This window comes from Paenibacillus sp. MB22_1, assembly GCF_047200555.1.
In the GTDB taxonomy this organism is placed as follows: Bacteria; Bacillota; Bacilli; order Paenibacillales; family Paenibacillaceae; genus Fontibacillus; species Fontibacillus phoenicis.
This window is the reverse complement of record NZ_JBLADV010000002.1, coordinates 1,942,857-2,000,527: the sequence shown is the minus strand read 5'-3', so window position 1 is coordinate 2,000,527 and position 57,671 is coordinate 1,942,857. Positions and strand designations below refer to the sequence as shown.

General features: G+C 54.7%; 46 protein-coding genes, 1 tRNA gene, 1 pseudogene and 2 riboswitches (2 of these 50 cut by a window edge). Of the genes and pseudogenes, 15 read left to right on the top strand and 33 right to left on the bottom strand.

Going from position 1 to position 57,671, the window contains the following annotated elements:
• From ACL02P_RS20985 to ACL02P_RS20920, 14 genes are all read right to left on the bottom strand, one after another.
• A protein-coding gene (locus ACL02P_RS20985; protein ID WP_260071545.1) for an ABC transporter permease crosses the window boundary here: on the bottom strand, positions 1 to 404 show its start. Its footprint begins 880 nt before the window's first position; the window shows 404 of its 1,284 coding nt (coding positions 1-404); its start codon is at positions 402 to 404; its stop codon lies off the left edge, out of view.
• On the bottom strand, positions 397 to 1,302 hold the full coding sequence (locus ACL02P_RS20980; RefSeq protein WP_009224066.1) for an ABC transporter ATP-binding protein: 906 nt from the start codon (positions 1,300 to 1,302) through the stop codon (positions 397 to 399). The genes ACL02P_RS20985 and ACL02P_RS20980 overlap by 8 nt, the downstream gene beginning before the upstream one ends.
• A gap of 39 nt (positions 1,303 to 1,341) precedes the next feature.
• Positions 1,342 to 2,274, bottom strand: coding sequence for an ABC transporter ATP-binding protein (locus tag ACL02P_RS20975; protein WP_260071546.1), 933 nt, complete (start codon positions 2,272 to 2,274; stop codon positions 1,342 to 1,344).
• Entirely contained in the window at positions 2,274 to 2,687 is a 414-nt protein-coding gene (locus tag ACL02P_RS20970) for a GntR family transcriptional regulator (RefSeq protein WP_009224064.1), read from the bottom strand. Before ACL02P_RS20970 ends, ACL02P_RS20975 begins: the two co-directional genes overlap by 1 nt.
• Positions 2,688 to 2,732: 45 nt before the next feature.
• Positions 2,733 to 3,455 (bottom strand): hypothetical protein, encoded by a 723-nt coding sequence (locus tag ACL02P_RS20965; protein WP_260071547.1) that lies wholly within the window; start codon positions 3,453 to 3,455, stop codon positions 2,733 to 2,735.
• A 451-nt stretch (positions 3,456 to 3,906) separates the two neighbouring features.
• Positions 3,907 to 4,371, bottom strand: a complete 465-nt coding sequence (locus tag ACL02P_RS20960; protein ID WP_260071548.1) for a DUF420 domain-containing protein — start codon at positions 4,369 to 4,371, stop codon at positions 3,907 to 3,909.
• Between the two features lie 74 nt (positions 4,372 to 4,445).
• The gene (gene ctaG, locus ACL02P_RS20955; RefSeq protein WP_009224061.1) at positions 4,446 to 5,393 is read right to left on the bottom strand and encodes a cytochrome c oxidase assembly factor CtaG; all 948 of its coding nucleotides are present in this window, start codon (positions 5,391 to 5,393) and stop codon (positions 4,446 to 4,448) included.
• Between the two features lie 185 nt (positions 5,394 to 5,578).
• A complete protein-coding gene (locus ACL02P_RS20950) occupies positions 5,579 to 5,899 on the bottom strand; it encodes a cytochrome C oxidase subunit IV family protein (protein WP_009224060.1) in 321 nt (106 codons plus the stop codon).
• A 3-nt stretch (positions 5,900 to 5,902) separates the two neighbouring features.
• Positions 5,903 to 6,529 (bottom strand): cytochrome (ubi)quinol oxidase subunit III, encoded by a 627-nt coding sequence (locus tag ACL02P_RS20945; RefSeq protein ID WP_009224059.1) that lies wholly within the window; start codon positions 6,527 to 6,529, stop codon positions 5,903 to 5,905.
• Positions 6,526 to 8,376, bottom strand: a complete 1,851-nt coding sequence (gene ctaD, locus ACL02P_RS20940; protein ID WP_050769715.1) for a cytochrome c oxidase subunit I — start codon at positions 8,374 to 8,376, stop codon at positions 6,526 to 6,528. The genes ACL02P_RS20945 and ctaD overlap by 4 nt, the downstream gene beginning before the upstream one ends.
• A 98-nt stretch (positions 8,377 to 8,474) precedes the next feature.
• On the bottom strand, positions 8,475 to 9,533 hold the full coding sequence (gene coxB, locus ACL02P_RS20935) for a cytochrome c oxidase subunit II (protein ID WP_009224057.1): 1,059 nt from the start codon (positions 9,531 to 9,533) through the stop codon (positions 8,475 to 8,477).
• 634 nt (positions 9,534 to 10,167) lie between these two features.
• Positions 10,168 to 11,460: a group II intron reverse transcriptase/maturase gene (ltrA, locus tag ACL02P_RS20930; protein ID WP_009226730.1), complete on the bottom strand. Its 1,293-nt coding sequence runs from the start codon at positions 11,458 to 11,460 to the stop codon at positions 10,168 to 10,170.
• Positions 11,461 to 12,028: 568 nt separating this feature from the next.
• The gene (map, locus tag ACL02P_RS20925; protein ID WP_009224056.1) at positions 12,029 to 12,784 is read right to left on the bottom strand and encodes a type I methionyl aminopeptidase; all 756 of its coding nucleotides are present in this window, start codon (positions 12,782 to 12,784) and stop codon (positions 12,029 to 12,031) included.
• Positions 12,785 to 12,923: 139 nt separating this feature from the next.
• Complete coding sequence (locus ACL02P_RS20920) at positions 12,924 to 13,112, bottom strand: hypothetical protein (RefSeq protein WP_009224055.1); 189 nt, start codon at positions 13,110 to 13,112, stop codon at positions 12,924 to 12,926.
• Positions 13,113 to 13,384: 272 nt separating this feature from the next.
• On the opposite strand from ACL02P_RS20920, the gene ACL02P_RS20915 reads away from it, so the two are divergent.
• Together ACL02P_RS20915 and ACL02P_RS20910 are read left to right on the top strand one after the other, a co-directional pair.
• Positions 13,385 to 14,551: an MGDG synthase family glycosyltransferase gene (locus ACL02P_RS20915; RefSeq protein WP_412838019.1), complete on the top strand. Its 1,167-nt coding sequence runs from the start codon at positions 13,385 to 13,387 to the stop codon at positions 14,549 to 14,551.
• A 59-nt stretch (positions 14,552 to 14,610) separates the two neighbouring features.
• Positions 14,611 to 14,949, top strand: a complete 339-nt coding sequence (locus ACL02P_RS20910; protein ID WP_009224053.1) for a DUF4870 domain-containing protein — start codon at positions 14,611 to 14,613, stop codon at positions 14,947 to 14,949.
• 25 nt (positions 14,950 to 14,974) lie between these two features.
• On the opposite strand, the gene ACL02P_RS20905 is transcribed toward ACL02P_RS20910, so the two are convergent.
• From ACL02P_RS20905 to ACL02P_RS20880, 6 genes are all read right to left on the bottom strand, one after another.
• The gene (locus tag ACL02P_RS20905; RefSeq protein WP_009224052.1) at positions 14,975 to 16,342 is read right to left on the bottom strand and encodes a nucleobase:cation symporter-2 family protein; all 1,368 of its coding nucleotides are present in this window, start codon (positions 16,340 to 16,342) and stop codon (positions 14,975 to 14,977) included.
• 34 nt (positions 16,343 to 16,376) lie between these two features.
• The gene (locus tag ACL02P_RS20900) at positions 16,377 to 16,967 is read right to left on the bottom strand and encodes a xanthine phosphoribosyltransferase (RefSeq protein ID WP_009224051.1); all 591 of its coding nucleotides are present in this window, start codon (positions 16,965 to 16,967) and stop codon (positions 16,377 to 16,379) included.
• 169 nt (positions 16,968 to 17,136) lie between these two features.
• Positions 17,137 to 17,236: riboswitch (purine riboswitch) on the bottom strand.
• Between the two features lie 122 nt (positions 17,237 to 17,358).
• Entirely contained in the window at positions 17,359 to 17,664 is a 306-nt protein-coding gene (locus tag ACL02P_RS20895) for a hypothetical protein (protein WP_036644472.1), read from the bottom strand.
• A gap of 263 nt (positions 17,665 to 17,927) precedes the next feature.
• The gene (locus tag ACL02P_RS20890) at positions 17,928 to 18,731 is read right to left on the bottom strand and encodes a zinc ribbon domain-containing protein (protein ID WP_009224049.1); all 804 of its coding nucleotides are present in this window, start codon (positions 18,729 to 18,731) and stop codon (positions 17,928 to 17,930) included.
• A gap of 126 nt (positions 18,732 to 18,857) precedes the next feature.
• Positions 18,858 to 19,901 carry a hypothetical protein gene (locus ACL02P_RS20885; RefSeq protein ID WP_412838018.1) on the bottom strand — a complete coding sequence of 348 codons (1,044 nt, stop codon included), beginning with the start codon at positions 19,899 to 19,901 and terminating at the stop codon, positions 18,858 to 18,860.
• Positions 19,902 to 19,963: 62 nt separating this feature from the next.
• Positions 19,964 to 23,125 (bottom strand): DEAD/DEAH box helicase, encoded by a 3,162-nt coding sequence (locus tag ACL02P_RS20880; protein WP_412838017.1) that lies wholly within the window; start codon positions 23,123 to 23,125, stop codon positions 19,964 to 19,966.
• Positions 23,126 to 23,308: 183 nt separating this feature from the next.
• Here ACL02P_RS20880 and ACL02P_RS20875 point away from each other — a divergent pair, with 183 nt between their 5' ends.
• The gene (locus ACL02P_RS20875) at positions 23,309 to 24,088 is read left to right on the top strand and encodes a hypothetical protein (protein WP_412838016.1); all 780 of its coding nucleotides are present in this window, start codon (positions 23,309 to 23,311) and stop codon (positions 24,086 to 24,088) included.
• Positions 24,089 to 24,356: 268 nt separating this feature from the next.
• Here ACL02P_RS20875 and ACL02P_RS20870 read toward each other — a convergent pair whose 3' ends face one another.
• From ACL02P_RS20870 to ACL02P_RS20860, 3 genes are read right to left on the bottom strand one after another with little or no spacing between them, the layout of a single operon-like run.
• Complete coding sequence (locus ACL02P_RS20870; RefSeq protein ID WP_028538088.1) at positions 24,357 to 24,740, bottom strand: RidA family protein; 384 nt, start codon at positions 24,738 to 24,740, stop codon at positions 24,357 to 24,359.
• Between the two features lie 40 nt (positions 24,741 to 24,780).
• Positions 24,781 to 26,220: an ATP-binding protein gene (locus ACL02P_RS20865; protein ID WP_412838015.1), complete on the bottom strand. Its 1,440-nt coding sequence runs from the start codon at positions 26,218 to 26,220 to the stop codon at positions 24,781 to 24,783.
• A gap of 39 nt (positions 26,221 to 26,259) precedes the next feature.
• Positions 26,260 to 27,765, bottom strand: coding sequence for an HD-GYP domain-containing protein (locus ACL02P_RS20860; RefSeq protein WP_412838014.1), 1,506 nt, complete (start codon positions 27,763 to 27,765; stop codon positions 26,260 to 26,262).
• Between the two features lie 443 nt (positions 27,766 to 28,208).
• On the opposite strand from ACL02P_RS20860, the gene ACL02P_RS20855 reads away from it, so the two are divergent.
• From ACL02P_RS20855 to ACL02P_RS20840, 4 genes are all read left to right on the top strand, one after another.
• Complete coding sequence (locus ACL02P_RS20855; RefSeq protein ID WP_009224043.1) at positions 28,209 to 29,117, top strand: FMN-binding protein; 909 nt, start codon at positions 28,209 to 28,211, stop codon at positions 29,115 to 29,117.
• A gap of 41 nt (positions 29,118 to 29,158) precedes the next feature.
• Positions 29,159 to 31,036, top strand: coding sequence for an NAD(P)/FAD-dependent oxidoreductase (locus ACL02P_RS20850; RefSeq protein ID WP_412838013.1), 1,878 nt, complete (start codon positions 29,159 to 29,161; stop codon positions 31,034 to 31,036).
• Positions 31,037 to 31,269: 233 nt separating this feature from the next.
• Positions 31,270 to 31,722, top strand: coding sequence for a hypothetical protein (locus ACL02P_RS20845; RefSeq protein WP_009224041.1), 453 nt, complete (start codon positions 31,270 to 31,272; stop codon positions 31,720 to 31,722).
• Between the two features lie 97 nt (positions 31,723 to 31,819).
• Positions 31,820 to 32,800 carry a polyprenyl synthetase family protein gene (locus ACL02P_RS20840; RefSeq protein WP_260071725.1) on the top strand — a complete coding sequence of 327 codons (981 nt, stop codon included), beginning with the start codon at positions 31,820 to 31,822 and terminating at the stop codon, positions 32,798 to 32,800.
• 461 nt (positions 32,801 to 33,261) lie between these two features.
• Here the strand turns inward: ACL02P_RS20840 and ACL02P_RS20835 are convergent, their stop codons facing one another.
• The 4 genes from ACL02P_RS20835 to ACL02P_RS20820 form a co-directional block, all read right to left on the bottom strand.
• Positions 33,262 to 34,134: a UbiA-like polyprenyltransferase gene (locus ACL02P_RS20835; protein WP_009224038.1), complete on the bottom strand. Its 873-nt coding sequence runs from the start codon at positions 34,132 to 34,134 to the stop codon at positions 33,262 to 33,264.
• Positions 34,135 to 34,508: 374 nt separating this feature from the next.
• Positions 34,509 to 35,792: an aspartate aminotransferase family protein gene (locus ACL02P_RS20830; RefSeq protein WP_323078937.1), complete on the bottom strand. Its 1,284-nt coding sequence runs from the start codon at positions 35,790 to 35,792 to the stop codon at positions 34,509 to 34,511.
• A gap of 49 nt (positions 35,793 to 35,841) precedes the next feature.
• Entirely contained in the window at positions 35,842 to 37,929 is a 2,088-nt protein-coding gene (locus ACL02P_RS20825) for a peptidase U32 family protein (RefSeq protein ID WP_412838012.1), read from the bottom strand.
• 101 nt (positions 37,930 to 38,030) lie between these two features.
• Positions 38,031 to 38,831: an energy-coupling factor transporter transmembrane component T family protein gene (locus ACL02P_RS20820; protein ID WP_412838011.1), complete on the bottom strand. Its 801-nt coding sequence runs from the start codon at positions 38,829 to 38,831 to the stop codon at positions 38,031 to 38,033.
• A gap of 426 nt (positions 38,832 to 39,257) precedes the next feature.
• On the opposite strand from ACL02P_RS20820, the pseudogene ACL02P_RS20815 reads away from it, so the two are divergent.
• Together ACL02P_RS20815 and ACL02P_RS20810 are read left to right on the top strand one after the other, a co-directional pair.
• Positions 39,258 to 39,500: pseudogene (locus tag ACL02P_RS20815) on the top strand (spore germination protein); the annotation flags it as partial.
• A 9-nt stretch (positions 39,501 to 39,509) separates the two neighbouring features.
• Entirely contained in the window at positions 39,510 to 39,800 is a 291-nt protein-coding gene (locus ACL02P_RS20810) for a hypothetical protein (protein ID WP_232282236.1), read from the top strand.
• Between the two features lie 171 nt (positions 39,801 to 39,971).
• Here the strand turns inward: ACL02P_RS20810 and ACL02P_RS20805 are convergent, their stop codons facing one another.
• Positions 39,972 to 40,391 carry a hypothetical protein gene (locus tag ACL02P_RS20805; protein WP_009224029.1) on the bottom strand — a complete coding sequence of 140 codons (420 nt, stop codon included), beginning with the start codon at positions 40,389 to 40,391 and terminating at the stop codon, positions 39,972 to 39,974.
• Between the two features lie 157 nt (positions 40,392 to 40,548).
• Here ACL02P_RS20805 and ACL02P_RS20800 point away from each other — a divergent pair, with 157 nt between their 5' ends.
• Positions 40,549 to 41,151, top strand: coding sequence for a cupin domain-containing protein (locus ACL02P_RS20800; RefSeq protein WP_412838010.1), 603 nt, complete (start codon positions 40,549 to 40,551; stop codon positions 41,149 to 41,151).
• A gap of 202 nt (positions 41,152 to 41,353) precedes the next feature.
• Here the strand turns inward: ACL02P_RS20800 and ACL02P_RS20795 are convergent.
• Both ACL02P_RS20795 and ACL02P_RS20790 read right to left on the bottom strand, forming a co-directional pair.
• Positions 41,354 to 41,426: transfer RNA gene (locus tag ACL02P_RS20795), tRNA-Thr, on the bottom strand.
• A 71-nt stretch (positions 41,427 to 41,497) separates the two neighbouring features.
• Complete coding sequence (locus ACL02P_RS20790; protein ID WP_009224027.1) at positions 41,498 to 41,797, bottom strand: MTH1187 family thiamine-binding protein; 300 nt, start codon at positions 41,795 to 41,797, stop codon at positions 41,498 to 41,500.
• Between the two features lie 323 nt (positions 41,798 to 42,120).
• Positions 42,121 to 42,375: riboswitch (cobalamin riboswitch) on the top strand.
• Positions 42,376 to 42,603: 228 nt separating this feature from the next.
• Between ACL02P_RS20790 and ACL02P_RS20785 the strand changes: the two genes are divergently transcribed.
• The 5 genes from ACL02P_RS20785 (at position 42,604) to ACL02P_RS20765 (ending at position 51,405) form a co-directional block, all read left to right on the top strand.
• Positions 42,604 to 44,520: an anaerobic ribonucleoside triphosphate reductase gene (locus ACL02P_RS20785; RefSeq protein ID WP_407673988.1), complete on the top strand. Its 1,917-nt coding sequence runs from the start codon at positions 42,604 to 42,606 to the stop codon at positions 44,518 to 44,520.
• Positions 44,517 to 45,035 (top strand): anaerobic ribonucleoside-triphosphate reductase activating protein, encoded by a 519-nt coding sequence (nrdG, locus tag ACL02P_RS20780; RefSeq protein WP_127576075.1) that lies wholly within the window; start codon positions 44,517 to 44,519, stop codon positions 45,033 to 45,035. Before ACL02P_RS20785 ends, nrdG begins: the two co-directional genes overlap by 4 nt.
• Before the next feature lie 148 nt (positions 45,036 to 45,183).
• Entirely contained in the window at positions 45,184 to 47,517 is a 2,334-nt protein-coding gene (locus ACL02P_RS20775; protein WP_009224024.1) for a ribonucleoside-diphosphate reductase subunit alpha, read from the top strand.
• Positions 47,518 to 48,191: 674 nt separating this feature from the next.
• On the top strand, positions 48,192 to 49,223 hold the full coding sequence (locus ACL02P_RS20770; protein WP_009224023.1) for a ribonucleotide-diphosphate reductase subunit beta: 1,032 nt from the start codon (positions 48,192 to 48,194) through the stop codon (positions 49,221 to 49,223).
• Positions 49,224 to 49,395: 172 nt separating this feature from the next.
• Positions 49,396 to 51,405: a Na+/H+ antiporter gene (locus ACL02P_RS20765; RefSeq protein WP_260071362.1), complete on the top strand. Its 2,010-nt coding sequence runs from the start codon at positions 49,396 to 49,398 to the stop codon at positions 51,403 to 51,405.
• Positions 51,406 to 51,581: 176 nt separating this feature from the next.
• On the opposite strand, the gene ACL02P_RS20760 is transcribed toward ACL02P_RS20765, so the two are convergent.
• The 3 genes in view from ACL02P_RS20760 to ACL02P_RS20750 are tightly spaced (at most 57 nt apart) and all read right to left on the bottom strand, a layout consistent with a single transcriptional unit that may run on beyond the window.
• On the bottom strand, positions 51,582 to 54,239 hold the full coding sequence (locus ACL02P_RS20760; RefSeq protein ID WP_412838009.1) for a beta-mannosidase: 2,658 nt from the start codon (positions 54,237 to 54,239) through the stop codon (positions 51,582 to 51,584).
• A 57-nt stretch (positions 54,240 to 54,296) separates the two neighbouring features.
• Positions 54,297 to 55,880, bottom strand: a complete 1,584-nt coding sequence (locus ACL02P_RS20755; protein ID WP_412838008.1) for a helix-turn-helix domain-containing protein — start codon at positions 55,878 to 55,880, stop codon at positions 54,297 to 54,299.
• A protein-coding gene (locus ACL02P_RS20750; protein WP_009224019.1) for a sensor histidine kinase crosses the window boundary here: on the bottom strand, positions 55,877 to 57,671 show its 3' portion. It continues 152 nt past the right edge of the window; the window shows 1,795 of its 1,947 coding nt (coding positions 153-1,947); the start codon falls outside the window, past its right edge — the gene reads right to left on this strand; it ends in the stop codon at positions 55,877 to 55,879. Before ACL02P_RS20750 ends, ACL02P_RS20755 begins: the two co-directional genes overlap by 4 nt.

The window sequence follows — 57,671 nt, the reverse complement described above, 5'->3', positions numbered from 1 at the left end:
TTTTGCAGTCCCATTCCCAAGCTGTCTTTTTTCGAGGTATAGGTCACCGCTGGGAAGACCCCGCCATCTCCTTCGGCAAATTGCAAATAACCATCAATTTCCCCGGCTTCAATCGCCGCTAGCAGTTTCGCGTTGTCCGCTTGTTCATAAGGAACCAGCGTGTAACCTGCCGCCGGCTGCTTCTCCGTGTAGGCTTCAAGTGACTTCGCCAGCTCCGGCTGCCCTTCGTACACAATGCCGATCTTCGTCGGTTGATCCTCCCCGCCGGTAAATTTATCGATAAAATAAGGCACATGCAGCCCGATCGTCACCAGCAGCGCCAACACGAGCGTCGTAATGATAAATGATTTCGTTCGAACTTTATTCATGAACGTAAAGCCAACGACCGTCCCCATTTTATTCATTGGATTCACCTACCTCTTTAATGAAGATCTGATTCAGCGTAGGCTCCTTAATCTCGAAATGCTCCACTTCGCTGACTTCCATCGCTCTACGCAAAATCTCTTGCGCCGCCGATACCTGCGAGATCCGCACCAGATAGCCGCGTTCTTTCCGCTCAACCTTCTCCACGCCCGCGATCCGCTCGAGTCCCGTTACTTCTCCCGCTGTATGCAAGAGCACTTCTTCGCGTGGATAACGTTTTTTGATCTCCTGCAAATTGCCCTGCAGCACCGTATTCGAACGGTGCAAAATCGTGATGTTACGGCACAGCTCCTCTACATGCTCCATCCGGTGGGTGGAGAACAGAATGCTGGTGCCTTGATCGCGCAGCTCCTTCACCGTCGCCTTCAGCAGCTCGACGTTAACCGGGTCCAAGCCGCTAAACGCTTCGTCCATGATGACGATTTTCGGTTTATGGACGACCGCGGCGATAAAGCCCATTTTTTGCTGGTTGCCTTTGGACAGTTCCTCGATTTTCTTATCGTAGTATTCCGGCACTTCAAACCGTTCAAGCCAATACTTCAAGCTCTTGTCGGCCTCCGCCGCAGACATGCCGCGCAAGCGGGCCAGGTAGATGATTTGGTCGCTGACCTTCACCTTCGGGTACAAGCCGCGTTCCTCCGGCAGATAACCCATTTGCGATTGCAGCTCCCGGCTGTAAGGCTTACCGTTGTACAAGATCTGCCCGCCATCCGGATAGATCAAACCCAGCACCATCCGCATCGTTGTCGTCTTCCCGGCACCGTTGGCGCCAAGCAAACCGTAAATCTCGCCTTCCTCTACCTGGAGCGAAATGTTGTTGACAGCCGTTTTCTCGCCAAACTGCTTCATTACGTTGTCCAGTACCAATGGTTTCGCCATATTCCCTCTCCTTCTTCACTACGAAAATGATTCATGCCATTAAACCAATGCCGCTGTGGATGTGGATACCAGCTTCGCCGGTGAATGCCCTTGAATCCATAGCTGCAAAATTTCATCTAACTCCAAGCTGCGGGTCTGGATCACCTGCAGGCCTTTCGCCGCGAGACTCCGCTGCAGTTCTCCTTCATGCTGCTCCTGGACGACCAGCTTCGTCACCTGCGGTCCATCGACGCGAAGAATCGTTCCCTCGGGCAAATCGCTTGGCGAGCAGTCGCTGCTGCGGATCCAGATCTCCTTCCAGCTGCTGAACAGCTGATCCTTCTCGGCTATCCCGAGTACCTGCCCCTGGTGGATTAAAGCAATGTAGTCAGCCAGCCGCTTGACTTCCTCCACGATATGGGTCGCGATCAAAATCGTCATGTCCTCGCCTGCCATAAAGTCCCGGAGCTCGTCGATCATGCCCTTCCAAGCGAAGGGATCCAGCCCCGAGGAGGGCTCGTCGAGCAGCAGCAGTTTCGGCCGGGCAGCCAGCGCTGCCGCAATCTCGAATTTACGTCGCTCTCCTTTGGACATCCGGTTTAACCGTTCATTTCTTGGGACCTCAAACCGATTCATGAGATCCTCAAAGAGTTTCTCATCCCAAGTCGGATACCATTGCGACCGGAATTCAGCTGCGCGCTCGGCGGTCATATAATTTTCTTCCGGTTCTGGTGCTTCCGGGACATATCCGATTTGTTGGCGCAGCTCAAGCGGCAATTCGCCGGAGAACGACTGTCCAAACCAACGAATCTCCCCCGCATCCGGCCGCAGCGTTTGCTGAATGAATTGCATCATCGTGCTTTTTCCAGAGCCGTTAGGTCCAACCAGAGCCACGATATACCCCTTCGGTACTTGTAAATGCAACGGCCCGATCGTTTTACGGCGGCCCTGCTTCAGCGCTCCAATCAGCTCAATCGCCATCGGTTGTGCCATTAATCCGCCCCCTCCTTGTCTTGATTTGAGTTATATTTCTGTTGCATGACCTGCAAAAAAAGCTGCTTTAACTCTTCCGCCTCGTATTGCATCGATTTCCCGGTATCCACCGCCTTCTCCAGCGCTTCCTTCACAACTGCGGTGCGGTATTCATCACGTTCGTCCGCGCTGACCTTGGCGACAAACGTACCTGTTCCCTGCCGCGTCCGAAGCAATCCCTCGGCCTCTAAATCTTGATAAACCCGGCGTACCGTAATGACGCTGCAGTTTAAGGCGCCGGCAAATTCCCGAATCGAAGGCAGCAACGTACCTTCTTCGATTTGGCCGCTGACGATCAGGGAGCGAAGCTGCGACTCTATTTGATGATAAAGCGGCGCAGCGCTATTTTCGTTGATTTGAATGGGAATCCACACCTTTCTTGCTCACCTCCGCCTTACTCCCGTATTTCCGTGCCATCTTTAGGCCAAATCCCGCTGCAGCAGTTTTCGCCGCGTCAACGATAACAGGTAAGTGAATCCGAGACCGCCGATAGCTAAGGAGCACCACATCACTGGTGACAAGATCACGTAACGCCGGGAGCTTTCCAAGATGAACGCCAGCAGGTTGAAGTCAAGCAAATTCATAACCAAAGCGGCTCCCCCCAACACCAGCATGAGCAGGAACGTTAACCCTAAATAAACTTTGCCGCTCGTCAGAAGCTCGCAAAAGATGAACAACCCGTTGATCAGTAAGCTGTACCCGGTCCAAGTGAAGCAAAACACGAGAAAGGCTCCAAAATCCCACATCATACTATTCATCAGATACGTGACCAGATAAAGGCCGCCGTAAAACAATATGCCGTTCAGCAGCATCGCCGCCCCTAACTGGATCAGCCTGCTTCTCAGCACCGTCCGCAAGGAAATCGGCAACACGCGATAATATCGCAGCATTTGGGTATACGAATTTTCCCGAATATAGTTAAATGACCGCCGGGTAAAAAAGAACCCTGTGAACGGAACGATCATCAGCATCATGAAATCGCCCATCGGATTCATCACGTACTCGGCTTCCTCCCGGGTTCCGATGAAGATGCCGAGCATCAGCGAAATGTACAGCATAAAGATGACGTTCCAAATGAGATAGAGCCGATCGTTTCGCAAATCTTTTTTGAAGATCGCCCAAGCACCCTTCCAACTATCCATCGTCTATCCACCTCTTTTCAATCCCATCGTCGTCCTTCGTTCGTGATTGATGTTCGTCGACAGGGTGTGATAATCACTGTGCTTACTGTTTATATCTTTATACACAGTATAATCTGTGCTCATTTTCGTGTCAATGCTCCTTCCACCCGCATAAGAAAAACGCCTATCGACGTATATTCTAGGAAGACAGACCGCGGTTAGCGGTAGTTTTTCTTGCGATATCAGGATGCCAATGCCCCGAAGTTTATACTTTCTGATATCTTAAGAAAAACGCCTATCGACGTATATTCTAGGAAGACAGACCGCGGTTAGCGGTAGTTTTTCTTGCGATATCAGGATGCCAATGCCCCGAAGTTTATACTTTCTGATATCTTAAAAAAAAGCCAACAGCGCGATTCTTCACGAATCGGCCATTGGCCTTTGATAGGATCCAGTCCAAACTAACGATCATTTACATTCCCAAAATGACTTCCCACACCGGCTTCGTATGGCCGCCCGGATACAACATATACAGCAGCACATAAACGACTACGCCGGTAATCGCCGTGCAGAACCAGATGACCGAGGTGACTCGTCCCCATTTGCGGTGTTTGGCGTATTTCTCCTTGAAGCCAAGCACCAGCGTGGTGATGCCAAATACGGCCGCAACGGTTGCCAGGACGATATGGAAGGCGAGGAACGTCTGATAATAGCCTTTGAGGCTATCTGGTCCGCCCCATGAGGTATTGCCGATAAATACGGTCCGCGACATATAGATCAGGAAGAACAGAAGCGCAGCGACGGCCGCAGCAATCATCGTCCTCTTGTGAGCTTCCCGTTTCCCTTTAATGATGAGCCCCCAACCGATCGCTACCAGCACGGCACTAATGACGATAAACGATGTGCTGAGCGTCGGAAATAACGTGAACAGATCCAATTTGCATCCTCCTAAACGTTTTGTGAGGTAACCTTCTGACCCCAATTCGCAGGCCGGACTCCCATCCCACAGATTTAAGATCCGGTCTGAGGCGGGGGTGGATTCAGCGAAGAGTTAGACAACGCAGCTCCCTCCGCTTCTTCCTCGTCGTTCTCGCGGTTTTCCTGCTTGTACCAATGGTAAAACACGTACGCCAGCATCGACGCAAAGATGAATTCCTGAATGAATTTCATCAGGATTCCACCGACCTGCTGATCGATGTTGGGCTGCAGGTAGCCAAAAAATTGCGGGCCGCCGAACTGACGAAGCAGCTGCGCCGGGTCGCCGGCAACGCAATAACCCATCGCCCGCGCCCAGACAGCCGGATCGCTGTAAGTCGCGTACAGCGGCTCGTCCGCAAAGATGATCAAGCCGCAGGCTGGCGTGAGCAGCACCATGTTGAGGAAGATAAAGCCCATCTTCTTGAGCCCCTGAACCCCTGCCCGCTCGGGCAGCGGATTCACCAGCGTCCACCACATGAGAACTGCCGCGATAAACAATACGACATAGTACAGGCGATGCACCCCGAAATGAAGCATCACATAATCATGCACGACCGGCAGATGATAAAACGAAAACAACCCGTTAAACACCACAGCTGCCACCACCGGGCGAGCCAGAAACTTCAGTGCCCTGAGCGGGCTTGAAGCCAGAAACGCCGTCACACGGCGCCAAACCCAAGGGGGAAGCCCCAGCATTAACAGCGGCGGCGCCAACAGATAGGACATCGCCATGCTGAGCATATGGAAGCTGAACATCATATGGCCGAGCAGTTCCACCGGGCCGCCTTGAGCCAGATAGAGCAGCAGCATCCCGGTGACGAACAACACTTTCCGTCTCGCTGGAACGTGGACTTCACCCTCTGCCCATTTCTCAGCTCCCGGCCCAATTAACACGAAATATCCGGCCGTGACCAGCAGCATGAAAGCCAAAAATACCGGGCTCCAGACCGCTGTGAAATTAAAATATTCTAACCCCAGCACGGCAAACCCTCCTTCCGCAGCGCGCTTAGTTCTGTCCAAATTGTGAACAAGGGGGCAAATACGACAAAAACGGTGACAGCATCCCAAGCGGGAAGGTACCGTTTTTGTGCCATACATATCCTAACTGTGCAGATGAACTCGCAAAAGAGGGGGCCCGCCAACGGCGAAAGCCTCCTCTTCTCCCTTTACCACCACATCCAATATAAAGCGGCAATAATCGCGGTAAATGCGACGAAAAATCCGCCGGCCATGAAGAGGATCGGGATCAAATGCCCCTTATCCTTCATGTGCATCCAGTAACCCAGTTGAACCAGCACCTGCAGTACCGCCATCACCAGCAGCAAAATGACGGTGAACGCGGTATTCACTCCGCCGGCCGCAACCGCTGCAAAAGCGATCAGGGTCAGAACGATGGAGAAAATAAACGCGATAATATGTTTCTCCGGACCTTCATGCCGCTGACGGTGCTTTACCGCCGGCGAACCGTTTGATTCCTGATTGACCATCCGTTAGACCACCTTTCCGAGCAGGTAGACAACCGTGAAAATGAACACCCAGACAACGTCGATGAAGTGCCAGTAAATGGCCGACACGTAAATCTTCGGTGCCGTGACAACGGTCAGACCTTTTTTAAAGAGTTGCCCGATGAGCAGGGAAATCCACAAAATCCCGAACAACACGTGCGCGCCGTGGAAGCCAACCAGCGTATAGAACGCCGAACTGAACGCACTTGTTGTCATGCCGTAGTCTTCATGCAGGACATACTCAGCAAACTCATAAATCTCCAGCACAAGGAAGGCCAGGCCAAGCAGAACAGTTACAGCCAACCAGCCTGCCAGCTTGCCTTTGTCTCCCCGGTGCATCGCCTGAATGGCGAACACACTCGTCAAACTGCTGACCAAGAGGATAAAGGTTGCAGCGGCCGTGATCCCCAAGTTAAACAGCTCACTTGCGGACGGGCCATCCGCGATTTGATTCCGCAATGTCAGGAAGGTTGCAAACAAGGTACCAAACAGGACGGCCTCGCCTCCGAGAAACAACCAGAAGCCCAAAATTTTATTACGGCCTTCCAGCGTCGCCTTCTCCGGTTCGTGCGGCAGCGTACCTGCTACATGCGATGTGTTTGGCGTACTCATGCTTTGACCTCCTTCCCATTCAGTTCATCCGGTTCGATGTGCCAGCCGTGATCGTCAAACAAGGAACGGAGCAGCATCGACAAGAACGTGATCGCCAAGCCGAGCCCTACTACGATGTAATTGTTGAACAGGAAGTTCATCGCACCGTTACCAAAATCGTCGTTAGCGAACATAAAGCCCAGACCGGCAATAAACAAACCTACCGACATGATAAATGGAAGAATCGTCGGCGAAGGCATATGAATCGGACCAACCGGCTCAGCCGGCGTCATTTCTTTGTTGCCAGCCATCTTCTCTTTCCAGAAAGCATCAATCCCGCGAACCAGCGGAATTTGCTTGAAGTTGTATTCTTCCGGTGGAGAAGCAATCGACCATTCCAGCGTCCGTCCGTCTTCCCAGACATCGCCCGGAACGCCTTTTGGTTGTCTCGCCGTAATCGCAATATTCACCAGGAACAAGATGACCCCGACGCCCATCAAGAACGCGCCGATCGTACTGATCAAGTTCAACAGGTCAAAGCCTTGGTTCGGCAAATACGTAAATACACGGCGTTGCATCCCAAGCAAGCCAAGGAAATGCTGTACGAAGAACGTCATATGGAAGCCAATAATAAAGGTCCAGAACTCCCATTTGCCAAGCTTCTCATTCAGGACGCGGCCAAACATCTTCGGCCACCAGTAATGCAGTCCGGCGAACAAGCCCAGAACCAGACCGCCTACGATAACGTAGTGGAAATGCGCTACTACGAAGTAAGTATCATGATATTGATAGTCTGCCGGCGCCGAAGCCAGCATTACCCCGGTAACCCCGCCCATAACGAACGTCGGGATAAAACCGGAAGCGAACAGGTTGGCCGTCGTAAAGCGGATTTGACCGCCCCACATCGTAAACAACCAGTTGAAGATTTTGATCCCCGTCGGAACAGCGATCAGCATCGTAGCGATGGAGAACAGCGCATTGGCCACCGGCCCCATCCCTGTCGTAAACATATGGTGCGCCCAAACCATGAAGCCCAGGAAGGCGATCAGGATCGTAGCGAACACCATCGAGCTATAACCGAACAACCGCTTACGCGAGAACGTACTAACAACTTCGGAGATAACCCCAAACGCTGGCAAAATCAAAATGTAAACTTCGGGGTGTCCGAAAATCCAGAAAATATGCTGCCACAACACCGGGTTACCGCCGCTTTCTACATTAAAGAAGTTCGCGCCGAGAATCCGGTCGAACGTCAACAGCACCAGACCTACCGTGATCGCCGGGAAAGCGAACAGGATCATCGCGGACGTCACGAACGTCGTCCAAGTAAACATCGGCATCCGCATAAAAGACATCCCCGGCGCGCGCATCGTAATGATCGTCGCTAGGAAGTTAATACCGCCGATCAGTGTCCCTAGACCAGCAATCTGCAAGCCGATCGTGTAGAAGTCAACCCCATGCGTCAAGCTGTACGTCGTACTCGACAGCGGCGTGTACGAGGTCCAACCCGCATCCGGTGCACCGCCCATCACCCAGCTCAGGTTCAGCAGCAGTCCACCGAACAGGAATGTCCAAAATCCGAGAGCGTTCAAGAAAGGGAACGCCACATCCCGAGCCCCGATTTGCAGCGGAATCACCGCGTTCATCAGGGCGAAGATAACCGGCATAACGCCAAGGAAAATCATCGTTGTGCCGTGCATCGTAATCAATTCGTTAAATTGCTGTGCCGTAACAAAATCATTCATCGGTTTTGCCAGCTGCACGCGGATCAGCAATGCTTCGATACCGCCGATCCCAAAGAACAAACCGCCCGCCACTAAATACAAAATGGCGATTTTCTTGTGATCGACCGTCGTCAACCAGTCCATTAACCCCTTGTGCCGCTTGACAGTGTGAGCATGAGCCAAGGTTTGTACCCCCTCTTTTAATTCCTATCCATCCATGCCGTCCATAGAGGCACGCAAGATTAATAAGATAATTTGCTGTTAGCCAAGTAGTCGGCGATGGCTTCGATTTCAGCATCCGTTAATCCGAGATCTTCCTTCGGACTTGGCATTTTGTTGCCCGGTTTTACCTTTTGCGGATCCATCAGCCATTCCACCAAATTATCCTTAACCGGTTTGCCGTCGATCGGTTTGCCGGACGCTTCTGCATTATGTAAAATGCTCGCAACCGTCTCTCTGCTGCCGATCCCCGTCAGGTTTGGTCCAACTGGTCCGCCTTGGTCACCGATAGCGTGGCAGCTCAAGCATTGCGTCTTAAATACTTCCGCAACGGCTGGATCCTGAATCGTTTGTACTGGCGCCTTCATCGCTTCAACCCAACGGTCAAAGGACTCTGGGCTAACCGCCTTGACTTTAAACTCCATGAAAGCATGGGATTTCCCGCACAGCTCGGCGCACTTCCCGAGGTAAACCCCTTCGTTCGTGGCTTCCAGCCAAGCTTTATTAATCGTTCCGTCCGTATTCGTATCCGTTTTGCCGGCGAGTGAAGGCACCCAGAAGGAGTGCAGCACGTCCGCTGTCTTCAGCTCAAGCGCAATCTTCTTGCCCGTAGGGATAATCATATCCTGGGCGGTCGTAATGCCGTAATCCGGATAGGTGAACTCCCACCAGAACAAATGCGAAGTGACTTTGATCTTCACCGCATTGGCATCCTTCGAGTAATCCTCGCCAAAAGCAAATACTTTCTGTACCGTTGCAACCGCCAGAATCAGTACCAGAACCAACGGAATCGCAGTCCAGATGATCTCCAGCTTATGGTTGCCTTCAACTTGCTTTGGAATGTCGTTTTGCCCCGGTTTACGGCGATACTTGATCCACACGTAAGCCGCGATCCCGAATACGATCAGCATGACAACTATCATGATCGTAATCGACAGTTTAATTAATCCGAGCTGCCCTTCAGCTACTGGACCCTGTGGTCTGAGCACGGACAGGTCTTCACGGCCGCATGCGGACAAGAGCAACGCTAGCATGGCAAACAAAGGTACTAGCCGCTTAACAGCCTTCCAAGGTTTCATCATTGATCTACCCCACTTCTTACGTTTTCTTCCGCAGCATCACAGAGATTTCCAGCCTGCGCAGCTCAAAAATCCACCTGTCTATCACGGAAACTACATTCCTGTCAATTACAACAATCACCTATTAAATATATGATTGAACCCCTCGTTTGTCAATGATTCGGGGTCAGTTCACAAATTGTTCAAAAATCCGAGAACCCGCACCACAAAAGGTTTTGTGAACGTTTTCCCCAGTTCGACACCGAGTGAAAAGGCTGCCAATTTTGAACAAATCTCGGCGAATTGTGACGTTTCCCTGCTCCGCTTCATTTTTGACATTTCTTCAAACTTTATTTCGTAACTCTAACGGAACGTAGCGACCTTATTTGCTCATTTCCCGGCTATTTCCCGCTGTAACGGAACGTAATGACCTTATTGCACTTTTTTGGCGGCCATTTCGCTGTCCACCTCTCAAATAAGGTCTCCTGGTTCCGTTAGCATTCAGGGACACCACTAAACTGGACAAATAGCGGCTCTAGGTTCCGTTAGAACAAAGCTAGAGTGAAAGGCTGGGCGGGGCCCAGCCCCTCCTCATCAAACCGTACGTGAGGTTTTCCCTCATACGGCTTTCCGATGTTCGTCATCATGAGCATGCAGATTACAAGAGCGTTTTAAGTCCATATTGAATAGACAAAGACTTCACTTCGCGCAGCGAACTCAACCATCGTCTGCGTTTGTGTTTCTTAGCATACCACTTCGCAAACCGCTGCCGGATATACCAATCCAACTTCGCCATCTTCCTCTGGCTGTAAGCTGTGTAGTAGTAATTGCGCCAGCCTTGAATCTTTGGATTCAGGTACTCCACGTGCTCTTCGAAACTCAGGCGTCGCATACCTGGCGGAGCTAATCGCTCTTTTACCCCTTCCCGTATTCGCTCTTCCGCCTTCCGGCACAACCACTGCTGGGTTGTGTAGTACACTTGGCCTTTGGATGTTTCGGCCTTCGTCTTTCGATGATGCATGCCCAGAAAATCGAAGCCTTCTTCCCCAGTCCAAAGTCCAACGATGCGCGTTTTCGTGGGGTGCAGGGTTAATTCCAGGCGTTCCATAATCGCTCGTATGAGTTCATAGGCCCGCTGTGCGTCCTTCTTCGTCTTGCAGATGATCACCAGATCATCTGCATAACGCGTCAGTTCCCCAAGCTTACCGCCATGTCGTTCCCACAGAAGATCAAAGTAATTCAGGTAGATGTTCGCCAGCAGTGGTGAGATCACTCCCCCTTGCGGTGTACCCAAGTCTGAGCGTCGGATGTTTCCTTCTTCCATCACTCCCGCACCTAACCACTTCCTCACCAACTTCAAGATTCGCCTGTCACTGATCCGCATTTCGATCAGCTTCATCAGTTTCTCCTGATTGATGTTGTCGAAGTAGCCTTGGATGTCGACGTCGACCACCCAATTTCCTTTGCGGTTGCATGCTTTCCGGATTCGCTCCAACGCCTGTTTCGCGCTCCGCTTAGGCCGAAAACCGAAAGACGTGTCCTGAAAATCCGCCTCGAAAATGGGTTCCATGACGAGTTTGGTCGCCATCTGGATGACGCGGTCTCTCACCGTCGGGATCCCCAGCGGTCGCAGTTTGCCATCTTTCTTCGGGATGTAGTGGCGTCTAACGGGTTGTGGATGGTACTTCCCTTCTTTCAGTAGCCGTTGACATTCAAGCACAAAACGCATTTCTCCCTGTTTCTCGATGTCTGCCAACGTCTCTCCATCCACTCCTGCCGAGCCCTCGTTGGCTCGTACCCTTCGCCACGCTTCCCATAAGATGTCTACCCGATAGACCTTGTCGTACAGCGCGTGAAATCTTCGCTTCTTGTTCTCCTTGGCCGCATGACCGAGTTTCCCTTGGAGTTCTTGAACGTTTTCCTCTGGTGTTGTTAGCCGTTTGGCATTCACTGACTCGTACCTCCTCAAGAAACTTGAACAAAGCAGGGCTCCTTCCCTCCCGCAGGTTGTGTTGTCCTGCGTTCCACGGTACTATGAGCCCCTCGGACTCCCTTCCTGCAGACCGTTCACTTCACCTCTGGGGCTTATAGAAGGCCTCTTTACGGTTTCTGCAACCGTGCAGGGGAGGGGAGGGCCTCCCCAGTTCACTGCATCCTCTTTCATACCATGCCGTTCCCTCTACGCCGGAGGATTCTTCACTGCCGCTCCAAGTTCTAGGCAGCTTCCATGGCCTTCGTCCATGTACGCGGGACTCGGCTTCCTCTTTTCCCTCTTGCGAGGCCTTTTTGACGACGCGGCAGGATTCACTTTCATGTTACGGCCTGGTATGTTGCTCGCCCTGCCTCTGACAGGTACTTTCGTCGATACGCTTCTACGTACAGATTTCGCCATACGTAGGTATCCTAGCTACGCGGGGGCTTGGCCCTTCCCGCGACCGGACTTTCACCGGCTAGAAGATGCGTGCTTAGCTGGGCACGCCAAACAAAAAAGAGAGCTTTCCGCTCTCTCTTCGTCCGCGTTATTCCCCGTTTGTCAGCACCAGCGGTCCGTCCTCCGTGATCGCCAGCGTGTGTTCATAATGCGCGCCGAGGCTGCCGTCCGCGGTACGGATCGTCCAGCCGTCATCCTCCCACAGCACCGCGCCGGTTTCCCCGCCGGTGAAGATCGGCTCGATCGTGATGACCATCCCCGGCCGCAGCGTCACTCCCGTGCGCGGCCGGCCGAAGTTCGGCACGTCCGGCGCTTCGTGCATCGACTGGCCGATGCCGTGGCCGATCAGCGGCTTCACGATGCCGATGTTCGCGGCCTGCGCCACGCGCTGCACCGCATACCCGATGTCCCCGATCTTATTGCCGGGGACCGCCTGCGCGATCCCGGCCAGCAACGCCTGCTCGGTGGTCGTCAGCAGCTTCTCCGCCTCAGCGCTCACCTGTCCGATCCGGTAAGACCAGCCGGAATCGGCCATCCAGCCGTTTTTGCCTACCACAATGTCGATCGTGACGATATCTCCGAGCGCCAGCTTACGATCGCTCGGGAACCCGTGGCAAACCACGTCATTCATCGACGCACAAGTCGCAAACGGAAACCCGTGGTATCCCTTTTGCTCCGCCTTAGCTCCCCGCTTCGCCAAAAACGACTCCACGAAGGCGTCGATCTCCAGGGTGGTTATACCCGGCCCGATCATTTTGGCGATTTCGCGGTGGCACTCGGCCAATATCCGTCCCGCCTCACGGATCCGCTTGATTTCCTCTTTCGTTTTTATGCGTACCTTCACGTCCTGTTCTCCTTCCGCTGCCCTACGACGATTGATTTCGTGATGTTCCCGTCAGTTTAATATATGTGGGAACAGAAGAAAAAAACCGTCCCGAACGCCCAAGGCGCCGGAACGGCGAATATCCTTCCATCTCAATGGTTCAGGAAACAGACGAGTCCAATTTCCCGAGCTCATGCTCAACCAGGTGGGTCAATTCCTCTTCATAGCCGCCCATAATCCGATACTTGCGTACATATTCTTTCACGAACTTCTTCGGATCTTTCGGTCTGAAGATTCGGGTCATTTCCCGTAAACTTTCTTTCACTTCATCATGACCTTTCGTTGCCATACTGATTCCCTCCCAGAACGCTTAAGGTAAATGCTCCGATTTTGCGATGCCGAAAAGTGCGGGTTCAGATTCATGAAGCTGTGCCGGCTATTTAGTTGTAATGGAAAGACCTCCTATTGTCTTATTGTAACATATTCAGAAGAAGGTTTCAGCTTTCTTCCAATTGTACATTTTTTATCCGCTTCACCTAATACTATTTATAAACGGGGTGCAGGGGCAAACTACAAGCAGTTGAGGGGCATTGCCTGGACATGAAGAGGAGTGATACAGCCATGACTTCCCGGTCTCCAAAAATCCTTATTTTATATGCCAGCTACGGGGATGGGCATTACCAAGCCTCCAAAGCGGTGGAAGCCAGCTTGCGAAGCATAGGCGTCACCGACATCACGCTGCTTGATCTGATGGCTGAAGCTCATCCGCTGATCAACGGGCTGACGAAGTTCGTGTATATGCAAAGCTTCAAAACCATCCCCGGCCTCTACGGCTGGGTCTACAACGCCACCAAACAAATGCCGCAAGAAGCGCCGCTGCTCGAGGTCATCAATTCGTTTGGCATCAGCAAGCTGCAACAAACGCTGCGACAAGCCCAGCCGAATCTGATCATCCACACCTTCCCCCAGCTCGCGATGCCTAGACTGCTGAAGCGGACCGGCCAATCGCTGCCGCTGGCGAATATCATCACCGACTTTGACCTGCACGGACGATGGATTCACTCCGGAGTCGACCGCTACTACGTCGCAACCGACGACTTGAAAGCGGAAATGATCAGCCGGGGGATCGCCGAAGATCGCATACGGGTAAGCGGCATCCCGGTAAAACCAGAGTTTAACCATCAACATCCCGCAGGTGAAGAACGCCTCATCGGCCCCCTTCAAGACCTTTTCCCAGACAACCGCACCGGCAAAACCACCGTCCTACTGATGGCAGGAGCCTACGGTTCCATGCAGGGAGTACGCGAGGTGATCGAGCGGTTTATGGCGCTGGAGCGTTACCGGGTGATCGCCGTTTGCGGAAGGAACCGCGAGCTACACCGTGCACTGCACGAGCAACTCCCTCCCCATCCAGACGTGCACCTCTTGGAGTATGTCGAGCAGGTAGCTGCATTGATGCGAAAATGCGACTGCATCGTAACCAAGCCGGGAGGGATTACCTTGTCCGAGGCGCTGGCTTGCCGGCTGCCGGTGTTCGTCTACCGCCCCGTTCCCGGGCAAGAGCTCAATAATGCGCGTTACCTCGCACAAAAAGGCGTTGCCTGTATCGCCCGTACCCCTGCGGAGCTGACCGAGGAAATCGACGCGCTCTTTCGGGACCCACACCGGCTAACCGAGCTTCGCCAAAAAATAGATCACCTCCGCCGGCCTGAAGCCGCGGAGGTGATTGCAGACGATATTTTAGAGCAGTGGTTCGCGCCCAAGCGGGCCGAGCTGGTTCTTTCATGAGGGGGCTCGTCATACATTTAGGATAAGACAATCCTCTCCTGAAAGAAGGTGTCGTCCTCATGTCCCCTTTCAAATCATCCACCGGCCTCTACGAAAATGTCGCCGGCTTCCTGTGCTACCTGCTTGCTTTTGTGGGCGGAGTTGCATTCCTTGTCCTAGAGCGGCGCAGTCGATTCGTGCTGTTCCACGCCCTGCAATCGGTCATGCTGTTTGGCGGATTCATGCTGGCCCATGCCTTGTCCGGCTTTCTGCCGATCATCGGCGTGGTCGTCAATCTGCTGCTGACCCTGCTGGGCGTTACGCTTTGGATTATCATGATGCTGGCTGCGCTCCAGGGCAAATGGCTGAAGCTGCCTTGGATCGGCGAACTCGCGGAAAAGCAACTGCAACGGATGTAATTCTCCGGCTAGACCGAGGCACTTTTTACGCTGTAGCTTTGACGGATTCGCTTGGTTCAGCGGCCCCATTCAGCACAGCTGCCTTGCGCTGACCCTTCCAACCGTTAAACAGCAAATTCATCACAATCGCCGTAAAGCTGCCGGCGACGATGCCATTGTCCACCAGAATCCGCAGCGCGGCCGGCAGCCGGTCGAACAGTTCAGGCAGCACGGTCACACCCAGCCCCATGCCGACGGAACAAGCGATGATCAGCAGGTTTTCATGCCGGTTCAAATCCACTTGGTCGCCCAACATCCGAATCCCGGAGGACAAAACAAGACCAAACAACGCGATCATCGCTCCGCCGAGCACCGACGTAGGTACCAGCTGCGTTAATGCGGCGATCTTCGGCACGAAGCCGATCAAGATCAGCAGCGTACCGGCCACTACGATCACGTCGCGGGTTTTCACCCGGCTCATTTGGACAAGCCCGACATTTTGGGAATATGTCGTATACGGAAACGAGTTAAATATCCCGCCGAGCATGATCGCCAGCCCTTCCGCCCGATACCCCCGCGTCAAATCCTTATCCGTAATCTCTTTATCCACGATTTTTCCAAGCGCCATAAATACGCCGGTCGACTCGGCAACGCTCACGATCGCCACCAGAATCATCGTCAGAATCGCTGAAGCGTGGAACGTAGGTGCACCAAAATAAAACGGTTGTACCGCATGAAACCAGCTGGCTTCCTTCAGCGGCGTCAAATCTACTTTCCCGGCGAGCGCAGCCACCAGCGTCCCTGCAATCAGACCCAGCAAGACGGAGATGGAACGCGGAAAGCCCTTGGCAAAGCGGTTCATCAAAATAACGAACAGCAATACCCCAAATCCAAGCGCAAGATTAAGCGGGCTCCCAAAGTCGGGATTCTCACCCGGACTGCCGCCGCCAAGATCCGAAATCGCCACCGGAATCAGCGTGACACCGATAATAGTGACCACGGAGCCAGTCACGACCGGCGGAAACAACGCAATCAGCTTGCCGAACAAACCGGCAAAGAGGAAAACAAACAGCCCGGAGGCAATAATCGCACCGTAAATGGCGGAGACCCCTGCGCCGTCTGTCAGCCCGATGGCAATCATCGGCGACACGGCCTGAAAAGCGCAGCCCAGCATCACCGGAAGCCCGATGCCAAACAGGCGGTTCCCCCAGACTTGAAGCAGCGTAGCTACACCGCAAGCCAACAAGTCGATAGCGATCAGGTAAGTCAGCTGTTGGTTAGTGAAGTTCAGCGCGCCTCCAACGATCAGCGGTACGATCACAGCCCCGGCATACATAGCCAATACGTGCTGCAAGCCTAGCGAAAAGGTTTTAAGCGGATGACGGTGTTTCTGAAAAATACGTTCGCGTTCCATAGAATTCTGGTTCCTCCCCGATGATTAGTTCATCTCATGAATAATTCGGTGTATCCTCAACGAAAGTCACCGCACCGTCTTCCAGCGAGGCAACCCGAACAAGCGATTCAACGCGGTACCCTGCTTCCGTAAGCAGCCGGGCTCCCGGCTGGAACGACTTCTCAATGACGATCCCGATGCCGGCGACCGAAGCTCCGGCTTTCTCCACGATGCGGGCTAGTCCAAAGGCCGCCTCGCCGTTCGCCAAAAAGTCGTCCACGATCAGCACCCGATCCTCTGCACGCAGAAACTTTTTCGATACGGTGATCTCGTTGGTTTCCCGCTTGGTGAACGAGTAGACTTTTTCCACAAAAATGTTGTCCTTCAGCGTCAAGGATTGATGCTTGCGGGCAAAGATCATCGGCACATTCAGCTCCAGCGCGGTCATGATCGCCGGGGCAATCCCCGAGGATTCAATCGTCAGCACCTTCGTGATGCCTTCTTCGGCAAAGCGCCGGGCGAACTCAGCCCCAATCTCCTTCATCAGCACCGGATCCATTTGATGGTTAAGAAACGAATCTACTTTCAACACCTGGTTCCCCAGTACAATCCCTTCTGCCATCACCTTGTCTCTCAGCAGCTTCATTCCTGTGTCCCCTTTCCTCTAATAATTCATCACATGAACTAAACGCAAAAAAGCCCATTTCTCAACGGAAATGGACTTTAAATTTAGAAAGCACCTAATAAACCCGAATAGCAAAACCAGCGATCAGGGCAGCGAAAGCCTATAGCTGATCCCCTTGGTTCCCGGGCACATGCACGGCGGTACTTTCCGTAGTCCGATCATTCCGGTGATCAGGTAGAGACGTGCAGGCCAATTCCTGCACTTATACGGAAAATTCATGGATTCGCATTTAACCAATGCTAGAAGTATAACGCATTCCGCCCGGGTAGAGAAAGAGGAATCTTTTAGGGTTCTGTGAAAACTTTGCAAAGCCCTGCGAGAAGCAGTGCCGTCAAACCGCGCCAGAGACTGGTTAAAGCGGCTTCGGCTCTTGCGGCAAAAGATGGGTGAGCAGCGTTTTTAATTCGCCGTCTTCCTTGTACGTCTTCTCCCCCGTGTCGAGGCGGCGTACCCGGATCTCGCTGTAATCCGCACCGGCTTCCGTTGGCTTGAACACAAGATTCTTCCGATCCTCCAAACGCAGCTTATATCCCATCTCGTCAAACATTTGCAGATAGTCAGCTTCACTCGGAGTCTTCCCTTGATCGAGGAAGAGTAGTCCGCGCAAGTGCTTCACTTCATCCTTATGTACGACGTCAAAATGTACAATGCATTCCATGTGCTGCACGCTCCTGTATCATGTTCTATGCGGTATAGCATCCCCTGCCGCAGGCGGGAGCATCCACTTAAAGCCGAACGCCCGCGATAAGAAAAACGGCACGACAGCTGCGGAGCTGCTTCATCTCACCCAGCCCCTGGGCCGCCGTGCCGGCGTAGACCGCATGCTCTTAGCTATTACTACGAATCAGCGTGCTGCTGCGGCAGTGGATTTTATGACAACCTGATGAACTTTCTTTAAGCCGGCGATCCAGCGTTAAAATGCTAGATTTGTTCTGAGCCGCAATGCGGGCACCATTTTGTCCCTTTTACCAGCGTCGACGAGCAGATTTGGCATTTCACCGTGGCCACCCCGCCGATGATGAGTTCAGGTTCCGCCGAACTCTCCGGCTGCGGAGCGGCGGCGTCCTGCTTCCAACTGCGAATGCGGCGATCCAGCTCCTCCTGACGTCTGCGTTCCCGCTCCAGCTCGCGCTGGAGACGCTCCTCTTCCTCAGGATCGATCGGCTCCACCGCTCCAGATACGGGCGCCGACTCCCGTTGCTCTGCTTTCTCCCGAACGAGGGACGCGGCAAGCTCCAACGTATCCATCTCGTCTACCTCGACCCGCTTCATCACAGGCGGCTCGGCGCTAGCGGCCGCCTCGCTGGCTGCCGGGGACTTCACCGGCTTCTGCACCGGCTTCAGCAGCTCGGTCGGAACGGCCTTCTTCGCCACGGCCAGCTTATGGCCGCAGTATTGGCAGAACAAGGCGTCTTCCGCCACGTTCCGGCCGCAGGCGCCGCATAAGCGTTCATTTTTGAGCTCGGCGATTTTCATCCGAATTTCGTCGCGTTCTTCCGTCAGCAAATCGCAGGTTTTGGCCAGCTCGAGCATCTCTTTTTCCGCTGCGGCCATATCCTTCTTCCGATAAGCCTCATAGAACACTTCGCCCATTTTATGAAAATATAAACCAAGCTCACGTTCGATATTTGAAATTTGAGTGTTTAGTTTACTAATCTCCACGACATTTTGCGCGCGATCGGTAACCTTGCCCGCACCGTCTTTCAAGCGTTGTAAAATTTTCATGACATGATTCCTCCCCGCGAAATATTCATAATCATACCAGATTTTGCACCCCCATGAAACCGTCCTGCGACTCAGGAAGCGGCTTCTTAAGGTTCACAGCGGCCATCAAGCTCCAATTACGGGACCTCAAATGCCCCTTTGTGCTCCTAAGGAACACTGGCCTTGGCTGCACGAGATCTGCTGATTTTGATGGTACAATATCCTTTCCATTCGGTGAAAGTGCGGGGTGAAGAAGTTTGCCGAACCAGCCCATGAAGGGTGTGGAGAGGTGGGAAATGAACATTTTGGGGCATGTGTGAGGGGGACTCCCAAGAGGCGGGCCCACAGGCCGTAGCGCGATAAGGCGCCTCTGGGCGCCGCCGTGCGAGGCGGCGCTTGGCCGGACTGACCGTGCACAGCAGTCAGTCCGGCCAAGCGCCGCAGCGGGGCGGCGAGTTCCTCCGCCCGCTGCATGACCCGCTCGGCGACGAGCGACAGCCCCGTCGCCGCCCCCCGCACGCCGGGCAGCAGCGCTGCCCACGGCGCGGGGTCCGTGCCCGCCGGCGGCTGTTTGCCTGCCGCCGGCGGGCCCGCAGGGCCGAGTTCCACGTCGACGTCGTGGAACTCCGGCCCGGGCTGGTGCAGCCGGCCTTGCTCGGCTGCCTCTGCCAGCCGCTCGGCCAGCGGCGGACCGCCCGGGCCGGCGGCCTCGCGCCGGGCGCCTTCGCGCGGCCCGGCGGCACGGCGCAGCGCCGCTTCGGCGTCCGCCAGCGGCGCCTCGGCGGCCCAGGCCGCCCAGACGGCGGCGAGCAGCGCCTCGCGCGTCCAGCCGAGCTGGCGCAGCCGCAGCTCGGCGTCGGCCGCCCAGGCCGCACGCGCAGCGGCCAGCGCCGGCGCCAGCCGGGCGCAGCCGGGGTCGCCGCACGCGCAGCGCACGCCGCCAGGCGCGCCTGGCGCACGATCTGCCGGCAGCAGCTTCGCAATGCCGCCGGCCCCGCTTTCGGCCAGCGCCGCCACAAGGCGCGGCCGCTCCGCGAGCTGGCGCAGCAGCGCTTGCTTTTCCTGCTCTGCGGCTGGGGCCAGCGGGATCAACACCACATGATCCCGTTCCAGTTCCACTTGCAGCCCGCCGGCTTCATAGCGGACAACCGGCTGGGCAAGTTCCTGCGCGTTCGTCTTGGGCCTGGTCATGCGTGTTCCTCCTCTCAGCAAGTCTCAGCAAGCCTATTGTTTCGGCATCCTATCTTTTTCGCTCAACCAAACGCTCCCTCCGGGAACAGTCCGCTTTCCTGCAGCACGATCAGGTTGCGCAGCTCCTCGTCGCTCATTTCCGTCAGCCATTGCTCACCGGAGCCAACCACCTGCTCAGACAGCGTTTTTTTTCGCTCGATTAATTCGTCGATTCGTTCCTCCAGCGTTCCTTGGCAGATCAGCTTATGTACCTCGACGTTCTTTTGCTGCCCGATCCGGAATACCCGGTCCGTCGCCTGGTTTTCCACCGCCGGATTCCACCACCGGTCATAGTGGACCACATGATTCGCCCGGGTCAGGTTAAGGCCGACGCCGCCAGCCTTCAGCGATAACACGAAAATCGGCGAGCCTTCGCCCTCCTGAAAAGCCCGGACCATCTGATCCCGCTCGGCCTTCGGCACCCCGCCGTGCAGAAAAAACGGCCGTACACCATACCGCTCCGTTAATCGCTCCTGCAGCAGTTCACCCATCCGTACGTATTGCGTGAAGATCAGCGCCCCTTCTCCGTTGTCCATAATCATGTCAAGCAGCTCGCCGAGCCGTTCCATTTTGCCGGAGCGGCCAAAAGCGGCCGTCTTCGCAGGCCGGCTTCCTACAACCAGCTCGGGATGATCACAAATTTGCTTTAACCGGGTCAGCGAAGATAACACCAATCCTTTGCGGGCGATGCCGCTCTGGCTTCCGATCTGATCCAGCAGCTCCGCCGTCACCGATTGATACAAGCGAGCCTGTTCAACGGTTAACGAGCAATACGATTTCAGCTCGATTTTCTCCGGCAAGTCCTTGCGGATGTCCGGATCGCTCTTGAGCCGGCGCAGCAGAAACGGCGCAACCAACTTCCGCAGCTTCTGCAGCTCGGCTGCTTGCTGTTCTCCCCCAGACCCGGTGTAACGCGTCCGAAACGAGGCATGCGTGCCTAAGTATCCCGGGTTCAGGAATTGAAAAATCGACCACAATTCGCTGAGCCTATTCTCCACCGGGGTGCCCGTCATGGCGATTCGGTGAGGCGCGCTGAGCTTCATCACGCTTTGCGCTTGCTTGGTTCCGTAATTTTTGATGTACTGGGCTTCGTCCAGCACCACCGTCGTCCATTCCGCCGAACGCAGCTCCTTCGCATCGCGGCCGGCCAGCTGATACGTCGTCAGAACCACATCGCATGCCCGGTGCTCCTGCAAGAACCGCTCCTCGCGGTAACGGTCGCTCCCGTGGTGCACGTATAGCTTTAGCCCCGGAGCAAACCGGGAAAACTCCCGTTGCCAATTGCCTAGCAAAGAAGTCGGACAGATGATCAAGCTTTTGGCCCCTGCCTGCTGAACGCCATCCAACAACACGGAGATCACCTGCACCGTTTTCCCCAAACCCATATCGTCGGCCAGCAATGCACCGAAACCCAGCTCGCGCATCGTGACCAGCCACTGGTATCCCCGTTCCTGATAGGGGCGCAGCGTTCCGTTTAATCCGGATGGCACCGGACGCGGATGGAGTTGCCGAACAGCTCCGCCTGCCATCAGGATAGACAACATCCCGGTGGTTTCGATGCCGGCGATGTTCACGCCCTCCAGTTGGACTTCCTGATCGCCGGAAGCGAGGTGCATCAATTCGCGGAAGGTCAAGGTGCCGTTTTCATGGCGCTTCATGAACTTCAGCACCTGCCGGATCTCCTTCGCATCCACTTCAATCCATTCGCCGCGAAAAAAAACGAGCGGCAGCTTCGCCGACGCCAGCTCCATCAACTCTTCCCGGGTAAGCTCACGCCCCCCAAGCAGCGCCTCCGCTTCAAAAGCGACCAGCTGATCCACTCCCAGCCTTGGCATCCCGTCACCACCGCCCTCCGGCATCCCGCTCGCGAACCCTCGGGTTCTGATACGGATGCTGGCGGAACGCCGTCCCTCCCGGGTCCAGCGGCTTGGCATTTGCACGTTCACGCCAAGCTTGCGCAGCGCCGGCACCGACTTGCTTAAGAACGTGATCAGGTCTTTGGGGTCCATAAGCAGATCCTGCGGGCGAGGATGCTCCAACGCAGCGGCGACTTCCCGAGATACCCCAGCTGCTTTGCTCAGCCGCAGCAGGAAGTTCTCCTGTACGTTCCGGTACAGAAGACCGTGAATTTCCATGTCGGGCCCGGGATAGCTCCAGATGAGCCCGGCTGGCAGCAGCACGCTGGGATTCTCAGCTCCCTCAGCCCAGAAGCTTAGCCGCCAAAGTGCAGTCGCTGCTTCACCCTCCGCGGTCTCGCCATGACCATCCTGATACGGTTCCACACGCAGGCAGAGGCGCAAGCTTCCCGTTTCCAGACCGCCGGTCTCGGTTTCCTCAGCTCGGGGACGTCCGCCGCCAGCAGCAGCGATGTCTGCACTCAGCTGATCCAGCTCCGTCGCACTGCCTTGAATATCCGGCGGCTGTGCGCCGGTTAGCAAGCCGTTCCACCACAACTCCGCCAGCGGCGACGAACCCCGGTGATAGTCCGCCCGGCTGGCATTCAGCTTCCGTCCCAAATCCTGAACCGCCCCGCGCGCTTCGTGATCAATCATTGCCGTCAAAAAAGAATGCAGCACCGCCATCTGCCGATCCTCCAGCGTCCCCTCGTCTTCAGAGGATGCCCCTGCCCCAGTTTGCACGGCGGCGATACAGATCGGCGGCATCGCCCCGGCTAGACGCCGGAACCGTGCCTCGTCGTCCGGCTCGGTCAGGAGTGGTCCCCAAGCCGCGCGCATTTGACCCTGCGACCCGCGGCGGCGTCCGGTGGCCGCCACCGGACGGATGGATGGCGCAATTCGGCCGCGCAGCAGCAGCTCTAAGGCGAACTTGGCCGCCTTGCTCCAATAGCTCATTTCCGCGCCCGGCTTGATTCCCTGCTCCTCCCAGACGGATTCGTCCCAATGCAGCAGCAAACGCCAAGCCTCCGGCACAGGCAAAGCCAATCCTTCCAGGGATCGGCCGATCAGACTGCGCCGCTCCCCGTTCTTGTATGACCTCCGCACGGAAGAGACCGGATACCTGACCTCTGCCAACCGAAGCACGGCATGCTGAAACGGCCGGACTCCCGGCTCCAGCTCCTTGCGCCGGAGCACGGCGGTCCAAGCATCCACCTTCGACTCCGATACTTCGCCGGAGAAGCAAAACAATACATCGCCCAGCCATATTCCATAAAGACGTTGATTCATGGTGATCTCCCGTCGGTTATCCTAATTCTAGCCAAATTCATTACTAACATCTTATACGAAAACGGCTGCTTATAAAACCGCCTTCCTTCCCGTCCCGCTGCCTCTCTATACTCTCCCTTATCATTTGAGGAGAAATGGGGAATATTTCTAGTACAAAAAAAAGATTCAAGGAGGTGTATTCCCATGTTGCGCGGCCGGTCTGGTCATTGGTTGAATCTCGCCTCGTTTGCGGCGTTAATGGCGGCAAACCTGGCGGCAGCAGCACTTCCGTTTGGCTTGCGCCGGCCCCAAGGGTTTCCCCACGGATTATACGTGCTCCTCACGCCGGCGGGCTATACTTTTACGATATGGCTGCTCATTTATGCCCTGTTGACCGGCTGGGTCCTTTACCCGCTGCTGCAGCCTAACCGCGAGCCGTTTTCTGTGACGCCTATGCCAGTGCGCTTCCTGCTTTCCTGCACCCTCTCCATCGTGTGGATCACACTAGGGGAGCGGCAACCCCTGCTGTCTATCCTGGCGTTGTTCCTGCTCGTGTTCGTGGCGGCCTCGATGTACAGCAGTACCCGGAATATCCTTCGCCCGTCAGCCGCAGAGATCTGGTTCGTACGCCTGCCGTTCAGCTTATATTTCGGATGGATCTGCGTTACAGCTCTTGCCAGCGTGGACGCCTTGCTAACCCATCCCTCTATTTCTGCAACCTCGATTTCCGCAGCTTCCGTTTCCGTTCCATCACATCTTGGACTCACCCTGCTGCTGCTCGTGGTAGGGATCCTCAGCGCCTGCTTTGTTGGATTCCGATGGCGTGACGCGATCGTCCCGCTCACGTTCGCGTGGGGGTATGACGCCATTGCAGCCGGTCCTCAGCTGCACCAAATTGTGGCCATTGCCTCCAGCGCCGGAGCGCTAGCCTTGATCGTGTACGCACTCTGGATTGCCTTTCTGCGCTCTCATGAGCGGGACTAAAGTTCCACCCCCTTGGGCCCTTTCACGCGTCCTTTTGCACGATTATCCCTTTTGTTCAGAATCGGGGAGGGGGCGTATCTAATCCATTTTCGAAGCGGAGATTGGTTTTCTCCACTCCCTCGCAGCGGAGATCGATCCCCCCCACTCCCTGAAGCAACGGGATAATCACGAAAGGAAAGCGGCCGACATAGGTACCTCCCCCCACAAAAAGGCCAACCAGAAATTCTGGTTGACCTAATAATACGAAAAAGCCGCCGCAAGGGATATTTTACTTAACCGCAATAACCTCGATCTCAACCAGACCATCCTTAGGCAGACGCGCCACTTCGACGGCACTGCGCGCGGGATACGGCTCTGCGAAGAACGAACCATAAACTTCGTTCACCTTGGCAAAATCGTTCATGTCCTTCAAAAATACAGTCGTCTTGATGACCTTGTCCAATCCGCTGCCGGCTGCAGCCAATACTGCCTGAACGTTCCGCAGCGCTTGTGCAGCCTGTGCTTCCACGCCTTCAGCAAGCTGACCGGTTTCCGGCACCAATCCCAATTGGCCGGAAGTAAAGATCAAATCTCCCAGTTGAATCCCCTGCGAATATGGACCAATGGCACCTGGCGCAGCGGTCGTAGAAATTACTTGTTTCATCTTCATCATCCCATCCTTTCTTCTCCCCATTTTACCGATAACCCCTTCGTCACGGCAACTCAGACTGTACATGAACTTCGCCGGAATGGGATCGAGCGATTTTTAAAGGCAAATAGAAGGAAAAGGTGCTGCCTCGCCCTTCTTGGCTTTCCATACGGAGGTGCCCCCCAAGCAGGCGGGCCAGGTTGCTGCTGATCGACAGGCCCAGACCGGTCCCCCCATATCGCCGACTAATTGAGCCGTCGGCCTGCTGAAACGCCTCGAATACCGCCCGCTGCTTGTCCTCGGCAACGCCGATGCCGGTATCCGAGACGGTGAAGACCAGCCATTCCCCTTCGGCCGTCCCCTTCGCCGGAGCGCGGCGGATGTCTAGCTCTACATGTCCCTCATGCGTAAACTTAAACGCATTGGACAATAAATTCCGCAGGATTTGTGCGATCCGCTGCGGATCGGAGATGATGGAATCGGGCAGACTTTCCTCCAGTCGGGTCGTAAATGCAATTTTCTTCTGAGCGGCAATCTGCTCAAACTGCAGTTGCATCCAAACGGGGATCTCTGCCAACACCACTTCCTCGTTCGTGATCTCCAGCCGCCCTGCCTCCACCTTGGACAAATCCAAAATGTCATTAATGATCTGCAGCAACTCTTCCCCCGACTTGTGAATGATCCGGCCATATTCCGAAATTTCCTCGCTGGCTTCGTCGGATTCGGCGATCATCTCCGCCAGGTTGATAATACTGTTGAGCGGCGTTCGCAATTCATGCGACATCGTTGCCAAGAACTCCGATTTATGGCTGGATGCTTCAGCTAACTGCTCCGCCCGGTCTTCCAGCCCAATCTTGGCCTTCTGCAGCTCATCGGCCTGTTTGCGGAGCAGCTCGTTCGCGTATTTCAGCTCCAGGTTCTGTCTTGCCCCAAGCTGAAAATCGCGAAGGATCAGGGCAAATCCCAAACTGAGCAGAATGCTTAACGGTAGCGCAATCGGCATGATATCCAGCAAATAATGCTTGGGAGGCACCACCCCGATTACGGCAAGGTTCAGAGAGTTGATCACATTGACAACGAGGATAGTTACGATCCCTTTGATGGCAAAACGGTAGCTTGTCCGCCGCATCCAGAGATTAAGTCCGGCACACACAAATCCCAAGATCGTCAGGTTCAACAAACCGGCCATCGCTGCATCGCTCAAACCAAACGTCAGGCGGGCCAGGCCAATCCCGACGCCGATGACGATCAAGGTTAATGGCTGGGAATAAACAAATGCCGCTATAATTAGCGGCACTGCCCGAAGGTCGAATCTGACGTCGTCATTAAGCCGGAAGCCAAACTTGATACAAATCCAGCCCGAAAAAATCATCATTAGAACAGACAGGACGTACAGGCTGCGCTGCGGCATTTTTCGCAAACCGTATTTATATAGGATATTGGCTAAATAAGCGACCGTGATCAACAAGCTTAGATTTAGCAAAAAGCTAATTCCGATCCCCATCCCCCCACTCCTGCTCGTAGAACCCGCTTCTCTCCGAGATCAGCTGGACTCTTTTTTTTGGGTCTCGCTGCGAAAATGCTGCACCAACAGTCCGGCGAAGTAAGGATCCCATTGGGTTCCACGGCCTCGCTCCAGAATGTCAATCGCTCGGTCTCTTGCTAGGCCCTTCCGGTAAGGCCGGTCTGAGGTCATGGCGTCAAAGGCGTCGGCCACAGCGATAATCCGCCCGAAAAGCGGGATCTCCTCCCCGTCCAACCCGTCCGGATAACCTCTTCCATCATAACGCTCATGATGCGACCGGACCCCCGGCAAATAAGGAGCCATCGCATCCGCAGGCTCGACCTGCTTTAAAATCGCTTCCCCAAGCACGGGGTGCTGCTTCACCTGCTGCCATTCCTCGTCGGTTAAACGGCCCTCCTTCAGCAGAACCGCATCGCGAATGCCGATTTTCCCGATATCATGGAGCAACGCCGACTTGCGCAGCTCATCGATGCGTTCTTCGGGCAACTGGGCCAACTCACCGATTTTGACGGCGTATTCAGCCACTCTAAGCGAGTGTCCAGCCGTATACGGGTCGCGGGCGTCCAGCGCCGCTGCCAGAGTTGCGAAATAACTGTCTACCAGTTGGCTATTTCGGGCTGCCTGGGTTTGCAGCCCGCTCAGCATATGATTAAATCCTGTGATCAGACGAGAAAATTCATCAGAAAACATATCGCTGGCCGCTGTACGAATGCTGCCGGTTTTCACCTCGGACATCCGCTCGTACAAATGCTGAATCGGCAGCATGATTTCGCGGGCCAACAGCCGGGAGCCAATCACTGCGAATAGGATGCTCACGGCCAAGATATATCCGGCCCACTGCCAATAAGCATAAGCTCCATGGTCAAGGTCCTCAATCCGGAACTGCATGGATAAGCTATACAGCAGCAAGGGAGCCATACTCATCAAGGAAAAGCTCCATATTAATTTTCGAGATACCGGGACGATAACCCTGCCGTGAAGCGATAAATCTTTGCCAAACATCCTGCGGCTCCAGGAAATCAGCTCCTGCAGGACAGGACGAATCGCATAGGAGGTTAAATAATATTCGACTAACGCATGCATGCTGCTGACCAGTATTCCGCTTAAGGCAGCCAGCAACACGTAGTAAGGCGAAATCGATAGGTGGCCGGTCCGGATTAATCCCAACGATAGGGCCGCGCCCGGGACGACCAAACCAAACAAATGAGGTCCGAGAATCCGCTTGACAGCAAGCGATGGCAGGCGATGTGTGCGGATATAGACATTTTGAAGTGTTTGGTAGCTCCCCACTTCCTCCATGAACACGCTGCGGATGGGCTTGATTTGCCGGGTGAACACCATCCATTCCAGCCCCAGCATGCAGCATAGCGACAAGACCAGAATTCTGTTCAGCCAGGCATAGTCCGAAGGGGATATATTCAGCGGTGCAGCGGCGATAAGGCTCGCGACCGCGATGATCGCAAGCAGGAGTCCTGCTGCGTAATTGAGTAATAGGCGCGAAATAAACGTCCTGTATACCGTCAAGGAGGATGCCTTCTTTCCGTCTCGCGTTTTTCCGGGCATGCCCGCTTCTTTTTATATCGGTTAGAGTCATGACTATTTTCATAAAACGTTTGGAACTTTTGGTTTGTATGCCCTCTTTTCGGTACAGGAGATTCGTCGCTCTTCTCGCCGACCCATCTTTTAAAAATATATATTTTAAAAATTGGGCAATTCTTTGAACACGACATTCCCTTACGTAGTACTGCTTCCGCCGCTTGGAGCAGTTGTTTTAGATCACACTACATGTGATAAATTTCACATTAAGCCCTATTTTTATATGCTAAAATGCCATCGAACAAAGGTTTCGGGACTCCCGAACCCCTCGTCAAATCAGCCTTTTTCAAGGGTCCCCCACCTGATATCCGTTATTAAAATGTCTTCACATTTTAATATATATATATTTTCATTCACTGGAGGTCTCAATCATGAAAAAAGCTTCAATTATCCTGAGCAGTGCGCTGTTGTTAGGTCTCTTGGCCGGCTGTGGATCGGACAATGATGCTAACGGCGCAAACTCTGCGCAACCTGCAAACAACACTTCTGCCGCTAATGAAACCAATGCAGGAGCTGATAACACGGCTGCAGAGCAAGGCAAATACCAAGACGGTGTATACTTCGCCCAAGGTGAAGTGGATGCAGATTCCGGATGGCAATCCTACGTGACGCTGACGGTAGCCGGAGGTAAAATCACGGAAGCCAAGTGGAATGCGCTGAGCGAAAAAGCCCCCGTCGATAAAGTGACCTATTCCAAAGAAGGCAAGTACGGCATGAAAGCCGGCGGCGCTTCCTCGGAATGGCATGAACAAGCCGAGAAGGTTGAGCAATACCTGATCGAAAAGCAAGATCCCAAAGCGATCACCTTGGGGGATGACGGCAAAACGGATGCCATCGCGGGTGTGTCCGTGCATGTAAGTGAATTTTTTAACTTGGCGGAGCAAGCGCTGAATGCTGGTCCAGTTGAGGTTGGCCCGTACAAAGACGGCACTTACCATGCCGAAGGAGCAGCCTTCGACGAGCATTCCGGTTGGAAAGATACCGTTGACGTTGTGGTCGCCGCCGGCAAGATCGTCAAAGTGAACTTCAGCGGCGTCAACGAAAAAGGCGAAGACAAGAAGCAATATTCGATCGACGGCAAATATGGAATGAAGGCCGGCGGTGCTCAAGCCGAATGGCATGAAGAAGTGGCCAAAGCTGAAGCTTACCTGATTGAAAAACAAGATCCAGCCGCCGTGACATTTAACGAAGAGGGCAAAACGGACGCGATCGCCGGGGCAACGATTACACTGCAACCGCATTTCGAGCTCGTTAGCCAAGCACTTGAGCAAGCGAAATAAACCCATATTACCATCCACCCTAAAATGAGAAGGTGAATCTCTTGAAGAAAATCGTAGTTCTGGGCGGCGGTTATGGCGGTGTAGTCACTTCCAAGCATCTGGCCAAACTGTTCAAAAAAGACAAAGATGTGGAGATCCAGCTGATTGACCGAAATCCCTACCACACGCTGCTGACGGAGCTGCATGAGGTTGCAGCGAACCGGGCGCCGGAGGATTCCGTCAAGATTGAACTAAAGAAGATTTTTGCCGGGCAAAAAGTGGATGTCGTCCTCGATTCCATTGATGCCATCGATTTTAACGCTAAAGAGCTTCGTTCCGAGCGAGCCACTTATAAATACGATTACCTCGTCATCGGTACCGGCTGTAAACCAACGTTCTTCGGGATCCCAGGCGCTGAGGAGCATGCCTTGACCCTGTGGTCCTATGAAGATGCCGTACGTCTGAAAGAACAAGTGCGCCGTAAGTTCAGCGAAGCGGCGAAGGTAAGCAATCCGGTGAAACGCCGCAAAATGCTGTCCTTTGTTGTCGTCGGCGCCGGCTTTACCGGCGTGGAACTGGTTGGCGAATTAGCCGAATTCCGCGACGAGCTGTGCAAAGAGTTCTATATCGATCCGAGCGAGGTTCGCCTGGTCGTCGCCGATATGGCTCCGAAAATCCTGCCGATCCTGCCGGATAAATTGATCGAAAAAGCGACGAAACGTCTGCACAAAATGAACGTAGAGATCATTACGAGCGCTAAAATTACTGGCGTCACCCCAACCAGCGTACAGCTTGGCGAAGGTAAAGAGCTCGAAGCGGATACGATCGTCTGGACCGCCGGGGTTGAAGGCTCCGAGCTCGTTGGCAAGCTCGATGTGAAGCAGGAAGGCCGCAAGCGGATCGTCACCAACGATAAGCTGCAAAGCGTCGATCACGAGAACGTCTATATCGTTGGCGACAACATCTTCTTCATCCCGGAAGGCGAAACCCGTCCGGTACCGCAGATGGTTGAGAACGCCGAACAAGCGGGTCCACTCATCGCTCATAACATTTATGCGGACGTTCACGGCAAGCCGAAGAAGTCCTATAAACCGGGCTTCCACGGAACGATGGTCTGCATCGGCAGCCGCTACGGCGTAGCGAATGTCGGATTGCCAAACAAAATGTTCATGATGAGCGGCTTCATGGCCATGTTCTGCAAGCACTTAATCAATATGTATTACCTGTTCACCGTGGCTGGTTTTGCGAAAGTATGGACTTATATGATGCATGAATTCTTCCACGTGAACAATCGCAGAAGCTTCGTCGGCGGTCATTTTGCGAAGCGTTCGCCGAACTTCTGGCTCCTGCCGCTGCGGATTTTCGTAGGCTACAAGTGGCTGGAAGAAGGTCTCGATAAGCTTCCGAAGGTTTGGAAAGACCCTTCGAACATCTTCCTTATCCCTGCTTCTCCGAAAGCTGACGTTGTGTCGGCAGCCAGTGAGGCAGCTAGTGAAGTGACGAAGACCGTCGATGCCCAAGCGGCAGCTTCAGCCGTAGAAAGCGCCTCGACCGCAGTTACGGCTTTGCCGGTACCTGGATTTATCAAGAGCATCGTCAGCTGGTTTATGGATGTCTTCTTCTACACTTCGGATGGCGGATATACCGCTCTAGCAACTGTGTTCCAGTTCTTTATGGTGTTTGCAGAAATCGCCCTTGGCATCATGATCATCGTTGGCCTGTTCACCGCTGTCGCTTCGGCAGCCACCGTCGCTCTCGGCGTCATGATCTGGTCTTCCAGCATGGCCTCGACGGAAATGCTGTGGTACATGACCGCAGGCGTCGCATTGATCGGCGGATCGGGCAGCACGTTTGGCCTGGATTACTATGTGCTTCCTTGGCTCAAGAAACAATGGAAACGAATCCCGTTCGTACGAAGATGGTACTTATACACGGAATAATCACAATCGCAGCTCTTTATGCAACTTGAACTGGAGTAATGTGCGCCCTCAGGCGTACATTACTCTCATTTTTATCCTTTTGCCGACATCGGTGTGAGGATCCCCTGCAAGCCTGCCTTCATTTAGGCGAAGGTTCAAAAAAGTCAGGATTCAGCACCGGATACGCTGCCTCTTGTTGGTTCGTGATCAATGATGACTTTTTTGAACTACCTCTTTAAGGAGTGTGTGTCCTTATGAATCCGAAGCTTATCCAAGACGCTTATCGCTTATTGCAGGGCGAATTATCGCCCGAAGCCGGCATTATTGTGGATTTACCCTATCCAGAAGCGGCAACACTGGCAACCTTGCTGGAGCAATACGACATGCCGCAGGTTCGCCAATGCCGTCTGTTATCCATTTACATCGCAATCAAGCTCGCCCTTCAACGTCATAGCGAATGCGGCTCCCTCGCCCCCGGCGAAACGTTAACCCGCAAAGTGTTGGATGGCGACTATCTATACAGCTTTTACGTCGAGCTTTGCCTGAAGTGGGAAGAATTCGATCTGCTCGGGCATCTCGCTCCCATCATTAAACAACTGCAAATCAAACGCGTCGAAGGCCGTCCTGAAGACGAGCGCTTGCTCAAAGCCTGGGAACGGTTCCTGCAGCTAGACAACAACCGCAGCACCGCCAGCAAGGCGATGTAGACGGCGGTGGATTGAGAGTGTTCGAGGATCTGATGCCCCCCGACGCACTCGGCACCTGCGTCTACGACTGCCAGCCCAAGTTTAGGAGGGAAGCGACATGAAGCTTGAGGAAACACTGAACATCCCCTTAAGAACCGTCGATCGGGAACTTGAGAACATGGTCAAATATGATCGCGACGTCCCTCGTTCCTCCCAATTGGCCAAAGCAATCGTCGAGTTGATTCGTTCCGGCGGCAAACGGATTCGCCCCTTGATGGTTATCGTCGGCAGCCGCTTCGGCCCTGATCCCGATGAGAAGAAGGTCTGGCGGCTCGCCGCCGCCGCAGAATTCATTCACGCTGCTTCTCTGATTCATGACGATATTATCGATGATTCCCCAATGCGGCGCGGCCAAAAAGCCATGCATATCAAGCTGGGCGTGAGCGGCGCGCTGCATGTGGGCAATTATATGTCGGCGAGGGTCATCGAGCTGATCTCCGTCTATTCGGCGGAACGGGAGAAATTCGTCTACGACCTCTCCTCCCTGGCCACAACCAAGCTGTGTCTCGGAGAGTATCAGCAGCTTTCTCACCTGTTCGACTATGATGTGACGATCGACGAATACTTGGAGAAATCGAAGAACAAAACCGCACAACTGATGGCCACATGCCTGCAAATCGGCGCCAAAGCCGCTGGCGCGGATACGGAAACGGCCGAGCTGCTGTATAGCTTTGGCGAAAAGCTCGGCATGTCGTTCCAGATCCGCGACGACGTGCTCGACTACACCCAATCGGCGGAGAAGCTCGGCAAGCCGGCCGGCAGCGATCTGCGCAGCGGCCAGGTGACCTTGCCTGTCCTGTTCGCGTTGCAGGACGAAACCCTAGCCCCGGCGATCCGGGCCATTTCGGCAGACAGCCCTGCCGAAGAGGTAGACGCCGTCGTCGCGGCGATTCAAGCCAGCGGCGCGCTGGAGAAAACCGAGGCGCTCAGCCGTCAGTATCTCGATGAAGCGCAGGACATCATCAACCGGCTGAGCAATTACCCGGCGCACCGGGATCTGCAGGCGTTGCTGGAGTATTTTGGCGGGCGGGAGAAATAAAATAAAGCACGAACCTAAAGGAAGGTTATCTTGACCATCGCTGAACTCGCCGGCCTGTAGACAGCCCCTCCCACCAGGTTCCCCAGCATACTGAAGAGCGGCGGCAGCGCTAATAGTAAGCCGGCAGCGTGGTTGCGCAACGCCTCTTCGAAATAGATGGCTATAAACGGGAAGTACATCCAATACAACATGTTGAATAGCGCTTCTCCGAACAACCTGACTTTTAAATTGGCATCCCAGAAATATAGACTTATATTCTTATTCACCGATGTTTTATAGTAATAATATGAAAATCGAATACAGGCCATCTTATATGAGATGTGCCACGAATCGAACATACGTTTCTGGTGATACAATCCCTTGCCGACTCGGTCCCGCATAGGGATTTTTTTGATATACGCCAACACCCCCACCCATGTAAGTCTGGGTGGGGGTGTTATTCTGTACGGCTCAGCAGCCGTTTACAACAGAAAGTAATCGCCGAGTGTAAAGAACAGGATCACCATGCTGATGACCTGGTTCAAATTGTACGAAGCCACGTTCATCCGCTTCCGGTTGGACGGTTTGATAATTTTGTGTTCGGTCATTAGCAGCAGGATGGCGATGATGATTCCCGTGATATAAAGCCAGCTCAGGTGGCGGATCGGGATTAAGGCAATCAGCAGCAGCACCATAATCGCGTGCAGGCCAGCTGCGATACGCAGACCGTTCTTGAGACCAAACGCGCTAGGAATCGACCAAAGTCCGTGATTGCGGTCAAATTCGATATCCTGCGAGCCGTAGATAATGTCAAACCCAGCGATCCACAGCATCACCACAGTGCCGAGGACAAACGGCGTAAAGGCGAATTGACCGGTAACCGCAAACCAGGCGCCGATGGGAGCCGAAGCGATCGTAAAGCCAAGGTACAGATGGCTCAGGTACGTAAACCGTTTGGTATAAGAATAGGAAGAGATCAGGAAAATCGCCACCGGTGACAAGATCAGGCACAACGTATTCAGCATCCCTGCAGCGAAAATGAAGATCGCATAGTTGACCGCAACGAACACCAGCACCTCCTTGGCGTCCAGCAGCTTTTGCGGCAGGTGGCGATGCGCGGTGCGCGGATTTTGCGCGTCAAAGACGCGGTCGACGACGCGGTTAAAGGCGTTGGCCCCGTTCCGGGCGCCGATCAAGGCGATCAATCCCCACAGCATCACGCGCCACGAAGGAAACCCCTCCGCCGCCCAAACCATTGAGATGATGGCAAAAGGCAGCGAAAACAACGTGTGCGAAAACATCACCAATTCGCTGTACAACCGGATTTTGGTGCCGATTTTGCGGGCTATTTCCATGGATAGTCACTCTCCTCATCCTAAAAACACGGGTCATAACGTGGATTATTTATATTGGGGCGCCCCGTCACTCTTTCTGGTTTCAAATAACGGTAAAAACGACCTTTATTTTTCGGTAACCCGGGGTTTTTGGCAAAATAGCGGTATTTCGTACCGCTAATTTTGAGGTTGGCGTCCGTTTTGACAGAAATTCCGGAAAATAAGGATACTTTTTACCGTTATTTTGATGGAAACAGGCCGATGGGCCGAAAATAAAGGTACTTTTTACCGTTAATGAGACGGGTCTACGTCTGGCGGGCGGGTGGTACGCCTGCTGCGCTGGTCCGCCGGGCGCGCATGTTCACGCCTAGCGGACCTTAGCCCAGCTGCACGGGTTACACCAGCTCCGCCAGCGAAGCCTCCAGCGCGTCCAGCATGCCGCGCACGTCGGCCTCGTCGATGACCAGCGGCGGCTGGAAGGCCAGAACGTTGCGGTTCACGCCGTTCTTGCCGATGATATAGCCGCGGTCCAGCATCGCTTCCAGCACGTCGTCGGTGAGCTTCGCGCCGCGCGCGGGCTCCTCGGCGCATAGCTCCGCGCCGAGCATCAGCCCCGCGCCGCGCACGTCGGAGACGTGCTGCGGAAACCGCGCGGCGAGGCGCGTTAAGCCGCCGCGCAGCAGCTCACCGAGGCGCTCGGCCCGCTCCGGCAGGCGATGCGCCTCGATGTAGTCCAGGACCGCGAGCGCGGTCACGGACGAGACGGGGTTGCCGCCGAACGTGGAGGCGGATGGCCGGTTCAGGCTGGCAGCGATCTCGTCCGTGGTGGCGAAGCCCGCCACCGGGATGCCGCTGCCAAGCGCCTTGGCCATCGTCAGGATGTCCGGCGTGACGCCGTAACGGTCCACGGCGAACATGCGGCCCGTCCGGCCGAATCCGGTCTGAATTTCATCGGCGATGAGCAGCACGCCGTGCTGCTCCAGCAGCCGCTTCACTTCAGCGAAATACCACTCCGTCGGCGCAACGATGCCGGCGTTCCCCTGGATCGGCTCGGCGATCATCGCCGCGATATCGCCGCCTTTCTCCGCCAGCGCTGCCTCCAGCGCGGCGATGGAGCGGCGTGCCGCCTCGTCGGCGCTAAGCCCGTACTCATACGGCCGGGGGATAAACGTGACATCCGTGTCATGCGCCAGCTGTGGATCCGTCCGCCACATCGCCAGCCCGGTCACGCTCATTGTCAAATACGTCCGGCCGTGCAAACCTTGCTCCAGCGCCAGGAAGCCCCGCCGCCCCGTATGCATGCGGGCAAGCAGCAAGGCGCCTTCATTCGCCTCCGAGCCGCTGTTCACGAAGAAGGTGCGGCGCAGGTTCCCCGGCAGCACGTCCGCCAGCCGCTCCGCCAAATCCACATTCGGCTGCGTCAAATAGATCGTGGACGTGTGCTGCAGCATCCGCAGCTGCTCGGCCGTCCGTTCGGCAATTTCCGGATTGCAGTGACCGCTGGCCACGACGGATACGCCGGCAAAAAAATCCGTATACCGCTTCCCGTCATGACCGTACAAATACTGCATCTCCCCCTTCACCAACTGCGGCGGATTTCGATAGAAATGGCTGGTGCAAGGATAAAAATATTGCTGCCGTTTCTTTAACACTTCGTCCGGTCCGATATATTTTGACATGTTCATTCGCTTCCTTTCCCCGATTAGGCTTGCACTCCTACTCCCGCTCCTACTTCACTCCTGCCGCCACTTCCGCCTGCGCTTCGGCGGCCTCCTCTTTGACGCCGTTGCCTTCGTTGTTCAGGGCCGACGCCTCTGCTCCTGCCATCTCTGCTCCTGTCACCCCTGCGCCCGCAGCCCCGCTGGCACTCCCGCCGTCAAACTGCAACGCCCCCAGCGTATAGCCGGCATAAACGGGCTTCATCGCGGCAAACAACTCTCCGGCTGCCGCAGGGTTAGCCAGCGCCGCCTTATAGGTGCGCACGATCTCGGCCAGCTGCTCTGGACGGTAGGTCGCCCCTTCGATGCGGAAGACAGATAGACCCGCCGCCAGCAATTCCTTCACCGCGGGCAGCAAACAGATTTCTTTGGCCAACATCAGATGGTTGCGACCATGAACGTCCCGGTAAACCGGGTTTTCGCCTTTATCGGTTTTTAACACCAAAATGCTGTTATCCACGTAGTGATTGTCTTCCTCGCCGATGGCTTGGAACACTTCAGCGTTTTCGTACAAGTCATGCTCCATGTACATGATTGCCGGTGTACCGTGAACGATAGCCTCCAGCGGCCCTGGGGCATGTGCCAGTAGCGCTGCCAGGTCCTTCAGCGGCAGCTCCATGGATGCCGTAAGCCGGCTAACGCCACGCCCCCGATAAAACTCAGCTGCCAGCTGATTGTATACGTTCAGATTGAAATCCCCCACCAGCGGGTAACCCTTGTCGGCAAATTTTCGGATCGCCCCCAGATTCGTCACCATCAAGCCGTCGATCGGCAACCGTTCGCTCGACAGCAAGCCGTCATACATCTCAAAATGCAGCTCCGTCATCATCCGCGGCAGGCACAGAACTAGCTTGGCGTTCCCTTTTAATGCCGCCAGCTCTTTCACGTCCTCCTTCGTAAACGGACGATCCGGTTCAAATACGTCGCCGGAGAGATAAATATGGTCGGCTCCCGCTTCCAGCGCGGCTTTGGCTTGAGCCATGTTATTCACATGCACGGAGACGCCAGGAGCCGCGTGATTCTCCTGCACCGTACCCTTCTCTTTCCCCACCGCCGCCAGCGTCTCGCGAATCACCGCAACGCGTTTGTCGCTGAGCTCCCGCTCCTCCGTTGGCGTACTAAACACTTTGCCCGTGCTATAAAATTTCCCCGTTCCTTCGTAACGCCGGTTGATGTTGGACAATCCCGGACGGCCAAACGCATATCCCGTTGAAAAATCACGCTTGCGGTTATCGTAAAGCAATTTCGTATCCCGGCTGCGTTCAAAGCCCACCGGATCGTTAATATAACGGTCGATCGCATCGCCATACGCCTTCACGAGCATTACCACGAACGCGGCATCCCGCATGCGGCCTTCGATTTTGAAGGAAGTGATGCCGCCGTGGATCAGCTCTGGGATATGTTCGTACATGAACATGTCTTTGACCGCCAGCGGGTATTCCGCCGGATAGATGTTGCCGTCTTTTTTCACACGATAATCCCAGCGGCATGGCTTCAGGCATTTCCCCCGGTTACTGCTCATCCCGAATACCGCAGAGCTGAAATAACAGTTCGCCCCGTGCACCGAGCACATATCCCCATGCACAAAGTACTCCAACTCCATGCCGGTCGCTTGTTGAAGATAGCGGGTCGTCATGAGATCCATTTCCCGCGAAGTGACGACACGAGTGACCCCGAGCTCCTGTAAAGCGCGAACCATCTCCACGTTATGCACGTTCATCATGACGGAGGAATGCACGTTTAGCTTCAGGTTCATCTCCCGGATCAGCGACAACACAGCAAAATCCTGCACAATGATGGCATCCGGTCCCGCCGATTCCAGGAAACGCAAATATGCCCGCGCCTCGTCCAACTCGCCTTCGTTCAGCAAATTGTTGACGGTGACGTACACTTTTTTGCCAAGCCCGTGTGCAATCTGGACTGCCTCCGTAATTTCCTCCAGGCTAAAATTAAATCCTTTGCGCATCAGGCGCATATTCAGGTTAGGCCCTCCGAAATAAACCGCATCACAATTCTCTACAATGACTTGTTTGAAAATTTCGAACGTCCCCGCAGGCGCAAGCAGCTCAACTTCTTTCCCATTAAAAAAACGTGCCACAGCCGTTTCCCCCTCACATGATTTAAATGTCCAACCTATCAACCTATCCCATCAAACTCTATCTACATGAATTTACTCGCGGAGAATTTTGCATTGGCGGTTCAAACCAACCGATAAACCACAACCGCTGCAGCCAGGACCACATAGGACAACACAAACCAAGTGTCCCGGCCTTTCCAGACCAGCAGGTGGTATTCCGAACGCGGTGCGCCAAGCGTGTAGCCCCGGGACTCCATGGACAACACAAGCTCTTCAGCCCGGCGGAAGGCGCTGACCGTAACCGGTACGAGAAGGGAGACCAGCATGCGCCCCTTCTCCTTCCACGGCAGCTCCTTCAGGTCCGCACCGCGCGACGCCTGTGCCTTGAGGATCTTGTGCGTTTCGTCCAAAATCGTGGGGATAAAGCGCAGCGCAATGCTCATCATCAGCGTCAATTGCTCGGGCGAGACGCCAATCCGTTTCAGCGGTTTAAGCACACCGCTCAAACCTTGATTCAACACCCCCGGCGTCGTCGTAAACGTCAGGATGGCGGTGAATGACACCAACAACCCCATACGGGAGGCGGCGATGAATCCGCTGCTGACTCCGCCGCTGTATAGGGTCCAGGAGCCGATGCGCCAGATCGCCTCCCCCGACTCCACCGTCAAGCACTGAACAACGAAGATAAACACCATCAGTACCCACAGCGGTTTGGCCGCCTTCAGGTAATATTTCAGCGGGATCTTGGTCGACAGCATATAGCCGATCGAAAACACCGCAGCCACGGCCAAGGCGGGCCAAGAGCCTACCGCCACGATCGCAACAAGATACAGCACCATCCCGGCCAGCTTGGCCCGAGGATCTACAGCGTGCACCCAAGAGCCGGTATCAATACTGCGCCCAAACAGCAGCTTATTCCGCATGCCCGCTGCCTCCTTCCCCGGAAGTGCCGGATAGAATCGGCGGCCGAGCCGGAACGGGCCGGTCCACGGACAATTAGTTGTTATAACCACGTTGCAGTTCCTCACAAGATTATAACTCTCCTTATACCGTTCGGTATGAAATTCCTTATTTGAATGACCCAATCAAAGTAAGAAATTGGACGTTTTTCTGATTCACACTGGCGCGGTCATCGGAGCCGCAAGGACAAATGAGAGGTAGGGCTTTTGTTGTTTTAGAAATAGGCAGTTTGTTGTAGTCGGAGCAGGGACAGAAGGCCGGTCTTCACGTGTACATGAAGGCTTGGATAACAATACGAAGCAGGCATTGGCGCGCATAGCCAGTGCCTGTTTTGCTTAGAATAAGGCTGTCTTTGCGAATCTGCAGTCTTAGCGAACAAACACCAGGAAATCTATAATTTACAACGGCTCTCCAAATCGCTTGGCTTCCAGCCTTGGTATGCCTTACCCAAATTCTACACGACCGAGCTGCCGGTTGAAGCTGCCCATGCGCTCAGACAAGGCCGTCTCCTTCTCTTTATGGACCGGTTACCGTTTTCCATCATTTTGCCAGCTCTGATCAGCGATATCTTCATGATGGAAAATGACCGGAATTACTCGCCCCCCTTCATGTATCTGATCCGAAACCAAAGGATGATTCGAGTGGATAAAAGTCTACAGGTCATGATCGTAAATATCCTGATTCACATCGGGATCATTTTCTTTATCTTCCCGACGAACATCAGGCATCGGGGCGACGTACATGCGCAGCCAGATCAATCCGAAGGTGTCGATCTTGCAAACACGGGGGAACTCCGGACCAAAATCCCGAGGGAGAAGCTCGCTCATTGGCGGTCGGAGTATTTTCCCCGTCTTAGAATGGACTTGGTGGTAAAAACAACGATCCAAAACGAAGGTAATCTCAAAACGGATCGCATCAATACCCTCAGATAAAGTTCACGATAAAAAAACGTCTATCGACGTACATTCAAAGTAGACAGACCGCGTTTAGCGGAAGTTTTTCTTGCGATATCAGGATGCCAATCGCCCGAAGTTTATACTTTCTGATATCTTAAAAAAATCCCCTCCGGTCGCACCGTGAGGGGATTTTTGATGATCAAGAGATTATCCGCCGATAGCGGTAGCCGTGAAGACAACCGGCCCTACGACTCTGGCCGTGCTGTTGTTATCCTGATTTTCTACGATCAGCTGATAGTTTTGGACTCCGAGCGGGGCGTGTTCAACCATGTGCACGCTAATGAGACCCCAGTCGTTGAAAGCATCCTCCAGCTCTACTAACCCATAAAAGATTTCGGTGCCCGCTCTCCAGATGCGCACCAGGATATTCGGCGTATCGGTCAGCGCTTCAACGCCGATCGTTGCCTTCAACTCAACACGGTTGGTCAGGGACGCCGGATCGGCCGGATCAAGGAATACGGAAACTGCTGCAATCTGCACGCCCCCTACAACCGGAATCGGAATGTTGACACCATTGGTCACCGGAGTCACAACAGTCGAGTTGTAATCCAAAAGCGTTTTTGCCATACCATCTTCTCCCCTTTACTAAGGTATGCTCTATTCTATGTAAGAGAGAAAGAAGATTCTTAGATGAATGCATCAGTAGAATTGACTCATTTTCATACAAGCACAGGAGCAAGGAATAGGCATATGATGGATAAAAAAACTGGAGGTTATGTCAAACATGAGTTATGTTCCCGGACCGTACCCCGGCTTGTCGTACGCCGCTCCGTATGATCCTTACATCTATCCTCAACCTTACTTCGTATACGGATATCCGCAGGCATTTCAACCCGCACTCTATCCCGACTATATCGAGCCCAGCCCGATCTATCCTGAATACGCACCGTCTCCTTCGCAAGACGACGCTTGGAACCGGCAGCCGCTTCAAGATTACGGGCAAAAGCCGTTTGTGATTAATATTAGCGATGCCGCCGAGCATAACCGGAACTTCCGGACCGCTCTCTGGACCGGCAAGCATTTCCAGGTCACTTTGATGAGCATTCCGGTCGGTGAGGATATCGGCTTGGAGATCCATCCGAACACGGACCAATTTGTACGCGTGGAAGAGGGTCGAGGCGTTGCGCAAATGGGCGATCGAGCGGATCACCTCACCTTCGTACGAAACATCCGTGAAGACGACGCGGTCTTCATCCCCGCCGGCACGTGGCACAACATCATCAACACCGGCAACGAGCCGCTGAAGGTGTATGTCATTTATGCCCCGCCGCACCATCCGTTTGGCACGGTGCATCGGACAAAAAGGGATGCGATGGAGCAAGAGTAAGCGCACCAAGGAACAGGGAGGTTTCAGCAAACCTCCCTATTTGCGGTCACAATTTAGTGCTAAGCGCATGGAGAAAACAAAGAAACGGAGAAGAACTAACAAGCGAAGAGCAAGAGGTCACTCGGAAGATGAACAAGGTCCTTCAACAATTCAAAAACGCCCCCCGAAAACCTCGGAGGGCGCGTTATGCTTGCATATCAGATGCTGGTGAAGGGACTCGAACCCCCGACCCACGCATTACGAATGCGTTGCTCTACCAGCTGAGCTACACCAGCAGGTTCGTTTTTAGCGAACAAAATTTATTATACCGAGTTTTAAAAATAATGCAAGCACCAATTTCAAGAAATTATAGTTTCTCGCGCACAGAGCGCAGCTTCTGTTCGGAGGAGCTGGCTTTGTCGCGGCGATCATCGATCTTGATCGAGGTTGATACGCGGCCGGCACCGGATTGGAACGGCGCTTCGTGAATCGCGCGAATCGCAGTAAACACATCATCTAACGATCCTTCAATAATCGTGCTCATGGAGGTGAGGGTAAAGGTAATGCCCTTCTGCTTCTCCAACACCCGATGCAACTCGGCCACATAAGCGCTGAGGCTGGTGCTCCCCGTCCCGATCGGAATAACGGTAACTTCGGCGATAGCCATAATCGGCTCCCTTCTTTCCTGGTAATGGTTTGAATCAAATCCCTGAGCTGGTTTTCGTCCTACAGGTATATTCTAACCAACTCTCCTCTCTAAGATCAACCGAACCCGTCTGCTAATATCCTTACCGTCCCCAAAACTCACACACTCTGTAAAACCCGATCTAGTCCTCCAGTCCCATTTATAAATGTTCACAATTTTCTTCTGTCCCCCACTCTCCGCATCGTTGCGCGGACCGGAGATTTTCACGTGATTTTCAGTCTGCTTTCAATGGGAAAATCCCATTTACAAACACAATATCTTGGGCTATCCTTAGATCAACGCAACAAAATATAGTGTGAACGGGTGATCCGGCGGACAAGCCGCCGGAGCTTAAAAGGGAAGTGCGGTGCAAGTCCGCTGCGGTCCCGCCACTGTAATCGGTAGCTTGGTACTAAAGACGAGGCGTTCGCCTACATCGTCTTGAAGACCCAGCCGTTCGACTGACGATATGCCACTACAGCTTAATGCTTGATGAGCTGCGGGAAGGCGTCAGCAACGTTCCGAAAGCCAGGAGACCTGCCCGTTTGAAAGACACCGACGGAAAACCTGCGAGGATCAGGGATGGTGTCCGCTTGCCGCCGAAATGTTGGGGCCTTGATTTGGTCTGTCCACTTTTTTGCAGTGCATTCGGGCATGTCTACCTCGTTGGTTGGACATGCTCTTTTATTTTGAACCAAAGCTCGGTTTACAGGGAGGAGAAGTGTGTTATGGCATGGGTAAGCCAGACGTATACCGGCCGGGACACCTTGCTGGATGAAGTGATTCGGATGGGCGAGGAAATCGTCCAGAGCCGCAATCTTGAGGTGCTGCGCGAGAACGCCAATTTAAATGGAGAGAGCTTCTCCGGCAAGATGAGCAAATTCGGCAGCGAGTATTCCAAATGGTATGCAAGCCATTTCGTACTGCCAACTCGCTTGGTACAGGCCATTCAGGATAACATCGTTTATGTTCACGACTTGGATCAGTACGCCCTCGGCACAACGAACTGTATTTTTATCCCGTTTGACAAACTGCTGCGCAAAGGCTTCAACACCGGCAACGGCAGCGTACGCCCGCCAACTTCCATCATGACGGCGATGGCGCTGGTAGCGATCATTTTCCAATCCCAGCAAAACTCCCAATTCGGCGGTGTGTCCGCGAACAAGCTGGACTTCGATCTCGCCCCGTACGTAGCCAAATCGTTCGCCAAGTACTTCCGCAAAGGGCTGGATTATTTTGAAGAAGGCGATGCGAACGCTGATTTGGGCGACATCACGATGAGCCGCAGTGACCTGCGGGATCAGTATCCCAAGGCTTTTAACTATGCGCTCAAGGAAACCAAAAGCGAGACGTTCCAGGCGGCCGAAAGCCTGATTCATAATCTGAATACGATGTCGAGCCGGGCCGGCGGGCAAATCCCGTTCACCAGCATCAATTACGGCACATGTACCTCACCGGAAGGACAACTGGTCATCGACTCCCTGCTCACGGCCACGATGCGCGGGCTGGGCCATGGGGAAACGCCGATTTTCCCGATTCAGATTTTTAAATGTAAACAAGGCGTCAACCAGAATCCGGGGGAACCTAACTACTCCCTATTTCTGAAAGCGGCGGAATGCTCGGCCAAACGGCTTTATCCCAACTTCGCCAACCTGGATGCTCCGCTGAATCTGATGTACTACGATCCAACGGATCCGGATACGGAATTTGCGACAATGGGCTGCCGCACCCGGGTGCTGGCTGACCGGTTCGGCCGCAATCGTCTGTCTGGCAAAGGCAACCTTTCCTTTAATACGCTGAACCTGGTCAAGCTAGGCTTGAAGTACGGCATCGCGTTGGGACACCGCAAAGAGCCCGACGAACGCGGCTTCTACCGCGAGCTGACTCACTATATGAATATCGCCCTGGAGGGATTGCTGCATCGCTTCTCGATTCAGGCCTCCCAAAAAGCGAAGGCTTCCGATTTCATGATGCGGGAAGGCGTCTGGGAAGGCGGTGAGCAGCTGGCGCCGGATGATCAGGTCGGCGAATTGCTGAAGCACGGCAGCTTGTCCATCGGGTTCATCGGGCTGGCCGAATGCATGAAGGCGATGTACGGGAAGCATCACGGCGAAGATGAAGCCGTGTATCAGAAAGCTTACGACCTGATCGCCTACATGCGCGACTATTGTGACGGCCAAAGCGAAATTCACAATCTCAATATCACGTTGTTTGCGACCCCGGCGGAGGGGCTGTCCGGCAAGTTCACCAAACGCGACCGTGCGGTCTACGGCCCGCTGCCCGGGATTTTGGACCGCGAGTATTACACGAATTCGTTCCATATCCCGGTCTACTACAACATCAGTGCGGCACGAAAAATCGAGCTGGAAGCCAAATTCCACGGGCTGTGCAACGCCGGAGCCATCTCTTATATCGAGCTTAACGGCAATGCCCGCAACAATCCGGAAGCATTCGTCAAAATCGTGCAATACGCCCTGCAGCAGCAGGTCAGCTATTTTAGCATCAACCATCCGATCGACCGCTGCTCGGCCTGCGGCTTTGAAGGGATCATTGGGGCAAGCTGCCCCTCCTGCGGCAGCCATGAGAGCGAAGTGCATATTCGCCGTTTGCGCCGGGTGACCGGTTATCTGACCGGCGACTACCAGACACGGTTCAACCCCGCTAAACAAGCGGAGGTTCGCGACCGGGTGAAACACGACGCATGAACATTTGCGGGTACTACCCGGAATCCATTAATGAAGGGCCCGGCTTGAGAGCAGCGATCTTCATCAGCGGATGCCGCCATTATTGCAAAGGCTGCTTCAGCCCAAAAACCTGGAGCTTCGATTACGGGGAACCGCTCACTTTGGAGCGGGAAGCAGAAATTATTTATGACATTAAACATAATCCGTTGCTCAGCGGACTCACGATCCTTGGCGGTGATCCTTTTTTCTCCGCTGCTGAGGTCTGCGGTTTTATCGACCGGCTTGTGGCGGAAACCGGGCCAATATCCATCTGGATTTACACCGGTTATACGTTGGAAGAATTAATCGAACGCCCCGGCTCCCCCGAATATGAACTGTTGCGGCGTTGCGAGGTGCTGGTCGACGGAAGGTTCGTTGAGGAGCTTCGCGATCCTTCCCTGCTCTATCGCGGCAGCTCCAATCAACGGCTGATCGATATTCAACAAAGCCTGCGGCAGGGACAAGCCGTGTTATGGGAGCCCCTGTTCTCTTTTTAGCTGATTGATCTTATTGATCCTGAGCGCAACTTGATTGCGCCCCTTTTTTCACTGATTATCTGCAATTTGAACATTCAAGATTCGGGGTACCACCACCCATCTGCAGCCTTCATCCTACCTTAATATATGGAAAGTGAGGATTTATCTCATGCCTACTCTAGTGACAAAACCAAATAACCGACAGCTTGCGTTTGACAGCGCACGCCTTGGCGTCTATGCTGACCGAATTTTGCAAGGATTACATAACGTCGATAAAGAGCGCCTGCTGCGCGGCGTCAATGCAAAGCTGCGCCGGGATGTGGTGACCGGTGAAGAAATTAGCAACGCGTTTACGATGTCCGCACTGGAGCTCGTCAGCAAAGATGAGCCCGATTGGAAATATGCAGCGGCCCGCTCCCTGCTCACTTCCCTGTACAAAAAAGCGGCCGTCAATCGTCGCTACAAAGCCTACCCGGAAGAGCCTTACGGCTCGTTCTATCACCTGATCACCGAGCTCTGCCAGCTGGGCATTTACCGCGAGGAGCTGCTGGAGTGCTATACGAAGGAGCAGATTGAAGAGCTGGGCCGCACGATTGACCCGTCCTGCGACCTGCTGTTCGACTACATCGGCCTGCTCACGCTGACGGAGCGTTACCTGGCCACCGACTTCGACGGACGGACGATGGAGCTGCCGCAGGAGCGCTACATGGTCATCGCCATGTACCTGATGCATAAGGAGCCGGAAGAGAAGCGTCTGGAGCTGGTGAAGGAAGCGTATTGGGCGATGAGCAACCTTTATATGACTGCGGCGACGCCAACGATGTCCAATGCCGGTAAAAAAGTAGCCGGCCAGCTCTCCAGCTGCTTCATCGATACTGTCGACGATTCCCTTGAGGGTATCTTCGACTCCAATACGGATGTAGCCCGCTTGAGCAAAATGGGCGGCGGCATCGGCGTTTACCTCGGTAAGGTCCGCGCGCGCGGCTCGGACATCCGCGGCCACAAGAACACCAGCTCCGGCGTGATTCCCTGGATTCGCCAGCTGAACAACACCGCCGTCAGCGTCGACCAGCTCGGAACGCGTAAAGGTGCGATCGCGGTTTATTTGGACGTTTTTCACAAAGATATTCTTGCCTTCCTCGATCTGAAGCTGAACAACGGCGATGAGCGGATGCGCGCGCATGACGTCTTCCACGGCGTGTGCCTGCCTGACCTGTTCATGGAGGCGGTGGAGGCCCGCGGGGAATGGCATCTGTTCTGCCCGCACGAAGTGAAGAAAACGATGGGCTGGAAGGATGAGAACGGCCGCCCATTGGGGCTGGAGGATTTCTATGATGAGGAGCTTGGGAAAGGCAGCTTCCGTGAAAAATACGCCGAAGCCGTTGCCCACCCTACCCTGTCGCGCATCACGATGCCGGCGATCGATATCATGAAGCGAATCATGAAATCGCAGCTGGAGACCGGCACGCCCTACATGTTCTATCGCGATACGGTAAACCGGGCGAACCCGAACCGGGCGCATGGGATGATTTACTCGTCCAACCTGTGTACGGAGATTATGCAAAATCAATCGCCGACCGTCGTCGAGCAAGAGGAACTGGTGACGAAGGACGGACAAACCCGGATCGTCGTGTCCAAAATCCCTGGCGATTTCGTCGTCTGCAACCTGAACTCGATCCATCTGGCCCGCGCGGTGCCGGCCGGCGTGCTGGAGCGGCTGGTGCCGATTCAGACGCGGATGCTCGATAACGTGATCGATATCAACAATATCGAAGTGCTGCAAGCGCAGTATACGAACAGCCAATATCGGGCGATCGGACTTGGCACATTTGGCCTGCACCATCTGCTGGCGCTCGAAGGCATCCGTTGGGAATCCCAGGAGGCGGTTGAATACAACGACGCGCTTTATGAAAAGATCAACTACCTGCTGATCAAATCCAGCATGGAGCTCGCCAAGGAAAAAGGCAAATATCCGAAGTTTGCCGGCTCTGACTGGGAAACGGGGCAGTACTTCGAGTCCCGCGGTTACGTTGACGGCACGCGCGAAGGCAAATACGTGACGACCGAGCAATGGCGTGAGCTGCAGAAGGAAGTGCGCGAGAACGGCGTTCGCAACGCCTGGATGTTCGCGATCGCCCCCAACGGATCAACCTCGATCATCGCCGGCTCGACCGCCAGCATCGATCCGTTGTACGAGCTGCTTTCGTATGAGGAGAAGACGACGTACAAAATCGCCAACCCGGCACCGGACCTGTCCGAAAAAACGATCTGGTACTACAAGACCGCGTTCCTGATCGACCAGCATTGGTCGATCGAAATGGCTGGCGCGCGCCAGCGCCACGTCGACCAAGGCCAAAGCTTCAACCTGTACGTGCGGCCGGACATCCGGGCTACTGACTTCCTTGACCTGCATCTGCATGCTTGGAAGGCCGGGTTGAAGTCGACGTATTATGTGCGGAGCCGGGCGTTGACGATTGAGGAGTGCGAAAGTTGTGCCTCATGAGGTACTCAACCCTCCCCACCCCTCCCTTACCGTAAGGGAGGGCGCCCGAGGGCCTGCTGCCCTCTGGTCTCCCGCAAAGGGGAAGAACGTGGGAGAGCAAGAGGCGCTCCTGCGCGCTCTCCCCTATCGGGGATTCGCTGAGGTTGGCTCGTGGAACGCTTTTCCCCCTTCGGGTACGTCTTACTTTGGGCGCTCCCGGGTGACCTGGAAAACCGTGCTGCTCAGGACTGCTGCTTTCGGCGCACCCGGGGGGACGCAGGCGGGATGAGCCGCTTGCCGCCCTTCGGGCCCGCTCTACTGTGGCGCTCCTGCGGAGGCGGGGACTGCGACTTTGGGGCGTTACTGGCGAAACCACGTGCAATGAGGCGTTGTCCCTTCGGGATACACTTACTTTTGGTGCAAGACGAGAGAGCAGCAGGGGCGCTTTATACGTAACTGCGTGCTCGGAGGCGCTATCCCCTGCGGGGATGCGCTCACATTTTTGAACATATATACATGCGGGATCAGGGCCAGACGTTCGCCTTTGTGAGCGGATTTCTACAACTTCTGAATCTAGTCCAACCAGAGAAATCCGCGAGCAACAGCGATCGGAAGAACATTTCAGCCGGCGGCCTGATCCCGCAAATCCCATTCCATGTACAACTTACTCAACACAAATTAAGGAGCGAAATCCCATGCAACTTCAAACGATTTTTAATACCGAAGCCCCCAACAAATCAACGCGCATCATCGGCGGCGAATGCTCGGGCATCCTGAACTGGAACGACATTCGCATGCCTCATATGTACAAGCTGTACAAGGTGCTGCTGCTCAACCACTGGATCGCCGACGAAATCCCGATGGCCAAAGACGCGCAGCAATTCGCCCTGCTCGATCCGGAAGAGCAGCGCACCTTCAAGATCAACATCTCGCTCTTGGCCGTGCTCGACTCGATGCAGACGATGTTTGTGGGCGATGTAAAGCGCTACTTCACCGACTCATCGCTGGAGGCGATCTCGGCGATCATCGGGCAACAGGAAGTGGTCCATAACCAATCCTACTCCTACGTGCTGTCCTCAATCGTGTCGGAGCAGGAGCAGAAAGAAATTTTCGAGTACTGGAAGCATGATCCGGTGCTGCTGGACCGCAACAAATTTATCGCCAACATCTATCAGAACTTCCGTGATGAACCGACGCCGCAATCGTTTTTTGAAGCGCTGGTGGCGGATCTTATTCTTGAGGGCATCTTCTTTTATAGTACGTTTGCGTTCTTCTACAACCTCGCACGCGATCAGAAAATGATGGGCACCAGCCAAATGATCTCGTACATCCAACGGGATGAGAACCAGCACTGCTACTTCTTCGCCGAAGTGTTCAAGCAACTGCTGATCGATTATCCGGAATTAAACACGAAGGAAAATATCGATTACGCATACCGCACGATCGACCGGGCGGTAGAACTGGAGACGAACTGGGCGCACTATACGTTAAAAAATGTCCCCGGCATCGACTTAAACGAATTGTCCGATTACATTAAATACATCGCCAACAAACGGTTGACGTTAATGGGGCTGGAGAAAGCGTACGCGGGCGTGGATATCAACTGCATGCCGTGGATCAAGCCGTTCTCCGACGAAGCGTTGAACGCAACGAAAACGGACTTTTTCGAGGCCAAATCCCGCAACTACGGCAAGGTCGGCGACGACAACGGGTTCGATGACCTGTAATACCTGGGGTTACCTAAGTGAAACTGCTTCTTGCTCTTCCGCATCGGCTGCGGAGGAGCTTTTTTTCGTTAAAAGCAGTTGTCCGTTTAAATTCGGTTTAAGAAATTCGGATATGCTATAATCAATACCAAATCGGCCCAGTGCCCGGACACATCGGAAGGACGTTGCTTTCATGGATTTACTGATTACTGTCATTTTGCTGCTCATCTGTCTGGTGGTTTCCAACATCATCAGCCACTACATCCCGATGATCCCAACCGCACTTACTCAAATCGCTCTCGGGATCCTCATCGCGCTGGCCTACAAAGAGTTTTCGCTAGAGCTTGAAACGGAATGGTTTTTGTTGCTATTCGTAGCCCCCCTGTTGTACAACGACGGCAGGTATTTCCCTCGCGACCAACTATGGAATATGCGCGGGGCGATTCTCGGGAACGCCATCGTCCTCGTCGTGTTAACTACGCTGGGAGGCGGCTACCTCATCCATGCCGTGATTCCTGACATTCCGCTGGCCGCGGCATTTGCATTGGCGGCAATCCTGTCCCCTACCGACCCGGTGGCCGTCAACGGTATCGCCAAGCGGATTCATATCCCGGAGAAAGTGCTGAATCTGGTCCGGGGTGAATCGTTGATCAACGACGCCTCCGGCTTGGTCGCTTTCAACTACGCGGTTGCGGCGGTCGTGACGGGGTATTTTTCTCTGAAAGAAGCGTTATATGACTTCTCCTATATGTTCGTGATCGGGGCCTTGCTTGGTTTAGTGCTCAGCTTGATGATGGCTTGGATCCGGTTCTCGCTGCTCAAACAAGGGATTAAGGATGCCACGCTGCACTCGCTGCTGCAAATTCTCACGCCGTTCCTGATCTTTATCGTGACGGAGGAATTCCTGCATGCTTCCGGCGTTATTGCCGTTGTTGTCGGCGGTATCGTGCATTCGCTGGTGCGGGAGCGGACGGAAACGATGCTGGCCAAGGAACAATTGTTAACGGAAAATATTTGGTCCACGCTGCTGTTCGTCCTGAACGGGGTTGTCTTCCTGCTGCTTGGTCTGAACATCCCGTCGTCGATTCAGGATACTGTCGCTAACCCGAATATTAACAATGTGCTGGCGATTGGGTACGTGCTCATTGTTGGGGTTGGAATCCTGGGGATTCGTTTTATCTGGTCGCATTTATTTGCCATTCATGATTACAAAAAAGGCAAAGGGGATAAACCTACGGTGAAGTCCAGCCTGCTGCTCACCTTGACCGGGGTCCGCGGCGCGGTGACGATGGCCGGTGTCCTGTCTATCCCTTATGTGGTTGCCAGCGGCGGGCCGTTCCCGGAACGGTCATTGATTCTGTTCTTGGCAGCGGGCGTCATCTTGTTTACGTTGATTGCGGCCACGATCTTATTGCCGATGCTTAGCAAAGGGGCCGCGCCAGGCGAAGAGGACAGTCCGTTCCTCGATTATAACGAAGCTCGGACCCGCGTGCTGCGCGTTGCGCTAAACAAAATCAAAGAGGTCATGGACGAGGACAATAAGGTCGCGGCCTATCAGCTTATGGATGAGTATAGCCGGCTCCTTAAGCCCGCTTTGGATCAATGGGGAGCCCAGCGGCTGGATCGGCCAGAAATGATCGGGAAAATCACCGAACTGCACCGGGCCGCACTGAAGGTAGAACGCAACTACATCCAGCAAGCCGTCCAAGAAGGCAGCATAGACAAAGTCATGTATGAAACCTTCGAGAAGGCTTTGGATCACCGTGAAGAGAAGCTGTCGCAAAGCGGAAGCTCCCGCTTCTTCTTCCTGGTTGGTACGACAGTACGGGATTTCCGGCGGGCGAGACGGAAATACAAAGATGACAACATGAAGGCCGTAGGGCGGGACATCCACCTGAAGGCCTTGCAAGCAGCACTCGAGTATTTACAGGGGTTGAAAAAAGGAGACGCTTCCGACAACCTCATTCAATACGTCATCCTGGATTACAAGCGCGCCATCGCTCGGTTGAAAGGCTCCGCGAATCCATTCAACGAGAAGACGGAAGCGCAGAAGGAAGAGCTGCGGCTGCTGGTTATGGATGCCGAACGCGCGGAAGTCAACCGCATGTTCGAAAACGGCGAAATCAGCCGGGAGCAAGCCCGGGAGCTGCGCAGAACGATCAACCAAATCGAAGGCATCACCCTCTTCGAGCACGAGGAATAGCAATGCCAAAAACGCCTCCACAAGATGTGGAGGCGTTTTTTTGCGCTGCGGGCGGCGGGCAAGTGTAACGGAACGTAGTGCGCTTATTCGGCGAAAAAACGCCGCTAAAAAAATCTAACGGAAGGTCTTCTCGTTTCGTTACGCGGGCGCAGTAACGTGCTCCGCCGCCGCCCGCCCTAGCGCTTGCCCGGCCCGGCGGCGGCGTTCAGGGCGCCGACTCGCAGCGCCGCCCAGGGCAGCGGCAAGCCGCCCGGATGCCGGAGGCGCACCGTCCGGCTCTCGCCCGGCAGCAGGTCGAAGTAGTTGTCGCTGTAGCGGACCTGGCCTAGCGGCATCTCCAGCTTCACCAGACGGGCGATAGCTTGGCCGGAGACGGTGACCGTGACGGTCTGCTCTGCTTCGTCCACCTGCACGTCCAGCTCGGTCGCAGGTAGTCGGATATCCTTCGGATCGCGCAGGTAGTAGCGGTTCACCGGTGCGCTGAACCCGGCGGCGCTCAGCTCCACCAGCACCTCCTCCGGCGCCAAACCCGCCAGCGCCTCCGCCTCATCCAAGCTCCCGAGCAGCAGCGCCGTTTGCGGCGGCACCATCGCCGTAAACGTAAACTGACGAGCGCCCCTGTCTCCCGCATCTTCTGATGCTTCCGCCGCTTCGGCCACTCCGTCCTGCCAAACCAAAGGATGTACCGTTAACGTCACGGTCCCCTCCAGCTGCTCGAGCGTGTCGTTCACGACCCACACGCGCAGCGGCTCGCCCGGTTCATGCTCCAGCGACAGGAGCACCGGATGAAAAAACTTCTTCCCATAGTAATACGAAGCCTTCGGCAACAGCTCGTAATCGATCATTGACCAGCTCGTCCCCGGCCAGCTGTCGTTGAGCTGCCACACCAGCGCACCGCTGTTCCGATGACGATGTCGGCGATAATGCTCGATCCCGTATTTTAGCCCTTCGGCCTGCGTTAACATGGAGAAATTCATATACTCCTCGATATCCTGCGGAATCCCGGTATAGCCCTCCATGAGCAAAATCCCTTTGCGGTGATTCGTATCCTTGTTCCGGTACGCCATCTCGGCGCTCCCCCAAGTAAACTGCCCCTCCGGGATGTTCTTCTCCAGCGTATACCGGTTTGCGGAAGCGTGCATGCCAAACTCGCTGCTAAACAAGGCAAAGTCTTTTTTAAAATTTTTGAACGTGACGCCCTCGATGCTGTAATCCAGCAACGGCTTCTCGCCCTGCATGCGCGGATACACCGACCCATGCCACACCTGCCAGTTATGGCGGTCCCCATGATTTGGATCGTTGGCATCATACCCATCCTGCGCCCCATACGGCGACGAAGGCCAATACGGTCGATACGGATCCAGCTCGGCCAGCAAGCCAGGAATCAGCTCATGATAAATCGTCTCTCCAAAAAAATCCCCGGTAATATCCCCAGCAGCCGACTTCATGTCATACAGCCAGTCGATTTCGTTATTGCCGCACCATAGCGCCAACGAAGCCCGGTTCCGCAGCCGCTTGACGTTATCGATAATTTCCTGCCGCACATTGTCCATAAAGTCACGGTTGAAGTCCGGAAACAACGCATTAGCAAAAGCGAAATCCTGCCACACCAGCACCCCGCGCCGGTCGCACTCCTCGTAAAAAATCTCTTTCTCATAAATGCCGCCCGCCCATACGCGCAGCATGTTCATTTGCCCTTCCACGGCCAGTTCGATTAATCCACGGTACGTCGACTCCGGAATCGATCCGATCAGATGATCCGCCGGAATCCAGTTGGCTCCCTTGGCATAAACCTTAATGCCATTAAGGATAAAAGCAAACGAAGGGCTGCCGTCAGGTTGTTGCAGCGATAATTCCAGCGTCCGTATGCCAAAGGGCTGCTCGTAACGGTCAATCTCTTCATCACCGGCCAAAAGCGTCACTTGCAACGTGTACAAATAAGGTTCGCCCAAGTCATGCGTCCACCATCGCCGTGGGCAGGCAACACGCAGTTCGGCCGATGCGGCCCCTTTCGTATGGATCGCGTTCGGGAAGGCCCGCCTTAGCGCGGCTTGTCTGCCTACAAGGGTCTCTCCCGCATCCAGCACCGAAAGTGTAGCGGACGCGACCTCCTCGCCCTCCGCGTCCAGCAGGCGGGCGACGGCCACCGCCGCCGTCCCGGAGCGGTACGCTTCCACTTCTGCGCTTACCTGGATCACCGCTTCCTCCGCCCTCGCGGATAATGTTGCGGCATATACGCTTGTCAGCTTCGCCAGCTTATGGCGTTCCAACCGAACCGGTCCCCAGATCCCGGTCGTGACGATCCGCGGCCCCCAATCCCAGCCAAAATTCATCGCCGCCTTGCGGATCCATTGCCGCTCCTTCGTATACGAGGACCATTCGAGCTGCTCTTTGTCCCGATGATGCAAATACAGCGGATCAAAACGGACCGCTATCGTGTTCCGCCCCTCACGGACGATCCGCGTAATATCAAATGTATAGCAGCGGAACATGTTGGAGGTTGAGCCGATTTCATGCCCGTTGACAAAGACGGACGCATACGTGTCCAACCCTTCAAATACGAGCTCGATTCTCTCCGCTTCCCCCGGCATGGCCTCCAACTCAAACGTCGTGCGGTACCACCATTCCTTCCGTTCGATCCAGCGGCATTTCGCATCGTTGTGTCCGTAATACGGGGAATCGATCAAACCACGCGCGAGCAGCGTCGAGTGAACGTCGCTCGGGACGTTGGTCTCGATCCAGAAGCGATCGTCCAGGCCGGGGGCGGCCAGCTCCAAGGGCGGCTTCTCACCAATCTCAAAATGTTGCAGCTTCCATGGTCCCGATATGATCATAAATCGTCCCTCTTTTCCTGATGAGATGTAGTATCGACAGATAACCCTTCCGTGCCGTTAAGCTTGCTGGATCGTTCCTCCCGGCGCCTCCTCGCGAAATTCGCTTGGCGTCTTGCCGGTATGCTTCTTAAAGAGCCGGCTGAAATATTTCACGTCCTCGTATCCGGTGAGTCCGGCGATTTCGCTTACCTTTGCCGGTGATACAGCCAGCAGCTCCATCGCCCGGCGCATTCGTAAGGCGGTAACGTAATCGCCGAAGGTGCTGCCGGTTTCTTTTTTGAACAGCTCGCTGAGATGGCTGGGATGCAGGTGCACATAGGCCGCAACCTGCTGCAAGCTTAGCTCCTCTGCCGGGCAGGACTCCATATAAGCTTTGGCCCGCTGCACATGGGAAGCCTGCCCCTCACCAAGTTGACCGTGATATAAGCTCATGACGGCATGCAGATGACGGAACAGCTCATCCTTCAGCTTCGCACCTCCGATGTGCTGCTGCAGCCAAGGCGCGAAGCGTGCGGCCCCTTCCTTCCCTAACGCCCGGAGCGTACGCTCCAGCCAGCGGTGCGCCGCAACGGCCGCCGACTGCAAACAGGCTTGATACGATTCCGGCGTGCATTCCGGATCTGCGGTGAGCTCGTCAGCCAGCCGGTGTGTCCAAGCTCGCAACGCCATCCGATCCTGCTCTAATAAGATCGAGCCGAGCTCGTTCTCCTCTTCTTGTGTGATCACCGTCTTCCCGCCTTTACGATCCGCGAACGCCTGGTAATCCAGCAGCTTCGCGCCGGGGAGCAGATCATGGTAAGCAAAAGCGGCCTGTGCAGTCACATAACTTTGATGCACCTGATCCGGATCCTCCACGGGTACGCCGGCGGCCAAGCGCAGCTGGCAGTTCAGCAAATTTTCGATACGTTCCAGCATTCCCTTGAACCGCTGGCCGCTGGAATGTACCGCGCTCGGTTCGGGTCCGGTCACGCAAACGATCCGCCCCTGATGGATCAACACCGCCGCTCCGGGCAGCAGATCCTCCAGCATATTTTGAACGGCAAACCGCAGCAGCGAATCGGCCTCATCCTCCTGGCCCCAGCCGCCGGCGGATAGAATCAGCACTTGCCGGTACCCCGGATGGCCGGAGTTCTTCAGATCCTGACTCGAACCCGCATGCTTGGGATCCGCAGGAGCCGCTCCCGCCTCACCTTCGATCACCCATTTATACAGCTGCCGCTGCCGTTCTTCCCTGGCCTGCCGATGTGCGCGGGAATCCTCGGCCCGACGCTCCACCAACCGTTGCTTGGCTTGGAGCACCGTCCGGATGATTTCCTCCGGTTTGCTCGTTTTTAACAGGTAATCGCTAACGCCCTGGCGAATCGCCTGTTGGGCATAGGCAAAATCCCCATATCCAGATAAAATGATCACTTCCAGCCCAGGCAAACGTCTCACAGCTTCCTCCGCCAGCTCTAAGCCGGTTTTGCCATTCATCCGTATGTCGGTGATTAAGATATCCGGCCGTTCCACCTCCAGCCGCTCAAGCGCCTCCTCTGCAGAAGCAGCCGGCTGAAGCAGATTTAGTCCAAGCTCGCTCCAGGAAATGACACTGGCCAGCCCGGTCCGGATAATAACCTCATCATCTACAATCAATACATTCATGGCGATTCCTCCATGATCGGAATGGAAAATGAAACCTGCGTGCCCTCGCCTTCCCGGCTGTCAATTGAGAGCCCGGCTTCTCGTCCGTAATGCAAGAGCAGCCGCTCGTTAACGTTGCGCAGCCCGTATCCGGCAGACAACCCCGTAGCTGTTGTTGCCGCTGTTGACGCAGTTGCCGTTATTGCCATGGTTGCCGCTGTTGGGGCTGCTTCGTCCGTAACCGCCGTTGCCGTCGTCTCCGCCAAGGCCGTTCCGGGCATCCCTGACCGCCCGTTCTCCTCCCCGTCAGCTGCGGGCAGCAGCAGCGATTGACGTACCTCCTGCAAACGCTCGGCGTTCATGCCAAGCCCGTCGTCCATGACCGTTACGTTCATGCGTTTTCCCTCCGGCTGTATGAAGATGGTGATTGTACCGATCCCTTCGCGTTTTTGAATCCCATGGATCAAGGCATTTTCCACCAAAGGCTGCAACAGCAGCTTCAGCATCCACTTGTCCTTCAGCGTCTCATCTACGAAATACTCGACGGTAAATTTATCGGGGAAGCGGATCGACTGGACTCGCACATAATTTCGGATATGGGCTACCTCCTGTTCGACCGGGCAGTAATCTTTGCCCTGATTGAGGCTGATCCGCAAGAAGTCGCTTAACCCTTCGACCATATCGGCGATGCGCCGCTCCCCTGACATCAGGGCAATCCAATGGATCGAAGACAACGTATTGTATAAAAAATGAGGATTGATCTGCGCCTGTAATGCACGCAAATCGGCCTCTTTCTTGCGAGCCTCGCCGCGGATCACTTCGCGCTTCAATCGTTCGATATGCGCGCCAAGCATGTTGTAGCTATGACCCAACCGCCCGATCTCATCGTCCGAGGTCGCCGGAAAACGCGGCAAAGGCCGCTCTGGATCGATCCGCGACAAATGACGGGTTAACACGCGCAGCGGCCGGGTAATCCGGCGAACGGTAAACCAAATGAGCAGCGTGCACACGAGCACCGACACACCAACGACCTCGGCGGTTAACGTGAGGATGTAGCGATTCTCCGCCCGGTATTGGTCGTAAGGGACGCTGCCTACCAGCATCCATCCGGTTAAGGGCTCATGACGGTACAGCACCGTCGACTTGCCGTCCCCTTCGCCGTAGATTACGCTACCGCTGATGTTCATACTTGCAGGGAGCGGCTCACTCACGCCGTCTCCTTCCGGGGAGCGACCCGGAAGCAATGCGAACAGGCCGGGCGCATAGTCATCCAGCGGCCGGCCCAGCCTGGACTTGTCGGCGGAGGACAGAATCGTCCCGTCTCCCCCGACCAGTTCCACCTTGCCCATCCCTTGACCAAACTCCGGCGATTCCAGATTGCGGGCCAGCTCCTGTTCATCCAGGCTGATCGCCAGCCAACCCAGCCGGCGAAAATCGTAGATGCTGCGGATCGGCCGAAACAAGGTGATCACCTGCTCCATCCCGGCATAGTCGCGAATTTCGTACACGCCGGACCACGTTTTTCGCCCGCCGGCAATGGCCTTCGCCGCCTCCTCGGGGAGCTCATTTTCATACCAGGTGGCCGTTGATAGCCGCGCGTCGAACCGTTCGGGATAGATCGCGATATTCGCGATATAAGGCTTGGAGGCCGCCAAATTGGTCATTCGCCCGACCAGCTCCGTTCGCTTCGCTTCGTCGTCGTCCGGACCAGCCAGATAAGTTTGCAGATCCCGTTCCCCAATCAGGAAGATCGATAACGTTTCGATATCCTCCAGCATAAAGCGCAAATTGGCGTCCATTTGCTTCAGCATG

Excerpts from the sequence above, each read along its gene's own strand:
- ACL02P_RS20980 (WP_009224066.1), bottom strand. The coding sequence starts at position 1,302 with ATGGCGAAACCATTGGTACTGGACAACGTAATGAAGCAGTTTGGCGAG.
- ACL02P_RS20975 (WP_260071546.1), bottom strand. The coding sequence starts at position 2,274 with ATGGCACAACCGATGGCGATTGAGCTGATTGGAGCGCTGAAGCAGGGC.
- ACL02P_RS20965 (WP_260071547.1), bottom strand. The coding sequence starts at position 3,455 with ATGGATAGTTGGAAGGGTGCTTGGGCGATCTTCAAAAAAGATTTGCGA.
- ACL02P_RS20950 (WP_009224060.1), bottom strand. The coding sequence starts at position 5,899 with ATGGTCAATCAGGAATCAAACGGTTCGCCGGCGGTAAAGCACCGTCAG.
- ACL02P_RS20945 (WP_009224059.1), bottom strand. The coding sequence starts at position 6,529 with ATGAGTACGCCAAACACATCGCATGTAGCAGGTACGCTGCCGCACGAA.
- ctaD (WP_050769715.1), bottom strand. The coding sequence starts at position 8,376 with ATGGACTGGTTGACGACGGTCGATCACAAGAAAATCGCCATTTTGTAT.
- coxB (WP_009224057.1), bottom strand. The coding sequence starts at position 9,533 with ATGATGAAACCTTGGAAGGCTGTTAAGCGGCTAGTACCTTTGTTTGCC.
- ACL02P_RS20920 (WP_009224055.1), bottom strand. The coding sequence starts at position 13,112 with ATGGCAACGAAAGGTCATGATGAAGTGAAAGAAAGTTTACGGGAAATG.
- ACL02P_RS20915 (WP_412838019.1), top strand. The coding sequence starts at position 13,385 with ATGACTTCCCGGTCTCCAAAAATCCTTATTTTATATGCCAGCTACGGG.
- ACL02P_RS20910 (WP_009224053.1), top strand. The coding sequence starts at position 14,611 with ATGTCCCCTTTCAAATCATCCACCGGCCTCTACGAAAATGTCGCCGGC.
- ACL02P_RS20905 (WP_009224052.1), bottom strand. The coding sequence starts at position 16,342 with ATGGAACGCGAACGTATTTTTCAGAAACACCGTCATCCGCTTAAAACC.
- ACL02P_RS20900 (WP_009224051.1), bottom strand. The coding sequence starts at position 16,967 with ATGAAGCTGCTGAGAGACAAGGTGATGGCAGAAGGGATTGTACTGGGG.
- ACL02P_RS20895 (WP_036644472.1), bottom strand. The coding sequence starts at position 17,664 with ATGGAATGCATTGTACATTTTGACGTCGTACATAAGGATGAAGTGAAG.
- ACL02P_RS20890 (WP_009224049.1), bottom strand. The coding sequence starts at position 18,731 with ATGAAAATTTTACAACGCTTGAAAGACGGTGCGGGCAAGGTTACCGAT.
- ACL02P_RS20885 (WP_412838018.1), bottom strand. The coding sequence starts at position 19,901 with ATGACCAGGCCCAAGACGAACGCGCAGGAACTTGCCCAGCCGGTTGTC.
- ACL02P_RS20880 (WP_412838017.1), bottom strand. The coding sequence starts at position 23,125 with ATGAATCAACGTCTTTATGGAATATGGCTGGGCGATGTATTGTTTTGC.
- ACL02P_RS20875 (WP_412838016.1), top strand. The coding sequence starts at position 23,309 with ATGTTGCGCGGCCGGTCTGGTCATTGGTTGAATCTCGCCTCGTTTGCG.
- ACL02P_RS20870 (WP_028538088.1), bottom strand. The coding sequence starts at position 24,740 with ATGATGAAGATGAAACAAGTAATTTCTACGACCGCTGCGCCAGGTGCC.
- ACL02P_RS20865 (WP_412838015.1), bottom strand. The coding sequence starts at position 26,220 with ATGGGGATCGGAATTAGCTTTTTGCTAAATCTAAGCTTGTTGATCACG.
- ACL02P_RS20855 (WP_009224043.1), top strand. The coding sequence starts at position 28,209 with ATGAAAAAAGCTTCAATTATCCTGAGCAGTGCGCTGTTGTTAGGTCTC.
- ACL02P_RS20845 (WP_009224041.1), top strand. The coding sequence starts at position 31,270 with ATGAATCCGAAGCTTATCCAAGACGCTTATCGCTTATTGCAGGGCGAA.
- ACL02P_RS20840 (WP_260071725.1), top strand. The coding sequence starts at position 31,820 with ATGAAGCTTGAGGAAACACTGAACATCCCCTTAAGAACCGTCGATCGG.
- ACL02P_RS20835 (WP_009224038.1), bottom strand. The coding sequence starts at position 34,134 with ATGGAAATAGCCCGCAAAATCGGCACCAAAATCCGGTTGTACAGCGAA.
- ACL02P_RS20830 (WP_323078937.1), bottom strand. The coding sequence starts at position 35,792 with ATGTCAAAATATATCGGACCGGACGAAGTGTTAAAGAAACGGCAGCAA.
- ACL02P_RS20820 (WP_412838011.1), bottom strand. The coding sequence starts at position 38,831 with ATGCGGAATAAGCTGCTGTTTGGGCGCAGTATTGATACCGGCTCTTGG.
- ACL02P_RS20805 (WP_009224029.1), bottom strand. The coding sequence starts at position 40,391 with ATGGCAAAAACGCTTTTGGATTACAACTCGACTGTTGTGACTCCGGTG.
- ACL02P_RS20800 (WP_412838010.1), top strand. The coding sequence starts at position 40,549 with ATGAGTTATGTTCCCGGACCGTACCCCGGCTTGTCGTACGCCGCTCCG.
- ACL02P_RS20790 (WP_009224027.1), bottom strand. The coding sequence starts at position 41,797 with ATGGCTATCGCCGAAGTTACCGTTATTCCGATCGGGACGGGGAGCACC.
- ACL02P_RS20785 (WP_407673988.1), top strand. The coding sequence starts at position 42,604 with ATGGGCGAGGAAATCGTCCAGAGCCGCAATCTTGAGGTGCTGCGCGAG.
- nrdG (WP_127576075.1), top strand. The coding sequence starts at position 44,517 with ATGAACATTTGCGGGTACTACCCGGAATCCATTAATGAAGGGCCCGGC.
- ACL02P_RS20775 (WP_009224024.1), top strand. The coding sequence starts at position 45,184 with ATGCCTACTCTAGTGACAAAACCAAATAACCGACAGCTTGCGTTTGAC.
- ACL02P_RS20770 (WP_009224023.1), top strand. The coding sequence starts at position 48,192 with ATGCAACTTCAAACGATTTTTAATACCGAAGCCCCCAACAAATCAACG.
- ACL02P_RS20765 (WP_260071362.1), top strand. The coding sequence starts at position 49,396 with ATGGATTTACTGATTACTGTCATTTTGCTGCTCATCTGTCTGGTGGTT.
- ACL02P_RS20760 (WP_412838009.1), bottom strand. The coding sequence starts at position 54,239 with ATGATCATATCGGGACCATGGAAGCTGCAACATTTTGAGATTGGTGAG.
- ACL02P_RS20755 (WP_412838008.1), bottom strand. The coding sequence starts at position 55,880 with ATGAATGTATTGATTGTAGATGATGAGGTTATTATCCGGACCGGGCTG.